Below are 40,637 nucleotides of genomic sequence, written 5' to 3'. Positions count from 1 at the left end.
TGATTACATCGAAGTGTTCTACAATCGCAAACGGCGACATAGTCATTTGAATCAGATGAGTCCCCTAGCTTTCGAGCAACAACAATTTGGAAGTTAAGAGTTGTCTACGAAATTAGGGGAAGTCCAGCCAACTACTATTGGCCCAGATTAAAAATTCTCCGAAACAATTCAGGTAGGTAATCTTAAATTAAATTTAACGAAGCCCCTTACAGCTCCTGTTCCGCCTCACTAACCGCCTTCTGCGCCGGCGACAACAAATAATCCAGCACACTACATTTGCCCTGATTACTTTCAGCCACCTTTTGCATCCCCAATCTCAGCAGCGTCATATGCCGCCACTGTCCGACAAGCAATGGTTGGGCGACGTCTGGTCTTACCAAATAGGCAGCTGCGCCACTGTAAGCAAGGGAAGTTAAATCAGAAAGTTGCATTTAGACTTCATGGTGAATCCTAAAAGGAACAAATAAATAAAGAAATTGAGGACGAAATCATTACAGCGTAAAACGCAAGCTCATCCAATTTTTGGTTGCATGAATGTACGCGATTTTTTGTTTCATGAGTATTCCAACAGTTATTGACGCGCTGCGCTCTCGCAAGTTATCGCGACTAAAAGATTACTGCCACCCTAATCCAAAGCATCCTCATGTCTTGGAGACGGCCACAAGCCTGCCGGTCGATTCAGCATAATTAATACCAAGGCCGAGCCAAGCAATAATTGACGTAACACTTCTGCGGGCATCAAAATCTGTCCGAATAAAACATGTTGTAGGGGATTAACAATGTGACGCAAGATCTCAGGTAGCACTGTGAGTATCAAGGCTCCTAATATTACGCCAGGAATGTGTCCCATCCCACCCAAAATCACCATGGACAGGACTGAAATCGACTCGGTTAGCGAGAATGACTCTGGCGATATATAGCCCTGAAATGAGGCAAACATTGCCCCTGCGACGCCACCAAAGGAAGCACCCATCGTGAATGCCAGCAGTTTGATTTTGCTGGTATTTATTCCCATCGCCCTGGCAGCAATTTCATCTTCTCGGATCGCAACAAAAGCGCGGCCTAGACGTGAATTTTCCAAGCGCACGGTTACAAAAATTATCCCGATGCACAGTGTTAAAAACAGAAAATAATAGGCATTTACTGACGGCATCGAAAAATTTCCCAAGTACACAGTGGCGTTAGAACCAGCCTCGCCGTGTAGCGATACGCCAAAAATCCGGATTGGATCGATCATGTTGATCCCTTTCGGGCCATCCGTGATGTTGACCGGGTCGTTGAAATTAATGATCAAGATACGGATAATTTCACCAAAACCGAGTGTCACGACTGTCAGATAATCGCCACGCAACTTTAGCGTCGGAGCACCGAGCAAAATGCCAAAAAACCCCGCCAATGCGGCACTCAGTGGAACGATAAACCACACAGACAAATGTATACCGTTTTGGGCGATTTCTGATCCGAAAACTACTATCAAGAAATTCCCGATAGCTGGGTAATGACTTACCAATGACTCCAGCACCACCGCAAATTGTGGTGACGCCAGCAAACCGCTCATATATGCGCCTAGCGCATAAAAAGCGATATACCCCATGTCAAGCAGGCCAGCAAATCCAACGACAATATTCAGCCCCAGCGCCAGCATAATATATAGGAGGGCAAAGTCCATTACCCGCACCCAGGAATTACCAAAGTTGGAGGCGATAAACGGAAAGATCACCATAACGATCCCGATCAAGGCCAGACGCGTATAAGTTTTTTGGGGATTACTGCTCGTATCAAAATAATTAGTCATGGCTAACCGGGTTCAAATCCAAAGAGCGGCATTCCATTTAGCGCAAAGTAATATTTGGTTTACTATCGTTTGCTTAATTAAGTCATTTTTTCTCTTACTGTTGAAAGCCTTTTCTGCTCGTAAGTAGTTTACTTATTACTGCCATCAAACTAAGTGCCCATCAGCTTGAATGCATTAACCGAACCAACGTGGGTATTCGATTATTCCGGGTGACAGCTAAGACTTGCATAGCGGGCAGCAACAGGGCCGGGACACCTAAAATGAGCCGCGCCACGCATATGAAATCGCAGGCAATCGCCCTGCATTAAGCGATATTCCGTACCATCTATTTTCAATTCAAGTACGCCATCCAGCATCCACAGATGTTGTTCTGTGCCATACACGATAGGAGCATCGTAGGTAACAACGCCACCCACTGGTAGCACGATCTCGACCATCTCTATTTTAAAATCGCGCGACGGAGGAGAAATAATTCGCCGATGAAAACCGGATTCTGGGTCAACCCAAATTGGCTGTGAACTATAAGGAATAAAGCTTGCCAGTTGCGGCTCAACGCCTGCGAGTAGTCGTGACATGCTGATCCCGTAAACCGCGCATAACTTACCAAGTAAGCTTGCCGTCGGGCTGGTTTCTCCACGCTCAAGGCGCGATAAGGTAGCACGACTAATGCCACTCGCAACGGCAAGTCCGTCGAGTGAATGGTTGTGCTCAGTTCGCAAACTAGCGAGCCGGAGCGCAAGTCGCATATCCATCGCGCTAAGCAATTCCGAGGCAGTTGGCTCTGGAACAGAGGTAAAAGTGTTGGCGGTTTTATTTCTCATATTTGAGAATATAATTCAAATATGAGAAATAAACCAACATTTTTAATGTATAAGCTGACAATCCCAATTTTGTTTATAAAACCTACATTGAGATAAATGTGCTTGGACTTAGAATAAATTCTTATACAAGCACGCCGGGACTCTATGAAATCCTGGCGACATACGCATCAAAAATAGTCAATGATGCAGATAAGTTTAATTTTTTCGCATAAAAAAGTCCGCGATCATGCGGACTTTCGAGCAAACACTGCCATCTCTTACGAAACAGCCACCATTAGATCAAGAAAACTGTGAGAAGTCAGGTTTACGCTTTTGGAAAAACGCCATGAATGCTTCTTTGGCTTCTGGTGCTGTCAGCATTGTGCGGAAGTATTTATTTTCTTCACCCATCTTAGCGATAATGGCCTCGTGCTGATTGCCTTTCATTAAACGCTTGGTTGCACGAATGGACGCTGCCGGCAAGGCGACTAATTTAGCGGCTTGTTTCTGTGCGTATGGCAGCAATTCTTCCAAAGGCAATACCTTGTTGACGAAGCCGATCTCATAGGCTTCTTGAGCGCTGAATGCTTCGCCTAACATTAATTTTTCTGCTGCACGCTGGTAGCCAACGATTTGCTGGAAAATCAGGCTGGACGCGAATTCAGGGCACAAACCTAACTGGGTGAATGGCATTGACAGTTTGGCGTTATCGGCCAGATACACCATGTCGCAATGCATGAGCAGGGTCGTGCCGATACCGACTGCGGCACCAGAGACTGCGGCGATTACTGGTTTGCTGGTGTGACTCAATGCATGCATGAATTGATAAACGGACGGCACGCCTTGTTGCTCTGCGGTGGCGTTTTTCATGAAATCTTCGAGGTCGTTACCGGCAGTAAAAATCTCGGGCCTGCCGCTAATCAGGATTGCGCGTACGGCAGTATTGTCTTCTGCCGCGGTAATTGCGTCCGCCATCGCCTGATACATCACGGTGGTGATGGCATTTTTCTTTTCCGGACGATTAAAGGTAATCGTCAAAACGCCATTATCTATTTGGGTCAAAATATCCATGTGATCTCCTGAGTTTTGATTAAATTTATGCTGTACAGATTATGCTGGAATTTGCTGAATCAAGCTGACTATCCATTTTTAGCTTGATTGATCAATAAAAAACCGCACAGAAAATTTCATATGCGGTTTTTTGTTTGCATCGGGATTTGGAAATGCTGAGGCAGCGTACCGAGCGACTCAAGGTTCAGTTGAGAAGCGCAGCCGCACGAAAGTACGGTGAGCATCGCCGACTGAAGTTTACGTCGCGCAGTAGCTGAATCAGAGTAGCGGAAGCTTTGAGTAAGCGTAGCGAGCTGCTCAAGATTTAATCGAAAAGCGCAGGCGTACTTTAGTACGTTGAGCATCGCAGGTTAAAGATTGAGTTGCGCAGTAGCTTAATCAAAGTCTTCCATTTACATACGTTCGAAAATGCCTGCTGCCCCCATACCGGTACCAACACACATCGTCACCATACCGTACTTCAGGTTATTACGATGCAAAGCGTGGATCGTGGTAGCAGAGCGGATCGCGCCGGTCGCGCCCAATGGATGGCCGAGAGCAATAGCACCGCCCATAGGATTGACTTTGGCTGGATCGAGACCGAGATCTTGTACGACTGCCAGCGACTGCGCTGCAAAAGCTTCGTTCAATTCAAACCAGTCGATTTGATCTTGAGTAATGCCAGCAGCACGGCATGCTGCCGGGATCGCTTCTTTAGGGCCGATACCCATGATTTCTGGTGGTACACCGCGCACTGCAAAGGAAGCAAAACGTGCTAGCGGAGTCAGGTTGAATTGCTTCAAAATCTTTTCACTAACTAGGATCAGTGCGCCAGCGCCGTCAGAGGTTTGCGAGCTATTACCGGCAGTCACACTACCTTTGTTTGCGAATACCGGTTTCAGACGAGCCAGACCTTCCAGGGAGGTATCTGGACGTGCACCTTCGTCACGGCTGACGGTACGGGTTTTTAATTCGATTTCGCCAGTCAACAGATTTGGTACGCGGTCAATGATGTCAACGGAAGTTGTTTCCGCATCAAAATATCCGGCGTTTTGGGCAGCGATGGCACGTTGATGAGATTGCAGGGCAAACGCATCTTGCGCTTCACGCGAGACTTTCCATTGTTGGGCGACCTTTTCTGCTGTCAGACCCATGCCGTAGGCCATGCCGACGTTTTCGTCTTTCAGAATCGCCATGTTCATGGATGGGTTGTTACCCATCATTGGTACCATCGACATTGATTCAACACCGCCTGCGATCATGACATCAGCCTGACCAACGCGGATACGATCTGCGGCCATTGCCACTGCTGTGATACCAGATGCGCAATAACGATTGATGGTGACGCCACCAATCGTATTAGGTAAACCTGCCAGCAAGACACCCATACGAGCGAGGTTCAAGCCTTGCGGACCTTCAGGGAAGGAGCAACCAATGATTGCGTCTTCTGCGAGTTTTGGATCGAGATTCGGTACCTGAGCAAACGCCGATTGCAATACGCGCACCAGCAAATCATCAGGGCGAGTGTTGCGGAACATACCGCGACCAGATTTTCCGATCGGGGTACGGGTTGCTGAGACGATGTAAGCGTCTTGAAGTTGTTTAGTCATGTTGTGTACTCCGATTAGTTTCTAACTGGCTTGCCAGTTTGCATCATGCCCATGATCCGCTCTTGCGTTTTTGGATGGTTCAATAATTCCATAAACGCTTTGCGCTCCAGGTCGAGCAACCATTGTTCGCTGACCAGACTACCGTTGTCGATGTCGCCACCACTGACTACTTCGGCGATCATCTTGCCGAGCTTGTAATCATGTGCAGAGATGAAACCACCATCACGCATATTGATCAGTTGCGCAGCAATCGATGCGATGCCATGACGACCAGTCACTGGCACTAACTTACGCATTGGTGCGCGGTAGCCTGCATCAAACATGGCGCGTGCTTCAACTTTAGCTACATGCAGCAATTCGTAGGCATTGAACACAATTACGTCGTCTTGTGACAGGTAACCCATTTTTTGCGCTTCCAATGCGGACTTGGATACGGCAGCTGTCGCGGCATTGGTAAAGTAGTTCTTCAAAAATTGCAGCAGGTCAGTACCTTTGGCATCGGCCGCAGCGCGAACTGCGGCTTCTTTCAAACCGCCACCGCCAGGAACCAAGCCCACACCGACTTCCACGAGGCCGATATACGATTCAATGGACGCTACACGTTTTGCTGCGTGCATCATCAGCTCACAACCACCACCCAGTGCCAGACCGGCAACCGCAGCGACGACGGGAACATTGGCGTATTTCAGGCCTTGATGCGCTTGTTGCAAACGCGAGATCGCTGGCTCGATGGCCTTAACGCCGCCAGACATAAACAATGGCAACATCGCTTGCAAATCAGCACCGGCGGAGAACGCACCACCTTCGGCTGCATCCGCATTCCAGATCACCAGACCTTTGTAATTCTTCTCGGCTTCGGCAATCGCTTTTTCCATGCCTTCAATGACACCAGGACCAATCACGTGCATCTTGGTTTTCATGGACAAGATCAGTACGTCATCGCGCTGCTCATCGGTACCTTGGTGCCAGATACGAACGGAGTCATCTTCGAAGAAAGTCGTGCCGGCGGTTGCACCAGTCGGCGCACCAGCGCCCAATACAGGAGCACGGAAAGCCTGACGGTCATAAACAGCAAGAGAAGAGCGCGGGACATAAGTGCTGTTTGCCGCGGACCAGGAACCTTCAGCAGTGTGTACGCCAGTACGTCCATCAAATACCCAGGCTGGCAACGGTGCATTACACAATGCTTTACCCGCATCGATATCTTCTTTGACCCAACCAGCAACTTCTTGCCAGCCAGATGCTTGCCATGTCTCGAACGGACCGACATTCCAACCGAAGCCCCAACGCATCGCGAAATCGATATCGCGCGCATTGTCGGCAATAGTGGCGCCATGCACAGCGATGTAGTGGAAAGCATCGCGGAAAATCGCCCACAGGAACTGCGCCTGTACATTGGTCGATTCGCGCAAGGTCTTCATTTTCTTGACCGGATCTTTTTCTTTCAGCATGCGGGCAACGACGTCATCCGCCTTTGCACCACCAGTTACATACTGTGCTGTAGCGAAATCGAGGCGCTGAATATCTTTGCCTACTTTTTTATAGAAACCTGCGCCAGTTTTGGAACCCAGTGCACCAGCGGCAACCAGTTTCGCTAATACATCTGGTGTTTTGTAGACAGCAAAGAATGGATCATCGGATAAGTTGTCTTGCATCGTTTTGATGACATGACCCATGGTATCCAGACCAACAACGTCGGCGGTACGGAAAGTACCGGAGGAAGCGCGACCGAGTTTTTTACCAGTAAGATCATCGACCACGTCAACGGACAGGCCGAATTTTTCTGCTTCATAAATGGTGGCGAGCATGCCGAAGATACCAACTCGGTTAGCGATGAAGTTCGGTGTATCTTTAGCCCGTACAACGCCTTTACCCAATGACGTAGTCAGGAAACCTTCGAGCTGATCGATGATTTCTGGACGAGTCGATACCGTTGGGATCAATTCAACCAGGTGCATGTAGCGCGGTGGATTAAAGAAATGCACGCCGCAGAATCGGGCTTTCAGTTCAGACTCGAACCCTTCAGACAGTGCCGTAATTGACAAGCCGGATGTGTTTGACGCGAAGATCGCATTTGGCGCAATGTACGGTGAGACTTTCTTGTAGAGATCATGCTTCCAGTCCATGCGTTCTGCGATCGCTTCAATAATCAGATCGCAGCCTTTAAGCAATTCCAGGTTGTCTTCGTAATTAGCAACTTCAATTAAAGCAGCGTCGTCTTTATTACCGAGCGGTGCAGGATTGAGTTTTTTCAGATTCTCGATGGCACGCAAAACGATACCGTTTTTCGGGCCTTCTTTGGCTGGCAAATCAAATAGGATGACGGGTACTTTTGCGTTGACGCAGTGCGCAGCAATTTGCGCACCCATCACACCGGCACCAAGAACGGCGACTTTTTTAACGATGAAATTGGTCATTTTTAACCTCATGTGGAATTCGTAGAACAACGAAAAGCAATTTCTTTGTGCCCTCTCTCAATGACGAGAGAGACTTAGATCTCGCAGGGTGCGCCGTGCGCACCGTTTGAAATGGAAGAAAGGCGTAAAGGTGCACATGTTAAGAGCTACTGAATGTACACCCCACGCCTGCTCAGTATTTCATCAGAACAAATCAGCTTCGAGCGATAGCAGATTTGCAGAACCAGAACGTGCTTGACGAATCAGCATCGCTGTCTCTGGATACAAGCGGGCGAAGTAAAAACGAATTGTCGCTAATTTTGCTTTGTAGAAGGTATCGCCGGAATCTTGTTTTTCCAGAGCGATTTTTGCCATCTGTGCGAAGAAATAGCTGTACACCATATGACCGACAACACGCAGGTACGGGACAGCAGCAGCGCCAACTTCATCTGGATTCTGGAACGCCTTCATACCGATTTCCATGGTCAGCTTAGTGACCTTATCGCCCAACTCAGCTAACGGCGTAACGAACTCACACATTGCTTCATTTGTCCCGTTGGCTTCAACAAACGCCTGTACTTTCGCGCCAAATTTACGTAGTTTCGCACCGTTATCGCCCAAGATTTTACGGCCTAACAAATCCAACGACTGGATTGTATTAGTACCTTCGTAAATCATATTGATCCGTGAATCACGTACATATTGTTCCATGCCCCATTCAGCGATAAAGCCATGGCCGCCATACACCTGCATACATTCGGATGTCGCAGTCCATGCGTTGTCGGTAATGAACGCTTTGACGATTGGAGTCAGCAATGCGACTTCGTCAGCGCATTCTTTGCGTACTTCTTCATCCGGATGATTTAGTTCTTTGTCCAATTGCAGCGCTACGTAAGAACAGAATGCGCGAGCACCTTCTGCGTAGGCTTTGGCAGTCAACAACATACGACGTACATCGGCATGCACGATGATCGGATCAGCTGGTTTGTCTGGCGCTTTAACACCCGAGAGGCTGCGCATTTGCAGGCGGTCTTTTGCGTAGACTAGGGCATTTTGGTAAGCGATTTCAGTCAAGCCCAGGGATTGCATACCAACACCCAGACGTGCTGCATTCATCATAACGAACATGGCATTGAGGCCTTTATTTGGCTGACCGATCAACCAGCCTTTTGCACCGTCCATATTCATCTGGCAAGTTGAATTGCCGTGGATGCCCATTTTTTCTTCAATCGCGCCGCAAAAAATTGGATTGCGCGCACCAACGCTACCATCCACATTTGGCAAAAATTTAGGGACGATAAACAGGGAAATACCTTTGGAACCTTCTGGAGCGCCAGGCAAACGTGCAAGCACCAGATGAACGATGTTATCAACCATATCGTGTTCACCAGCGGAGATAAAAATCTTCGCGCCAGAGATCACGTAGGAGCCATCAGCTTGTGGCTCTGCTTTAGAACGCAGCATGCCAAGGTCAGTGCCGCAATGTGGCTCAGTCAGGCACATCGTGCCTGTCCACTCGCCGCTGATCAGTTTTGGCAAGTACAAATCTTTTTGTTCTTGGGTGCCGTGTTCGTGGATACATTCGTAAGCGCCATGTGACAACCCAGGGTACATAGTCCACGCCTGGTTGGCAGAATTCATCATTTCATAGAATGAGTTATTCAATACCAGCGGCAAGCCTTGACCACCGAATTCAGGATCGCATGAGAGTGCTGGCCAGCCCGCTTCTATGTATTGTTTGTAGGCTTCTTTAAAGCCTTTTGGTGTCGTCACAGCGTGCGTTGTTTTGTCGTGATGACAGCCTTCGCGATCGCCGGAATGGTTCAACGGGAACAGCACTTGCGACGTAAATTTGCCGCCTTCTTCCAGCACTTGATTGATGATATCGGCATCAATTTCCTCGTATTTTGGCAAATGCTTTAATTCGCCTTCTACGGCTAACAGTTCATGCAGAACGAACTGCATATCACGCAAGGGAGCGACGTATTGACCCATGATTTTCTCCTGAAGGCTAAAAATAAAACAAAATTAAGACGGGGGTGTGACAAATTATCTGGTGTTCTTTTACGCCTGCGTCCGACCTGCTTTCAATGCATTTTTCAACACTGACTAAGCGATGACCGATTCTGGCGCATAACATTCGATCAATCGTTCAAAACCTGCTTCTGCGCGCTCAACACTGCCCGGTTTGCGCAAAAAACGCGCATCGTGGTGTAACGCCAGAATCAGTCCATACATTTCATACACGATCTGTTCAGAGTCAACATCATGGTGCAAATGCCCAAGCTGAATTGCCTGAGTCGCAGCACGGCGCAACGCGCCCTGCCATGCATGCACCATACCGACCAGCTCATCGCGGATCGGGCCCTGACGGTCATCGTATTCCGCCGCGCCACTGATATAGATGCAACCAGAAGCAATTTCAACGGTGACACGTTTCACCCAAAGGGCAAACATCGACTGCAAACGGGGCAAGCCACGCTCTTCTTTCATACTTGGATAAAACACTTCTTGCTCGAAATGGTGGTGATACAGCTTCAACACCTCAATCTGCAAATCTTCACGCGAACCAAAATGGGCGAACACGCCGGACTTGCTCATATTCATTTTGTCAGCCAGCAAGCCGATGGTTAAACCCTCGATACCATCACGGCTGGCTGCATCCAGTGCAACATCCAGAATGGCGGCGCGGGTTAGCTCGCCTTTACGCATGAATTTCGATGTCATATTCATAATACATTTAATCGTGTTGAAATGATTCATGTTTGCACAGATTTGATGCAAACATGTGAATTAATCGAACGCTCGTACTATTAAGCACGGCGCACTAAAAGTCAAACCAGAAAGCGCCTTTAGAGGAGAGTATCTATTTAGAGGCTCACTTACTTGAACCGCTTTGAAGCACGCACTGCTGCCTCGTTCTACTTTCTTTAGCTTCTACTAAAATCAAGCAACCGCCGGTCGCGCTTGGTCGGGCGACCGCTAAGCGCTGCACTCGGCTCCTTAAAATATTTTTTATCTTGTGCCGACTTAGCCCGATGTTCCGCGCTGGCAGCAGTTTCCTGATACATGGTTTGAGCAACGCTGGCGGAACCGCGTACATCCGATATTCGCAGAACCTCAATTACCCAGATCTGATCGGCATGATGAATCTCCAGCACATCGCCAGACTTGACGCTGTGCGCGGGTTTGACCCGTTGTTCATTCTGAAGCACGCGTCCCAATTCAACCGCGTTAGTGGCGAGCGTGCGTGTTTTAAAAAATCTGGCGGCCCAGAGCCACTTATCGATACGGATGGAGTCAGTCATTTGTCCCGAATGGCGAACGGCAGCAGAACTGCGCGCCGAGTTTTAATACGTTCATTCTATTTTCTTGCAATGTATTTCAGCCCCATGACAAACACAAGATATTTATAAAACATGCTGCCTGGTTTGCACAGATCGGGGGCAAATGCTGCGGCGCGCATAGACAAATACTTGTACGGTCGTACAATCAGCGCACCAAGCAATTGCTTTCTACCCTATCGTACTATGAGCTCATTGGATGATTTAAGCGGACGAAAGCGCGCGATCCTGATCGCCGCCGAGAAGTGCTTTGCAGAACAAAGTTACCAGGGTGTATCGATCCGCGATATCGCCCATGAGGCTAATGTGCCCGTCGCCTTGGTGGGTTACTACTTCGGCGCCAAGAATGAGTTGTATCACGCAATCTATGAGCATCATAGCGGCTATATTGCGGAGCGCTTATCGGAGCTGCGGCGTGCGCGCCTGCATACTGATCCGGCGATCGCTCTCAATGCAATTATCGCGGCATTTATCAGTCCGGTACTTAAGCTCAATGAACAGGATCACGGGGTGAATTTTTCACGGATCGTGATGCGGGGCGTGGTTGACCGGCATGAGGCAAGTGACAGGATTACCCGCGAATTCTACGATCCGATGGCACGCGAATTCATTGACGCATTGAGCGGGGCGTTACCGTCTGCGCCGAGAGACACGGTGTTCTGGTGCTATCAATTTGCCTTAGGTGCCCTACTGCATCACGTAGTGGATACGCGGATGGAACGCCTGTCGGAAGGCCTCTGCCCTGCGCGCAATGCCGAGGTTGCAATACCCCATTTGCTACGCTTCATTACCGCGGGAATTTTGGCAGCGGCGCAGACAGGGCAAACTGCTCAGATATAGACGCGCACGGATACTCCCCCTATTTTTACTAAAAATATCCCTAATCCGCTTATTTTGCCTAGGTTATTAAAATATACTAGGTAGTAGTATCGTATTTACACTTCTATCAAATCACGCTTGTTCAGGGGCATTCACATCTGCACCAACGATCCAACCTTCCAGCGGGTCGAAGGCAGGCAAGCCAAAATTTTCATCGCGTCGCTGCCATCCCCACGCCGCCAGAACAGCACACAACAAGGCATCCAGCAAATCCCCGCTACCATCATCGAGCAGGGACTGGCGAAACTCAGCGCAGTCCACAGTAATACCCCAAGGGGTAGCGCCGCGTTCAAGTGCGGCGATGATGGATCGTCTTGCCTCGAGGCGTTCCGGCGTTTGTTTGCGCCGGTCATCACTCTTGTACGATGCAGAGGTGATGCTGCGCGCCAGCATTCCGGGATATGCCTCCAGTGCGATCCTGGAATCGGGCTGGGCATTGCCGTACATACCTGGCAAAACCAGTCCGCTACGCAGCAGACGTGGCGCACCTGCATGCAGCATGTAGGCCACTGGTGGGTTCACCCACTTCATGGAAGGCGAGGAACGTGCGGGCTTATCAGTGACGCGATGGGCGAATTTACTGCCAGCGGGTCTGGCGTCGCAAAATGCCTTAAACAACTCGCGCATGCCGGCGCGTGAAATGCCGTTTAGCTGCTGCATCAACGCTGGCCAATCCTGTGGCCAACCGAGATGCACAATCAATTCACGCGGCAATGAAAACGGCAGATCAAAACCCGCAACCCAAGGACCGGGGCGCATCAGCCAGTCATCAAATGCGGCGAAGTCATCCAGCACCGCCAACGATTGCAATACCAGAGTTTCATCGCGCAACACTGCACCCGCAACCGTAATTCCCTTACGCTTGCTGGGCGCTGAGGTAAAGTCAACGCCATACAGTCTCATGACGGTCTCATGAGGTATAGCTACCGAAGGTGACGACCCGCATCAGGAAACGGTAAATAAAATACGCAATGCCATACCAGACACGCTTGTACCAAGGATAGTTGGCATAATCTTCGGCGACCACGGTGACACCGTCTGCAATCCCCTGTTCCAGATGCCCGATCAATTGCTTGGCAAATTCCTGATCACGGATAACGATATTCGCCTCTTGATTCAGGAACAAGCTGAGCCCATCAAAATTACTCGATCCTACGGTGGCCCAGTCATGATCAATCACAGCGACTTTGGCATGCAACTGCGTCTTGCGATACTCGACAATATTAACGCCATGCTGCAGCAGTTTAGGATAAAAAGAATGGGTGACTGCGTCCTGCAACTTGAACTGACCGACACCAATCAACAGTGTGACATCCACGCCGCGACTGGCAGCCGAAATCAGTGCGGTACGCAGCTTGCGACCTGGTGCGAAATACGGATTAGCGAGAATCGCGCGTTTTCTTGCCAGACCAAGCGCCTGTAAATACGCGCGCTGTATTGTGACGCGATTACGCAGATTGTCCCGCACAACATAACTCGCCAGCATGGCCTGATGCGAACTGGAGTGAATATCTTGACGCAGATGACGCATGAGCTGAAAACGTGATTTTAAATTCAAGCGCCCAAGGCGCATCCATTGCGCACACACCTCCAGATGGATATGAGGCACCAGCGGTCCCACAATATGTACGGCAAAATCCCAGCGTGGAAACTGGAGCACCTGTCCGGAGCCGTCGTCGGCAATCAAATCATCAATAACATTCAAGCCGCCAACCAAAGCGCAGCGCTGATCAATCACACAAATTTTTCGGTGAGTCCGTGCCAGACCACGCTTGAACCAGGGATTAAAATTGCGACACTGTATGCCTTGTTGCAGCATGCTGGCCACCAGCAGCTCAGACTGTTTTCCACCACTCCCCAGCCAGTCAACAATCACCCGGACGATAACGCCACGGGAGACCGCACGCCCCAGTGCCTGCTGCACCTGAAGCGCCGTCGCGTCATGGGTAAAGATGTAGGTCTCTAGATAAATTTCCTGATTGGCACGATCAATTTCAACGATCAGCGCGGAGAAATACTCATCGCCGCAAAATAGTAAGCGAATCTGATTTCCGGCGACAAACTGAAGCTTACGCATGATCCGAAATCACAGGGGCAAGAAACTCCAGTGTCGCAACGATAGGCACATGGTCCGATAATTTATTCCATGGCGCACCCGACAACACCTGCGCCTGCTGTACCGCAAAACCTCGTACATAAACGCGATCCAGACTCAACCAAGGTAAGCCGGCAGGAAAGGTACGGCCGGTTTTAATCGTATTTTTACGTAATGGAAGCAATGAGTGAAACGCGCGGGCCTGCCCATCGTCAAACACTTCTCTGACGCCGAGATGTTCGTACAGGCTGGTACTCAAATGATTGCGCCAGTCATTAAAATCACCGGCGATAATCAAGGGGGCATCGGGTGGCAGGCTATTTTGTATCTCCGTAATCAATGCCTGCACCTGACGGCGGCGACTGGCGGCAAATAATCCCAGATGGATCACAAAGCAATGAATATCCCCAGCAGGCGCCTTGATGACAGAGTGCAGGATGCCGCGCTGCTCATACGCATGGTCGGATACATCATGATTGGTCGATGCGGCAATCGCATAACGGCTGAGCAAAGCATTCCCATGATGGCCGTGATCATAAACTGCATTCATACCATAGCTGGAATGATGTGAATCACCCGCCAAAAAATCATGCTGCGATTGTCCCGGCCAGTGCGGATGACGGATCGCGTGAAGGTCATGCTGCCCCTGGACTTCCTGCAAAAAAATCAGATCCGCGTCCAATAAATCAATCGCTTCTTTGATTGCATGAATGCGGGCACGCCGTCCAAACGCGCTAACCCCTTTATGAATATTGTAGGTGGCAATGCGCAGTTTCATGGAGCTTCCGGTGATTGATGAATAATTGGTGAGTTATTGATGAACGGGTATCAGCATGGCAGGCAATTGCAAAATTGCCTCAGCATTCGACGCCGAAAAACATGCGTCAGCTGCGTCACGATAAGGCAACCATTTGTATTGCAAATGCTCACGTGGAGCGAGCTTTACAGGGACATGTCGCGATACACACAAACCAAATACGTGCTCCGTATTTTGCGTCACACAAGGTGCATAGCGATGACGCCAGACAGGATAAATTTCGTAGATATTGGAGAGCTGCCAGTCACTGAGGATAAATGCATTCGCATCAATCCCGGTTTCTTCCATGACTTCACGGATGGCGGTCTCCCGCAATGCCTCATCCAGACTATCTTTAGACCCCGTGACGGACTGCCAGAACCCTGGCCGGTCAGCACGCTCCATCAACAGCACTTCGAGGTCTGTCGTATAAATCACCACTAATACGGAAACAGGAATTTTAAATTCACTCATTACTTTTTTGTCTGTATTTGTCGATCCCTAATGATACGCGCAAATGCAGACAGCCAATGTCCTGACCCGGAGTAAACGACGCCTTAGCGTCTTAGTGAGTCGATTAGTGCTTGCTACCAGACTTGACAGGAACCGGTGGCGGCAAATCTTTAGCTTGCAATTGCTGAACTTGCGTAACGAGCTTGTTATGCGCATCCAGAAACGCTGCGACAATCACCTTCGCCTCATTGGTATTACTCCAGCCGGCGCCAAGACCCCCTCCTGCACCGCCAAAGCTAAAACCTCCCAGACCCAGATCCGTTGTCTTGGCAGAGCCAGTTGATGCAGCGAGCTGCTCGGTTGTCTCATTATCTGTCAGTAATAATGCGACCTGAGCTTCTTTAAAACTGACTTTCTCAGCGAGTCCGGTGAAGTTACGTAAAAACGGAATCATTGCCATGATCGCTTCGACAGTACCACCTGCATGATTTTCAGAAAACGTCAGACTTGGTGTTAAGGAATATTGCGCTTCGTAGCCCTTGCCTTTTGACACAGTAGAATTTTTGCGGATGATGCCCTGATCTTGCAACTCCTGCTCTTTGATGACCGCCTTCAATCCGGCTGAGCGATCGACGACACGGAAGCAGCCACTCTGCTGCGCGAGCAAGCGAATCAGCGGCACGGGCGACGCCGGAAGATTATATTGGGTCTGTACGGTATAACCATTAGGATTTTCGATCAACGCCATAGTCGCTACCGGCGCATCACACTTCACCAGACTTTTGCTCGCAGCAGTCGCACCGGCAGGGCCTGCGGCACCGGTGACAACAGTACTCCCCTCACCCAGCTCGGTTTTCTTTTCTCCACAAGCGCTGAGCAGGATGCCCGATACGATCAGTGGAATCCACAGGTTTTTATTGCCAGTCGCTTTATTGAACATCATAAAATTACTCTCTAAGGACATTAAAAATAATTGCCATAATTTACACGATTTTAAATTGTGCGACACAACAAAGATGTAACTGCCGTAACAATTCACATCCTGTGCGCACTCGACAATCAGGCGCATCAGATTCACATGAAAATTCAAATCAAAATTCAGATCACAAATGAAAAGACGAAAAAAAACGCGGATTCGTTATCCGCGCTTTTTTGGAGAAAGCTGATTACATTCAAGCCTTGATGACTGGCTCTGCGGCACGCAGGCGAATATGCAATTCTTTCAATTGCTTCTCATCAACCGCGGACGGTGCCTGAGTCAACAAGCATTGTGCACGTTGTGTTTTCGGGAAAGCGATCACGTCACGGATCGACTCTGCACCGGTCATCATCGTGACGATACGATCCAGACCAAATGCCAGACCACCATGCGGTGGCGCACCGTATTGCAGAGCGTCCAGCAAGAAACCAAATTTCAATTGCGCTTCTGCATCATCGATCTTCAATGCACGGAACACTTTACTCTGGACATCAGCACGGTGGATACGGACAGAACCACCACCGAGCTCCCAACCGTTCAAGACCATGTCGTAAGCTTTTGCGATACATTTGCCCGGATCCGTTTCCATCAAATCTTCATGACCATCTTTTGGTGCGGTGAACGGATGATGTGTTGCTGTCCAGCGATCGTTTTCTTCGTCATGCTCAAACATCGGGAAGTCGATGACCCATAATGGTTTCCAGACATCGTCAAACAAGCCGTTTGATTTACCGAATTCGCTGTGACCGATCTTGACGCGCAGGGCACCGATCGCGTCATTCACCACTTTCGCCTTATCCGCACCGAAGAAAATTAGATCGCCATCTTGTGCACCGGTTTTTTCTAAAATCGCTGCCAGCGCTACGTCGTGCAGATTTTTCACGATAGGGGATTGCAGACCGTCACGACCTTGTGACTTGTCGTTGATCTTGATGTAAGCCAGACCTTTGGCGCCGTAGATTGCGACGAACTGGGTGTAAGCATCGATCTCGGAACGTGGCATGTTCGCACCACCCGGCACGCGCAAACCGACTACGCGACCGTTGTGCATGTTGGCCGCACCGGAGAACACTTTGAAATCCACATCCTTCATGACATCTGTCAGTTCGGTGAATTGCAGCTTGACGCGCATGTCTGGTTTGTCGGAACCATACAGGCCCATAGCTTCAGCAAAGTCCATCACCGGGAACGGATCTGGCAGATCAATGTCCAGCGTGTTTTTGAACACCAGGCGAATCATGCCCTCGAACATGTCACGAATTTCCTGTTCGTTCATGAACGAAGTTTCGCAATCGATCTGGGTAAATTCTGGCTGGCGGTCAGCACGCAAATCTTCATCGCGGAAGCATTTAGTGATCTGGTAGTAACGGTCAAAGTTAGCCACCATCAGCAGTTGTTTAAACAACTGCGGAGACTGTGGCAGCGCAAAGAAGTTACCTGCGTTGACACGGGATGGCACCAGATAGTCGCGTGCGCCTTCTGGCGTGGATTTGGTCAGCATTGGTGTTTCGATATCGATGAAGCCATGTGCATCCAGGAACTTACGCACTTCCATCGCGACTTTGTAACGCAGGCGCAGGTTGTTCTGCATTTGCGGGCGACGCAGATCGAGTACACGGTGCGTGAGACGTGTTGTTTCTGACAGGTTGTCGTCATCCAGCTGGAAAGGTGGCGTCACGGAGGGATTAAGTACCTCAACATTGTGCGCCAGCACTTCGATCTTGCCTGATTTCAGATTCGCGTTGCTAGTGCCTTCAGGACGATTACGCACGATGCCGGTGATACGCAGGCAGAATTCATTACGTACCGATTCTGCTGCCTTGAATACATCAGCACGATCAGGATCGCAGACAACCTGTACCAGACCTTCACGGTCACGCAAATCAATGAAAATCACGCCGCCGTGATCGCGCCGACGATGCACCCAGCCGCACAGGCTAACGGTTTGGCCGAGTAATTCCTCAGTAGTGAGGCCGCAGTAGTGGGTACGCATGGACATAATTTCTTACCTGTCTAAATTCAAAATAAAATTAATGGATAGAAGTACTACTTGTTTATTCATTTGCACCTACCTCAGTATTCAAGTTAGCTCAAATTAGCTTAGATTGAGATTGAGTAAGAGATATTGCAACACCTGCTATTGAGTACTATTTTGTTTTTTCTGTAATGACTTGTTCCGGAGCGACGACACCCATAGAAACGATATATTTCAATGCAGCATCTACGCTCATATCCAGCTCAATTGCATCCGCCTTTGGCACCATCAGGAAAAATCCTGATGTCGGATTTGGCGTCGTCGGCACATAAATACTGACATAGTCGCCGTCGAGATGCTGAACAACATCACCGCCAGGCACACCGGTCAAAAACCCGATCGTCCACGAACCCTGACGCGGATACTGCACCAGTACCGCCTTACGAAATGCATTACCAGAGGAGGAAAATAAAGTGTCAGAAACTTGCTTTACGCTCGAATAAATGGAATTCACAATAGGAATACGATTCAACAAGGCTTCCCAGATTTTCACTACATAATTGCCGATAAAATTTTGCGTCAGCAAACCCGTGACGAAAATAATCAACAAGGTCAAAATTGTTCCCAGACCCGGAATTTTAAAGCCAAACAGGGCTTCAGGACGCCACTGCACAGGCAACAACAATAGCGACTGATCCATCGTGCTAATAATCGCATGCAAGACCCAGAGAGTGATTGCGAGCGGAACCAGAATCAGCAAGCCGGTAATAAAATATTTACGCATTGGTTTCTGCAGTCTGATAAATAAAATCGGTAGCAAGGTTATCAGCTGAAAAGTGCTTTGGCACAGATCAGCGCATAGTCATCTTTAAGGCGTCGTTGGCGAGCTTGATGGCGTCGCCGTCGACGTAGTAGTGGCATCAGTTGCCGTGCTGCTGGCCAATGTCGATGCAGGCTCGCTGGCCCCTGCGCCAGCACTGCTTCCGCTCTCCGGGCTTGCTGCCGGTGCAGACGCTCCGCCCGAACCGCCTCTGAAATCGGTGACATACCAGCCCGATCCCTTCAACTGAAAACCAGCCGCAGTCACCTGCTTTTTAAAACTTGATTTGCCACAAGATGGACAATCGCTCAGAGGCGCATCCGACATTTTTTGCAAAACGTCTTTGGCAAAACCACACTCTTCACAACGGTAGGCATAGATAGGCATCTTTGTTTATCCAGAAAAACGTGTAAAACCCTGAATTATAAAGCTTTTCTGTGACATGTTGCGTACAAAGCCAGGCATTGCTTAAATCGCTGCGGTTTTCCGTGCCATCTGCGGCAACAAAGAACCAAAGACCATACCGGCCATACTCATCAGCACGCCGACCAGCTGCGGTGGCCATAAGCCTTCCGGACTCAATACCTCCAGAGCGATCCATGAAGCCAGACCAAATAATATCGATGCCAGAGCGCCCTGCGTTGTTGCACGCTTCCAGTACAGTCCGAAAGCCAGGGGCACAAACGCCGCCACCAAAGTGACTTTGTAGGCGTTTTCTACCATTTTATAAATACTCGACCCGGTATTCATGGCAAACAGGGTAACAATTGCGGTGAACACTAAGACCACGGCACGCATCATGAACAGAAATTGTTTATCACTTTGCTTAGGGAGCAAGGCTTTCAAAATATTTTCTGAAAACGTGACTGAGGGTGCGAGCAGGGTTGCACTGGCACAGCTCTTGATCGCCGATAATAAAGCGCCAAAAAACATGACCTGAGCCAGCATCGGTACTTTAGTCATAATTAGGGTTGGCAGGATGAGTTGGGAATCCTTGTCGATCAAACTCTCTACCATTTTGGGATCAATCAGGGTCGCCGAATAGGCCAAAAACATAGGAATAAAAGCGAAGAAAAAGTACAAGACACCCCCTAACACGGAGGCATTTCCTGCAATTTTTTCATTCTTTGACGAGGCGACGCGCTGAAATACATCTTGCTGAGGAATCGACCCTAGCATCATGGTAATCCAGGCGGCAAAGAACCAGAGCGCCTCCTTTGCGGTCGGCGCGGGCCAGAATTCCAGCTTGCCGGCATTCGATGCGTGGGCGATCACTGCACCGGCACCGCCAACCATGCCTGATACTTCCCATCCGATATACAGCATACCGATGACGATGATAATCATCTGCAAAAAGTCGGTAATCGCGACTGACCACATACCGCCCATCAAGGTATAAATTAAAACACTACCAGCACCGATCATCATGCCGACATCCATCGAGATAGCGCCACCGGACACGACATTAAAAACAAGTCCCAGCGCCTTGATCTGCGCCGCAACCCAGCCCAGGTAAGAGACCACGATACATAAGGTGACCAGCACCTCCACCGTACGGCCGAATTTATTGCGATAGTAATCACCAATCGTCAGCAAATTCATGCGGTACAAAGGCCGTGCAAAAAATAAGCCGACGAAAATCAGGCATAAAGAAGATCCGAAGGGATCGGCGACCACGCCTTTTAAACCCTCTTTGACAAAAGTTGATGAGATGCCAAGTACCGTCTCGGAACCGAACCAGGTCGCAAATACCGTGGCGGTCACCACATACATAGGCAAAGAACGGCCTGCAATCGCATAATCTTTAGAGTTATTCACATACCGTGCGGCATACAAGCCGATGCCGACCGAGATAACCCAATACAGGATGACGAACCAGAGAAGTTTATTCATGAATGTGCTAGTGCGATTGAGTCAATAAAAAACCCGCAATGATTTACTGCGGGCATTATAGCGGCAACTTAATCGAGGATAGCACCGGATAGTTGACTTTTAGAAGCTTCGTTCACGCTTAGCGTGCACTCGCACACGACGAATACATGCTCAACGCTAATTTATTGCGAATTAAATATGAGTGTAGTAGCAAAGACAGTTGAGAGATCTACATCATTTTGACAAGCGTGGAAAATTACTCTTCTTCAGGAACAGCCTTGTCCGCAGCAGGAACCGGTTCCTCAACTACCACCTGATTTCTGCCGCCTTCTTTAGCCATATACATCGCTGTATCGGTTCTTGAGAATAGTTCAAGAACCGATTCGCCGGGAATATACTGGGTTACGCCTATCGATACCGACACACGTCTTTGCGATACGCTGTCCCAATGATGGGACTCCACCTGAGAGCGGATCCTCTCGCAGGTGTTGAGAGCCGGAAGCAAGGAAGTTTCAGGAAAAACCAGTAAAAATTCTTCTCCGCCGTAGCGGCCAAATATATCTCCGGCACGAATATGCTCCTGAGCCAGACGGGAGAAAGTACGCAAGACCTCATCACCACCTAAGTGACCGAGTTCATCATTGATTTTTTTAAAGTGATCAATATCCAGCACGGCCAGACATAAAGGCGTACCGTTTTCATCCGCGAGCTGTTTTTGCTCTTCGAGTGCTGCGACGATATAGCGGCGGTTAAAGCAGCCCAGCAGATTATCCCGCTGCGCATCTTCCTGAATATTTTTGATTTTTCTGCTGGCACGATGCAACACCCTATGCAGAAGCTGCACTTTGCCAGTTTGCGAGATGAACGCTGGCAGCGCCAGTGCCAAGGTCAGCAAATGCATCATCTCAAGTTTCAGCAGTGCCGGATTATGCCAGTTGTGATAGTGCATGCCCGCGATGCAAGCAAACGCAAACACAATCACCGCCGCCATGATCAGAGCCGAGCGGCGCGAGATACGGTACATGCCGTAAGCTATCGCGATGAAACAAAACGGGGTAAATAATATGTGCGAAGCCGGATCGAGATAACAAATGACCATCATCGAGGCGATTGCACAAGACACAATAGGTAATTTCAAGCGTTTTTCTTCAAACTGCAAATGCCACTTTGCTTTAAAAATGACAAAAAACAGCGAGAGAAAAAAGGCGATCAGGCCGATCAGGACGATCACGGTCGATTGCTGTACCACACCAAGTTGCCAGAACAGCAGAATGCCCAGCACATAAAGCCCTATCAACGCTGTCGCAATCAGCCATTTTTGCGCATGCGTGCGCTTGGCAAGTGTTTTGACAGGATCGTTCTGGCGACGTGATTTCCTCTGCACAACAGGCAAAGTGTCATCGAAATCCATTAACGTATCGGTTAATGGAAAGACATCCGTATTCGAAAATGGATTTTTTTTTCGTCCGAATAGCATGAAAGGAATTATTTAAGTGCTGGAAAATCCTTGTGATCCTAACACGATAACAAGCCCCCTTAAGATATCACGTCAATTCTTCTGTCGAAAATCGATTGTTAACAAGGCTTGATCAAAAGTCTGACTCGCCTTCACAATCAAATCAATTACTCCAAGGAAAAATTCGGGTTTGATTTTATCGACAGTATCTGTTGGCTGATGATAATCAGGGTGATCCTCCACACCGAAATAAATGTACGGCACACCAGCTTTAAAAAATGCATAGTGATCTGATTGCTTAGTCCAATCGTCTTGTCCTTGTTCTGGCCTGTCATGGCCGAATAGCAGTTTTACGCCGTTATTGCCGCCTAGCGGCGCCAATAAAGTTTTTAAGACTGGCACATGATACGACCCACTAGCATAAATCTCACCTTTATCGCCACGGGCAATCATATCGAAATTCATATTCAGACCGACCCGTTTCAAATCAATCAGCGGCTTAGCAGCGAATGCGCGTGACCCGTTCAGTTGCTGTTCTTCAGCGTCAAAAAACACATAGATTACGTCATGCTGAGGAGGATTTTTTTGCATTGCCTCGGCAATTGCAAGAACACCGGCAACACCGGAGGCATTATCGTCTGCACCAAAATAAATTTTGTCACCACGCATGCCGAGGTGATCATAATGGGCGGAAAAAACGATTAACGGCGCAGTCGCATGATCGCTCAGAGAGCCCGGCTGGCAAGCGAGTATATTGCGGCCTTGTATAGTATCAGCATTGGGATTCGTAAAACTGAACTCATGAATCAATTCAGTACCGCAAGCTTGCAAACCCAAAGCATTGATGCGCCCTATGATATAGCTCCGCGCCAGCTCACTGCCCTTAGTGCCTGTCGCACGACCGGACATGTCGGTGCTGGCGAGTGCAAGAACATCCCGCATCGGCTGAGCATCCGTTGTGCTCCCGCTAGCACTCGCCGGGCACAATAAGGATAAAAACAAACAGCTCAAAACAGAGAAAGACAGTTGGATTGAAGCCATAAAATTAGACATAAAAATTAAATACAAAATTTAGATATTGGGTTTAGATGCCATTATACGCTGTACTGTCCAGTGCTAGCGCCTGCGCCAGACCTGCCAGCGTTCTTTTCCCAGAAATACAGGAATAGAATCGCTGACATCACTATCTTCCAGCAACGCAAAGTCGTTGCTCATCAGGTTCTGCCAGTCATCGCGCCGGATACTAAACGGTGGCCCCTTGAGAGAAGCGTTAATCGCATCATCGAAAAAGAAGAACCCTGCAAGCAAAGCACCGGTAGGTAATAGCTCCGCCCAGCGAGCGACGATGTTATTGCGTAATCCAGGTGGCAAGGCACAAAAAAAAGCGCGCTCATAAATCAGATCAAGTGGTTTTGCTGGTGTGAAAGCAAAAAAATCAGCTTCCAGCACACGGGCACTCCAATCGCCGACTGCTGCTTTGGCGCTCTTGACTGCAGCTGGAGAGAAATCAATCGCCGTTACATCCCAGCCTTTTTGTGCAAAAAAAGCCAGTTCATACGCATTGCCGCAACCGGGAATCAAGGTTGTCAATGGCACAGGTGCGCGTTGAATAAAATTTTTAACGTCCTGCGGCACATCACCTTTATCCCAGGGAGTAAAAGCACGATCAAAACGTTCGTCCCAAAACTGGTTACTGGTCGGATCTTTGCTAACGAAATCTGGCATGTTAATCGCTACAGAAAATATAAAGCAAACTGCGCTAACAGGGCACCGGCAATCATACCCCCACCGAAGTAAATAATCGTGCGCAGTAATTTATTTGTACTACGTTGCTCAGCCAGTAAGGCTGCCAGCATCTCATTATTTTCGGAAGGAACAGCAGCCCTGCTCAGCGCCTGATGAGCAAGACGTGGTAATTGTGGAAAGATATGGCTATAACGCGGCGCTTCTGCCTTCAGCTTATCCAGCAAACCGCGCCACCCTACCTGGTCACTCATCCAGCGCTCCAGATACGGCTTCGCAGTTTTCCAGAGATCAAGGTCAGGATCAAGCTGGCGCCCCAGCCCCTCAATATTCAACAAGGTTTTTTGAAGCAGGACTAATTGCGGTTGTACCTCGACATTGAAGCGACGCGAGGTCTGGAATAAGCGCAATAACACCTGACCGAAAGAAATATCTTTTAAAGGACGATCAAAAATCGGTTCGCAGCACGCTCGTACCGCAGCCTCGAGCTCGTCAATACGCGTTTCCTTAGGCGCCCATCCTGACTCGATATGCGCTTCCGCTACACGCTTGTAATCACGACGGAAAAATGCCAGAAAGTTTTGCGACAGATAATCCTTATCAAAATCATTGAGCGTGCCAACGATCCCAAAATCGAGCGCAATGTACCTGCCAAAAGTCGCGGGTTCTGTCGAGACCAGAATATTCCCCGGATGCATATCCGCATGAAAAAATCCATCGCGAAATACCTGTGTGAAAAAAATCGTCACGCCATCACGCGACAGTTTCGCCATGTCGACACCGGCCTCCCGGAGTTTATCGATTTGTGAAATGGGGATACCTTTCATACGCTCCATCACAATCACCGACGAGGAGCAATAATCCCAAAACATTTCAGGTACCAGCAGCAAATCAGAATCAGCAAAGTTGCGACGCAACTGGCTACCATTGGCCGCCTCGCGCATCAGATCGAGTTCATCGTGCAAATATTTGTCAAACTCGGCAACTACCTCACGTGGTTTCAGGCGCTTGCCATCAGCCCACAAAGTCTCCAGCCATCCGGCAGCAATCTGCATCAGCGCCACGTCTTTGTCTATCGTCTCTTTCATTCCCGGACGGAGAACTTTGACTGCCACCTCACGACCATCTTTCAAGACCGCAAAATGGACCTGAGCAATCGATGCCGACGCAACCGGAATACGTTCAAAACTCGCGAATAATTGATCTGGCGGTGCGCCGAGTGATTTAGTAATCTGGGCAATCGCTAGGTCCGGATCAAATGAGGGAACTCTGTCCTGTAATTTGGCGAGTTCGTCAGCGATATCAGGCGGCATCAGATCGCGACGCGTCGACAGCACCTGGCCAAATTTTACAAAAATCGGCCCCAAATCTTCTAAAGCCTTACGCAAACGTTCACCGCGCGGCGCAGACAAATCACGCCAGAATAATAAGGCTTCCAAAAATTTGGTTGTGCGTGGCACAGACAGGCCGGAGATCGCTATTTCGTCGATACCATAGCGAACTGCAATACGGATAATTTTTATCAGACGCAAAAATTTCAACAACATCAACGCGACCTTTCCAGTTTCTCTAAGCGCTTGATGAGACGTTCTGCATCATCACGTAATTTGTTAATCTCGGATCCCATCGCGCTCACAGCTGCGGGGCGCACCAGCATAGGATTTTCTTCTAAAAAATATTCCGCCAGGTTTTCTTGTATTTTTTGATGAGTATCTTTGACGGTCTGCAACAGACTATGTGCACTGGCAACCATACGGACCGCCGCCACGTCACCAAACATCTTACTCAGGTCTTCCTCTGCTTCCCAGCGCAGATTTTGGCTTACATGCGAAATGGTGTTGGCAAAGTCGGCATCGCCTTCGATCTTCACATAGGAAAAAGCCCGTTCGCGATTTTGGGCAATCAAAGGTAAATCACTCAGCTGAATACGGATGGTGACATTCGCCGTGTCTTTACCAATCGGACTAGTACCATCATCGCTGGCAGGCTCGACTGTTCCGGCCTCTTCTACCAAGCCGTCCGGCCTTACTTTGAGTCGAATACTAAAGGCTTGCAAATCGATACAGGCGATTTTGCCTGCATGCGGTATTAACTTATGTTTAGCCCAGCTTTCCTGAGCCAACAAGTGATTAATAAAAAGAACAATTGGGAGAATTGGTGTCATGGTCATATAAAAAAACCGCCCATGGGGTGATGGGCGGTTTTCAGTTTAACATTTTATCTCAGATGACATACCTGAGATTAATCAAAGCAGTTGTACGTTTATTACACCTGCTGGATACCTGCCAAGACCCAACCACCCTGACCATTTACCGGTTTTGACAAATTCCAGACTTCGTTGAAGGCTTCTGCCGGTGCATTGGCAGCTTCTTTGATCATGCCGCTGAAGCGCACGCTCGCCAGATGATCGTTACCGACTGTTTCCAGTCCAAGCAAATCCGCATCGATAGACACAACATCCGTCACGTTCGCACTGGCACCGCGCTCCTGAATTTGCAGCTTGATTTCGGCATACATTTCTGGCGTCGTAAATTCGCGGATATCATTGATATCTGCCTTATCCCATGCGGCTTGCAGGCGAATAAAGTAAGTTTTTGAATTACGTAAAAACGCTGGCACGTCGAAATCAGCAGGAACACCCCAAGGCGCAGCAGGCGCTGCCGGAGCTGCATTAAATGATGATGAAGATGAAGTCGCTGGTTCAATACGTGAACCGATTTCTGGTGTGCCCGATGGCATGCCCGCATACGACGGCTGTGAAAACGCCGATGGAGTTGCACCATTACCTGCTGTATTGCGACGGAATAAGCGGACGATGAACAGTACGGCAAACGCCAGCAAAGCAATCGTCAGGATAGAGCCTAAAGCACCGCCCAATGCGCCACCCAGACCGAAGTGAGAGAACATAGCGCCCAGCAAAGCACCGCCAATCAAGCCACCGACGATTCCTTTCCAAGGGCTAGCAGGTTTCGGTGGTGTCACCGCAGCAGGCGCAGCTGCCGGTGCCGCAGGCTTCGCCTGATTAAAATTACTGTTCGGGCTATTTGCCGGAGGTGTCGCCTGACGCGACACATTATTCGATTGACGACCAATTGAGCCGCCACCACCGAGGCGCTTAGCATCAGCATCGGATACGGTCATTGCCAGTGCACTGGCAACCAGCATGATGGATACAATGGCTTTATTAAAAATCTTGTTCATACCTGCAACTCCTAGAGTTTAATTCCGGTGTGGAGAGCGGCCACACCTGCCGTTAAATTAAAATACTCTACACGATCCAAACCGGCATCCTGCATCATCCCTTTCAAGGTTTCCTGATCGGGATGCATGCGTATCGACTCTGCCAGATAACGATAACTGTCTGCATCATTGGCAATCTTTTGCCCCAGCCACGGTAATACCTTAAACGAATACACATCGTAAGGCTTTTGCAATACGTCTGGCACTTTAGAAAATTCCAGCACCAGAAGTTTGCCACCCGGCTTCAGTACACGCCGCATTTCTGCCAGAGCCTGATCCTTGTGGGTCATATTGCGCAAACCGAACGCCACGCTGACGCGATCAAAATAATTATCCGGGAAGGGCAATTTTTCTGCGTCGCACAGTAAGGTGGGGGTAATCAGGCCTTTATTCAAGAGGCGGTCACGCCCGACGCGCAACATCGATTCATTGATATCGGTATGCCAGACTTCGCCGGTCTTGCCAGCCTGTTTCACGAACTCTTTTGCCAGATCGCCCGTTCCGCCCGCAATATCGAGCACCTTAAAGCCAGGGCGTACACCTGCCTGAGCGATAGTGAAGATCTTCCAGACCCGGTGTAACCCAGCCGACATCAGATCGTTCATGACGTCATATTTGGCGGCTACCGAGTGAAAAACTTCTGCAACTTTGTGAACTTTTTGATCTTCTTCTACGGTGGTATAACCGAAGTGGGTGGTGTTGCTCATAGTGATTACCTTTTTTTGTTCTGTTTTTTACTTTTTACTTATTTGCTGCCATCTATTACTAAATCTTTCTCTGGATCGGATTGTAGCCTAAGTCAGGCCAAAAACCTGTGCGTCGGACGGGAACTTCAGGCAGTGTCTTTACTGGCGGCAGACATGAATTCAGCCAGTGCGTGCTGCCATTGCGGTGCGTTTTTTGCATTCGAAACCAGCCAGACCTGTTCGTGGCAATGGAAAGCGCAATCACTGACCTCGATACGCAATAACTCCGTATCCACTAAGGCGAATTCCGGCAGGTAGGCCAGAGCCTGTCCTGATTTCACCGTGGAGAGCAGCAACTGCAGGTCATCAATCCAGTAACGTATCTTGCGCGGCAACTGATCGTCCCGCCAGCCGTCTGAGCGGCTACCGCGCTGCTCACCACAAAATAGTGAGCGGGAAGGGCTGACAAAATCGTATGCCAGAATCTGTGAAGAAGATGCCCGTAGCGCAGGCTGCGGTAGCGATGCCCTGGTTAGCTCAGTAGCGGAGGCAGCCGTCAACCCGGAAGATAAACTGATTGCCAGCGGATGACGTTTGCCTGCCACGAGTTGCAGCTGCATATCCCCTAGAGAGGTGACTTGCCAGTCCGGCGACCAGTGAGCACCACGCCCTTCGATGACCTCACCAGTCACGATTGCATGATTGACATCACCGCGCAGCAATGCCGCCAATGCATCATCCTCGAACATCGTCTGCATACTCAAACTGGCGTCAGGGTAAGCCTGCATGGCTCGCGCCAGTACCTGCGCATGCCGCCATAGCAAAATTGCCGGTGCCGCGACCTTGCACTCGATCACTGCCCTGCTTCCCATGATGTCGGCTTTTGCCTGATCCGCCAGAGTCAGCATGGACTTTGAAAAATCCAGCATGCGCTGACCGCTGGTATTCAGTACCAATTGCTTCGCAGAGCGATCAAATAACACCGTGTCGAGATCTCCCTCGAGCCGGCGCAAAGCCTTGGACACAGCGGAAGGAGTTAGATGCAGTTCTTGCGCAGCCGCACCCAAGGAGGGATGGCGTGCAACACAGGCAAAAATGCGTAAATCGACCAGATTCATCGTTTCCAATCAAGACATTAAAAATGAAAATAAGTTGCTTTAACAGACATTTTAATCTATTTACCATCCGTACATCTATCTCTATAAAAAACCGTCATGTCTCTGCCCAACACTCCTCATTCTCCCGATACCGTTCATCAGCAATGGATTTATCAACAGCATCCGACCGGACTGGTAGGAGCGGAACATTACGCCTTGAGAACACAGCCGCTAGATACCCGGCTGGACCGCGATGAAGTACTGCTGGCAGCACGCTATATCAGCGTTGATCCCTACATGCGCATCAATCAATCTGCCAAACCCACCTACAACCCGGAACCGCATCCGCTGAATACCATCCAGTCAGCAGGTGTAGTTGCTCAGGTCATCACCTCAAATACCGCCAGCATGCATGCTGGCGACTGGGTGTTCGGTATGACCGGATGGCAAACCCATGCCCGCGTGCATGTCAGCGCGTTGACTAAAATTGATTCGGCTATCGCACCAGTCAGTACCGCGCTCGGCGTCCTGGGTATGCCCGGCCGGACGGCCTGGTTTGGCCTAACAGAAGCTGGCAAACCACATGCAGGTGAAATCGTCGTCGTATCCGGCGCAGCCGGTGCCGTCGGCTCTCTGGCTGTGCAATTCGCCAAACGACATGGCGCGCGGGTACTCGGCATCGCAGGCGGCGCTGCCAAGTGCGCATGGTTGACCGATACCCTAGGCGCAGACTGGGCGCTCGATTACAAGGCCTTCAATAATGCAGACCGTTTAAGCGCGGCGATACAAGAACTGACTGGCGGTGTCGATGTGTATTTCGACAATGTCGGCGGCATGGCGACTGATGCAGTGATACCGCTGATCAAGCGCCGTGCACGCATCATTATCTGCGGACAAATCAGTCAATATAACGGTGGGCTTGATATACCTGAAATGGGACCTCGTCTGCTACACCATATGCTATACCAACGAGCAACGATTCAGGGCATTCTGGCACGTGACTACCTGCACCGTATGGATGAAATGCTGAACATCGTCGCACCTTGGGTTAACACGGGTGAACTGGTTTTTGAAGAAACCATCATCGAAGGCTTTGAACAATTACCGGACGCACTAAACTCCCTGTTCACAGGCGAGCATCGGGGTAAATTAATCGTCAAGATCTAAACGTATGCTCGCCATGAACCGAATCCTGAAACGCAGTCTCTGCCTCACTCTCGGAACGACTCTGATCATTTTGCTGACAGGGCTTAGCCTGTCTCATAACGCTCTGGCACAAACCTTAGCGCCGCACAGCACTGCTTATGGGCTGCATGGCATGCTGTTGTTTGGCAATAATGAAGGCCTGTACGCATCGCATTTGCCGATGTTTCATGCGCCGCATGATTATCAGGTCGTACTGCAAATACGCATCGCCAATCAACAACTGCATGCACAGATTAAAAAAGACCTGACGCAAAAAATTCGCTTATGGACGATAGAACCAGAACAGTTTGACATCACGGGGCTAGCACCGGGAGCCCGTCCTGCATTGCGTCAGTTCAAGGTAAATATCGTGTCCGGCCATTTTGAACAAGGCGGAAAAGTCCGCTATAAAAATATCACGGCTATCGTTGAGTACACACTGATTTTTCGCCAGCTATCACCTGAACCATATCAAAGTGACACAGCAACTTACCGACAGATCGGGCACGGTTCCCATCGATTTTTATTGAAAGAAATCGACAGCCGCCCCGACTATGATCATGTGCTAGCAATCAGTGTCAACGCCAGATCATCCAGGCAAAATATTCTGATCAAAAAATCCGGCATCCGCGAACCCGACCCGAATACATTATATTCGGCGCTGCACTCCATCAATGGATCAGATGCCCGTATAGAGGGAAATGTGTATTTCGATCATGCCGATCTGGAGTGAACTCAGGATTGAGGCTGAGGCTAGGAACGACATGCGCGCTTGACTCATCAATGGTGATCAGTGTTGATGGCCGCAAGCACCTGCGGCCTTACCCCGCATAGGTGCATCACGTCCGGTGTCGCCAGCAAATCCTGCTGCATGCAAGCGATCGACATAATCTTGCCAAAGTGACGACTGGTTCTCCCCCAGCCAATACAGATAATCCCAGCTAAATATGCCGCTATTGTGTTCATCTGAAAAATGCGGCTGAACAGCGTAATTTCCGACTGGTTCTAAAGCCGTAAGGGTAACTTCGCGTTTGCCAGTTTGCAGCGTCTCTTGCCCTGCACCGTGACCACGTACTTCCGCTGAAGGAGAGTACACACGCAACATCTCAAAGGGTAAAGAAAACTCTTTACCGTCATCAAAACTGATCTCCAGTACACGTGATTGCGTACGCACATTCAATGCGGTTGGCATCGGCCCGGGAGCTGTCTGCTTAGAGCCTGTCATAGTTTTATTCCATCAATATAGGTGAAGGCCGGACACTTAGCCCGAGCAATACAGAAGCTGTCCGGCGCCGGAAAAACAGCGTCATACGGACACCTCAATACGATGCGCGTCAATTTAGCGCAAACGTGCGATCAGTGCAGTACGTAACTGGGGCAACAAAGCACGCCGTGCGCTGGTATCAGCCCACTCCGGCTTCGCCTGCGCCCAGATCGGGCTGGGGAAATGCGCATCATCCTGATAACGCGGAATAATATGCCAATGCAAATGCGGTACCACATTACCGAAACTGGCCACATTTACTTTATGCGGCTGCATCACTTCACGCAGCACCAGCTCGACTTTCCAGACGATGGACATCAGTGCGTCACGGTCTTGCTCAGATAAGTCCGTCATCTCTTTGACATGCTGATTCCAGACCACGCGGCAAAAGCCCGGATACTGCACATCATCCACCAGAATCAGACGCCAATCCTCTGTCTGCGCAATGACCTCGCCACGGCTGGCATCACATAATTCACAGGTGGCAACGCGCTCACTAAGCTCACTAACAGATCTGACAGGCATCATGATTACACCAGAACCCGTTCAATACCGCCGTTGTTAGCGCGTGCGACATACTCAGGTAACCAGTTGTCGCCCAGCACATGCTTCGCCATCTCGATGACAATGTAATCGGCAGTTGTGTCGCTATCATCGTTGTATCGCGTCAAACCCTGCAAGCAAGCCGGGCACGAAGTCAGAATTTTTACATCGCCCGTAAATCCGTCAGCACGCAATTTATCAGCACCTTTAAGCATCTCTTCTTCTTTGCGGAACCGGATCTGCGTAGAAATATCCGGACGCGATACCGCCAGCGTACCGGCTTCACCGCAACAGCGATCATTCTTCTCAATCTTGACATTGTCGACCGTCGTAATCAGCGCGTTCACTGTTTTCAGAGGATCTTGCAGCTTCATCGGCGTATGGCAAGGATCGTGATACATATAGCGCGTCCCATTGACACCTTCGAGTTTCATCCCTTTTTCCAGCAGATATTCATGAATATCGATGATGCGGCAACCCGGGAAAATCTTATCAAACTGGTAGGTCGCCAATTGATCGTAACAGGTGCCGCAGGACACCACGACGGTTTTAATATCCAGATAATTCAGCGTGTTCGCCATCCGATGGAACAGCACGCGATTATCCGTGATCATCTTCTCCGCTTTGTCGAACTGACCGGCACTGCGTTGCGGATAGCCACAACATAGATAGCCCGGCGGCAGCACCGTTTGTACACCGACATTCCATAACATTGCCTGGGTCGCTAAACCGACTTGTGAGAACAGCCGCTCAGAGCCACAACCAGGGAAATAAAATACAGCCTCTGTATCGGCAGTCGTCGTTTTGGGATCGCGAATAATCGGTACGATTTTATCGTCTTCAATATCGAGCAAAGCGCGTGCCGTTTTTTTCGGCAAATTGCCCGGCATTTTTTTATTGATGAAGTGAATCACCTGCTCTTTCATTGCCGGTTTTCCTAACGATGCAGGCGGTGCTTTAGTCTGTTTCTTCGCCAGTTTTTGCAGGACCGTATTACCTAACCGCTGAGCCGCAACACCCCAGCCAAAAATCACCTGGCGTGCCGCCTTAATGGTCGCCGGATCTTTGGCGTTCAAGAAAAACATGGCGGAGGCAGTGCCGGGATTAAACGATTTTTTATCCATCTTGCGCAAGAGATTGCGCATATTCATCGACACATCGCCAAAGTCGATATCGACCGGGCATGGCGTCACGCATTTATGGCAAACCGTACAGTGATCCGCAACATCTTCGAACTCTTCCCAGTGCTTGATCGAAATACCGCGCCGAGTTTGCTCTTCGTACAAAAACGCCTCAACCAGCAACGATGTCGCCAGAATTTTATTCCGCGGCGAATACAGCAAATTCGCACGTGGCACATGGGTCGCGCAGACGGGCTTGCACTTACCGCAACGCAGGCAATCTTTCACACTATTCGCAATCGCACCGATGTCGCTCTGCTGCATGATCAGGGACTCGTGTCCCATCAAACCAAACGACGGCGTATAGGCATTGCGCAGATCGGCAGCAAACTCTGGCAGATTCAGCAATTTACCTTTATTGAAGCGTCCTTCGGGGTCAATCCGGAGTTTGTACGAACGAAAATCCTTAATCTCGTCTTCTGTCAAAAATTCAAGTTTAGTAATGCCGATACCGTGCTCGCCGGAGATCACGCCATTTAGCGAACGTGCCAGCACCATGATGCGGGCGACCGCGTGATGCGCGACTTGCAGCATCTCATAGTCATCAGAGTTGACCGGCAAATTCGTATGAACATTGCCGTCACCGGCGTGCATGTGCAAAGCAACGAAGACGCGGCTGCGCAGGACTTTTTTGTGAATCGCGGTGCATTCATCGAGAATCAGTTTAAACGCACCACCATTAAATATTTGACGCAGATGCGCGCGCACTTCCTGCTTCCAGGACACGCGTATGGTTCTGTCCTGCACGATACTAAATACGCTGGCCTCTGGCTGTTGCTGCAAGCGTTCGTCAAACACAAATGCGAGTTTATCTAGCTCCAAAGCAAGCAGCTCGTCACGTGCATCGCGCAAAGGTTTATCAAGTTGCGTCAGCAAATAAGTCCAGCGGGCATGCGTGGCATCGAGCAGATTTTGTGCCTGCAATACACGGTCTTCCAATAATTCATTAGCAGAAATATCGTCGCCGTCCGCATCTTCGCTCTTGCCCAGTGGTAAATTCCCTTTCGCGAAAAATGCCTGCAACTGTTCAAGCATCGCGAGCTTGTTCTGGATCGACAATTCAATATTGATACGTTCGATACCGTCGGTGTATTCCCCCATGCGATCCAACGGAATCACCACATCTTCATTGATCTTGAAGGCATTGGTATGCTTGGAAATCGCGGCCGTTTTGGCGCGATCCAGCCAGAATTTTTTACGTGCTTCAGGACTCACGGCGACGAAGCCCTCACCGACACGGGTGTTGGCAAGGCGTATCACTTCCGAGGCGGCTTGCGCCACTGCGTTTTCATCGTCGCCGACGATGTCGCCGAACAAAGCCATCTTTGGTAAGACGCCGCGTTTGGATTTCGTCGTATAGCCGACGGCTCGCAAGTAGCGCTCATCGAGGTGTTCCAGACCCGCTAAAATCGCACCGCCTTTTCTGGTTTCGCCATCGAGATAATCTTTGATCTCCACAATGCTCGGTATCGCGTCACGTGCCTGACCAAAAAACTCCAGACACACTGTGCGCGTAAATTTAGGCATCTTGTGCAAGATCCAGCGCGCCGAGGTAATCAGACCATCACAGCCTTCTTTTTGTACGCCAGGCAATCCTGCGAGGAATTTGTCGGTAACGTCTTTGCCCAGTCCCTCTTTACGGAAAGTGCGACCCGGGATATCCAGCTGCTCGGTTTTAAACGGGGTCTTTTCGCCGGGATGCGTCCACTCCAGCCTGAACTTAGCAACGGCAACATCATGAATCTTGCCGAGGTTATGTTCCAGACGCGTGACCTCCAGCCAGTCACCGTTCGGATCCACCATGCGCCACGATGCCAGATTATCGAGTGCAGTCCCCCACAAAACAGCTTTTTTGCCGCCGGCATTCATAGCAACATTGCCACCGATGCAGGAGGCTTCTGCCGATGTCGGATCGACGGCAAACACAAAGCCCGCCTTGTCTGCCGCATCAGAGACACGCTTGGTCACCACACCGGCACCGGAATAAATCGTCGCATATTCCCGGTCAACGCCAGGCAGTATCGTCATTTCGACAGCACCCAATTGCTCCAGCTTTTCGGTATTAATGACTGCCGATAAAGGCGTCAGGGGAATCGCCCCTCCGGTATAACCAGTGCCGCCGCCGCGCGGAATGATCGTCAGACCCAGCGTGATACAACACTTCACCAGGCCTGCCATTTCATCTTCGGTATCCGGAGTCAGTACTACAAACGGATATTCCACACGCCAGTCGGTCGCATCGGTCACATGCGAGACACGTGCCAGGCCATCGAACTTGATATTGTCTTTGGCCGTGTATTTAGCCAGCAGCTTGTTTGCACGCTTGCGAAGGTCGTAGGTATCGCGGAACTCCTTGGCGAACTGCGCCACGGCTTTACGCGCGGCCTGCACCAGAATTTCCACACTGCTGCTGCGCTCGCCATCATCATCGCTGGCGGTATTCAAACGACGTTTTTCCACCTCAGCCAATCGATGATTCAAGGCATCGATCAGATCCTGACGACGCTTGGGATTGTCGAGCATGTCGTCTTGCAAATAAGGATTGCGGCGCACGACCCAGATGTCGCCCAACACTTCATACAGCATGCGCGCGGACCGTCCGGTCTGGCGTTTGCCACGTAATTTATCGAGCAAATCCCAGGCATCTTCACCTAGCAGACGGATGACGATTTCGCGATCAGAAAACGAGGTGTAGTTATAAGGGATTTCGCGCACGCGGGTGGGTGTCGCGCCGGGTGCGGCATCTGCGAGTAAAGCCTGAATTTGTGCTGGAGCGTTCATCAGTGGGGTCTTTGAAACTCATAGGTGACGACTGTGCCAGACACTTCTGTGCCTGAAGCGAATCGTCAGATTTTAAAATGCTAAGGGATTGCAGAGCATTCTAGCCTATTGCGACGCAACACGCGGCAACAGCCTTACGCTTACTACGCCTAATCAACGATGCAAATAAGGAAAATTTCAACTTTCACCTAAGAAAATTTGGCTAACAGTAATTAGAAAATATATTTAATATGTGGGAGTATGGATAAAAACAATGCCTTAACCGCACATATTTATTAGTGGATTAAAATATACACCTGCCAGTATGTAAATATACCCCGACCAATGGGCTTGAACTGGTATTGAAATTGGTATTGCCATCAATAAAGCGACAATCACCTCAGAATGAAGATTGCAAATGGCGTATTCACTGAAATTCTGCGTGAGGAACTGAGATGGTGGCGGAGGCACTTATCGAAGTTGCCTTAATAAGACTCAGGCGCAGCCAAGTCATCACTAAGGCGCTCATGGCAAACCATCAGCAACGAGAGGCGTCAAAATGACCGGCAATGGCAGTAAGAGCAACGAACACACCCGGGGGGCGATAAACAAACCTAGTTCAACCCAGCATTTCTGCCAGTCCGCGCCAAAAACCATCAGGCACGCTGAGCAATAGCCAGGACATACACAGATAACGCAGGCATTTACCAACCGCCATATATGCCACGCTGGGCCAGAACGGCAGCTTCAACCAACCAGCCAAAGTACAAATAGGGTCACCGATCACCGGCAGCCAAGCCAGCAACATCGTTTTTGCGCCAAAATGACTAAGCCAGCGAAACCAGGCCGTATCGCGCTCGACAGCAAAAGCTTTTTTGGCGCCATAACCCATCCAGTAATCGACCACGCCACCGAGCGTATTACCGACAGTAGCAACGGCGATCACAGACCAGAACAGGTCAGGATTCGCTTTAATCACCGCAAAAACGGCGGGCTCCGATCCCAGCGGCAATAGCGTTGCCGAAATAAAACTGATCACGAATACCGAACTCAATCCCACTTTGGGCAGCGCCAACATGCCCAACAACCAATGCACACCCGCTTCTATCATGCTATTCCAATGTCACTTAATGTCACTTCATGCTACTCAATGTCGTTTCAATGCTCATCACTATCGCATCCATTATAATGAGTGCTCGCGACAAAACGTATCTGGCTTTGCTTTTCGGTCTTTCTGCGCACTTTTTGCGAATTTTCCCCACTGTTTGAACCACATTCAACCTCCATGACGACCGATTATCTGAAAAAAATCCTGACGGCCCGCGTCTATGACGTGGCTTTTGAAACACCGCTGGAATTAGCATCCAGCCTGTCAGATCGCATGGATAACCGAATTTATTTCAAACGCGAAGATATGCAGAGCGTTTTCAGCTTCAAGCTGCGCGGTGCCTATAACAAAATGGCGCACCTGACAACTGCGCAACTCAAGCGCGGTGTGATCTGTGCCTCGGCCGGCAACCATGCCCAGGGCGTTGCCATGTCCGCGTCTAAACTCCAGTGCAAAGCCGTGATCGTCATGCCGACCACGACACCGCCCGTCAAGATCGACGCGGTGCGCGCTTTTGGCGGCGACAACGTGCAGATTGTCCTGCATGGCGATTCCTACAGCGACGCTTATGATCATGCAGTATTGCTGGAAAAAAAACAGAAACTGACTTTTGTTCATCCGTTTGATGACCCGGATGTCATCGCCGGACAAGGCACTGTTGGCATGGAAATTTTGCGTCAGCATGCACAGCCTATTCATGCGATTTTTGTCGCCATCGGCGGCGGCGGTCTGATCTCGGGTGTAGCTGCTTATGTCAAAGCAGTGCGTCCGGATATCAAAGTCATCGGCGTACAATCCGTCGACTCCGACGCGATGGCGCGCAGCATCAAGGCTGGCCGTCGCGTGGCTCTGACGGATGTCGGCCTGTTCTCTGATGGTACCGCCGTTAAACTGGTGGGTGAAGAAACCTTTCGTATTACCAAAGAGCTCGTGGATGAGATCATTCTGGTCGACACTGATGCCATCTGTGCAGCGATCAAGGATGTTTTTCAGGATACGCGCAGCATCCTGGAACCCGCCGGCGCATTGGCTGTCGCAGGTTGCAAAGCCTATATCGAACGCGCTAAAGCAGCAAAGAAACCGCTAAAAAATGAAACGCTGGTGACCATTGCCTGTGGTGCAAATATGAACTTCGACCGGCTGCGCTTTGTCGCCGAACGTGCCGAAGTCGGTGAGGCGCGTGAAGCAGTTTTCGCCGTAACAATTCCGGAAGAACGCGGCAGCTTCCGACGTTTTTGCGAATTGGTTGGACCGCGCAACGTCACGGAATTCAACTACCGTATCAGTGATCAGAGAGCTGCCCATATTTTTGTCGGCATTCAGGTAACGAACCGCGATGACTCCGGCAAAATTGCTAAGAACTTCATTAAGCATGGCTTCCCGACGCTGGATCTGACGCATGATGAACTGGCTAAATTACATATCCGGCATCTGGTCGGCGGCAAGAGCGAACTAGCTGAGAATGAATTGCTATATCGCTTTGAATTCCCAGAACGTCCCGGTGCACTGATGCGCTTTTTGAACAGCATGGCACCGAACTGGAATATCAGCCTGTTCCACTATCGCAACCACGGTGCCGATTATGGCCGAACTCTGGTGGGCTTACAGGTTCCGAAAAAAGAGATGAAGGCGTTCAAAGAATTCCTGAATTCGCTTGGTTACCGATATTGGGATGAAAGCAGCAATCCGGCGTATCAATTATTTCTGGGCTAAAATTTTTAGCGTAGTGAGTTTAATTAAACTGGACTGGTGCGAAAACCAAGCCTTCTCATCACAGAGATACAGAGACGCGGAGAAAAGGTAGGAATAAGCGGTTCCACGAAATATGGATTAAAGAGTTTTTAGGCATTCCAAAAAACGAATCCGCAAGCAGAATGCGCCTCTTGGCACGAAATGCCTCTGCAAGCCGCATACAGCCTGCGGATTCAATGCATAAGGCGGTAAAAAATCGTTTTGCACAGTCCTATTCCGTCTTATTTAGTCCTATAACGCAATAAAGTAATTTGAAAAAAGTGTAAAGCATCATGAAAGAACCAACACAGACACCCGACTCACCCGAACACTCGCTGCTCGGCAAACCCGCAACCTACCAGTCTGAGTACGATGCGAGCTTGCTGTTCCCGATTTCACGCGCTGGCAAACGTGCAGAAATTGGCATCAGCGGCACGGGGACTTTGCCATTTTTCGGCATGGATATCTGGAATGCCTACGAAGTGTCCTGGTTGAATTTACGCGGCAAACCGCAGGTCGCGATTGCCAGCGTCTATGTGCCTGCCGATTCCCCGAATATTGTTGAGTCCAAATCATTCAAGCTGTATCTGAATTCCTTCAACCAGACCCGGCTTGCTGGCACTGATGCGCTGATCAGTTTATTGCAAGCCGACCTGTCCGCAGGGTTCGGTGCGCCGGTACAGGTTTCGCTGACGACCGCTGATCAGTTCGGACAATTGCGCCTGCAAGAACTCGATGGCGTTTTACTTGACCGGCTGGATATTGAAGTCAGTAGCTACAGCCCGAATCCCTATTTATTAAAAGCCGATCAGCAAGCGGCGCCGGTAGAAGAGACACTACTGTCACATCTGCTCAAATCGAATTGTCTGGTCACAGGACAACCCGATTGGGGCAGTGTGCAAATCCGCTATGTCGGCCCCGCCATCGATCAGGAAAGCCTGTTGCACTACTTAATCGGTTTTCGCGATCACAATGAGTTTCATGAGCAATGTGTGGAACGGATTTTTACCGACATCATGCAACACTGCAAACCGCAAAAACTCTCGGTCTATGCACGTTACACCCGGCGCGGCGGACTCGACATCAATCCATGGCGTAGCAATTTCAGTACAGGTCAAAAACCCTCTAACGCCCGAAATGCACGTCAGTAATTCTGATTCCGTTTAACTTTTATTTTTTTATTATGTTGAAATCCTTTTTTAAGCATTACCTCACTCCCTTTTTTATTGCCAGTGCCCTGTTAGGTACTAGCTCACTCGCCTCGGCACAACAGACAGAAGAAACCTCCTGGTGGCAACAGACCAAATCTGATGCGGTGGCAAAAGGCAATAAGTTCATGGACGACGGCCAGTTATCGATCATGTTGTCAGGCTATGCACATCATGGTCGCGGTACCTACACGGCGGAGCGTATTGCTGAACTGAATGAACGTGCTTGGGGCATGGGCTTCGCTAAAACTTTGCGCGACAGCAAAGATAATGAAGAATTTTTGTACGGCATGGTGATTTCTGACTCTCACTTCAAGCCGCAATGGATGGCAGGTTACGCTTACGAATGGATGCGCCCGCTGGGTGGCAACGTCGAAGCGGGTCTGGGATATACTACCCTGCTGATCAGTCGCACAGATTACTTCTCTAATGTGCCCTTTCCGGCCGTGTTGCCAGTCGCTTCGATTGGCACAAAAAGCAGCAAACTCATGGCTGCTTACGTACCACGATTTTCTAAAAACAAAGGAAATGGCGACGTGTTGCTGGTATTCGTCCGTTTTGATCTGAATTA

At 49.7% G+C, this 40,637-nt stretch carries 37 protein-coding genes (1 of these 37 only partly in view); 7 read left to right on the top strand and 30 right to left on the bottom strand.

The window, feature by feature from the left end:
- Positions 1-97: IS3 family transposase (locus ACO0LE_RS12030; protein ID WP_422958693.1), on the top strand; the 97-nt coding region annotated here is incomplete at its 5' end.
- A gap of 109 nt (positions 98-206) precedes the next feature.
- Here the strand turns inward: ACO0LE_RS12030 and ACO0LE_RS12025 are convergent.
- The 9 genes from ACO0LE_RS12025 to ACO0LE_RS11985 all read right to left on the bottom strand — a co-directional run bounded on the left by ACO0LE_RS12025 (position 207) and on the right by ACO0LE_RS11985 (position 10,959).
- Positions 207-431, bottom strand: a complete 225-nt coding sequence (locus tag ACO0LE_RS12025; RefSeq protein WP_422960590.1) for a hypothetical protein — start codon at positions 429-431, stop codon at positions 207-209.
- Between the two features lie 194 nt (positions 432-625).
- Positions 626-1,795, bottom strand: coding sequence for an ABC transporter permease subunit (locus ACO0LE_RS12020; protein WP_422960589.1), 1,170 nt, complete (start codon positions 1,793-1,795; stop codon positions 626-628).
- 200 nt (positions 1,796-1,995) lie between these two features.
- Entirely contained in the window at positions 1,996-2,616 is a 621-nt protein-coding gene (locus ACO0LE_RS12015; RefSeq protein ID WP_422960588.1) for a helix-turn-helix domain-containing protein, read from the bottom strand.
- A gap of 279 nt (positions 2,617-2,895) precedes the next feature.
- Positions 2,896-3,666 (bottom strand): enoyl-CoA hydratase, encoded by a 771-nt coding sequence (locus tag ACO0LE_RS12010; protein WP_422960587.1) that lies wholly within the window; start codon positions 3,664-3,666, stop codon positions 2,896-2,898.
- A gap of 392 nt (positions 3,667-4,058) precedes the next feature.
- Positions 4,059-5,255, bottom strand: coding sequence for an acetyl-CoA C-acyltransferase (locus tag ACO0LE_RS12005; protein WP_262835134.1), 1,197 nt, complete (start codon positions 5,253-5,255; stop codon positions 4,059-4,061).
- Between the two features lie 14 nt (positions 5,256-5,269).
- Positions 5,270-7,672: a 3-hydroxyacyl-CoA dehydrogenase NAD-binding domain-containing protein gene (locus ACO0LE_RS12000; protein ID WP_422960586.1), complete on the bottom strand. Its 2,403-nt coding sequence runs from the start codon at positions 7,670-7,672 to the stop codon at positions 5,270-5,272.
- 183 nt (positions 7,673-7,855) lie between these two features.
- On the bottom strand, positions 7,856-9,646 hold the full coding sequence (locus tag ACO0LE_RS11995) for an acyl-CoA dehydrogenase C-terminal domain-containing protein (RefSeq protein WP_422960585.1): 1,791 nt from the start codon (positions 9,644-9,646) through the stop codon (positions 7,856-7,858).
- 114 nt (positions 9,647-9,760) lie between these two features.
- On the bottom strand, positions 9,761-10,363 hold the full coding sequence (locus tag ACO0LE_RS11990) for a TetR/AcrR family transcriptional regulator (protein WP_422955868.1): 603 nt from the start codon (positions 10,361-10,363) through the stop codon (positions 9,761-9,763).
- Positions 10,364-10,581: 218 nt separating this feature from the next.
- The gene (locus ACO0LE_RS11985) at positions 10,582-10,959 is read right to left on the bottom strand and encodes an RNA-binding S4 domain-containing protein (protein WP_422960584.1); all 378 of its coding nucleotides are present in this window, start codon (positions 10,957-10,959) and stop codon (positions 10,582-10,584) included.
- 222 nt (positions 10,960-11,181) lie between these two features.
- On the opposite strand from ACO0LE_RS11985, the gene ACO0LE_RS11980 reads away from it, so the two are divergent.
- Positions 11,182-11,835 (top strand): TetR/AcrR family transcriptional regulator, encoded by a 654-nt coding sequence (locus ACO0LE_RS11980; protein WP_422960583.1) that lies wholly within the window; start codon positions 11,182-11,184, stop codon positions 11,833-11,835.
- Between the two features lie 111 nt (positions 11,836-11,946).
- Here ACO0LE_RS11980 and ACO0LE_RS11975 read toward each other — a convergent pair whose 3' ends face one another.
- From ACO0LE_RS11975 to ACO0LE_RS11895, 17 genes are all read right to left on the bottom strand, one after another.
- Positions 11,947-12,777 (bottom strand): DUF429 domain-containing protein, encoded by an 831-nt coding sequence (locus ACO0LE_RS11975; protein ID WP_422960582.1) that lies wholly within the window; start codon positions 12,775-12,777, stop codon positions 11,947-11,949.
- Positions 12,778-12,784: 7 nt separating this feature from the next.
- Positions 12,785-13,951, bottom strand: coding sequence for a phospholipase D-like domain-containing protein (locus ACO0LE_RS11970; RefSeq protein ID WP_422960581.1), 1,167 nt, complete (start codon positions 13,949-13,951; stop codon positions 12,785-12,787).
- Positions 13,944-14,747, bottom strand: a complete 804-nt coding sequence (locus ACO0LE_RS11965; RefSeq protein WP_422960580.1) for an endonuclease/exonuclease/phosphatase family protein — start codon at positions 14,745-14,747, stop codon at positions 13,944-13,946. The genes ACO0LE_RS11970 and ACO0LE_RS11965 overlap by 8 nt, the downstream gene beginning before the upstream one ends.
- A gap of 33 nt (positions 14,748-14,780) precedes the next feature.
- On the bottom strand, positions 14,781-15,239 hold the full coding sequence (nudB, locus tag ACO0LE_RS11960) for a dihydroneopterin triphosphate diphosphatase (protein WP_422960579.1): 459 nt from the start codon (positions 15,237-15,239) through the stop codon (positions 14,781-14,783).
- Between the two features lie 103 nt (positions 15,240-15,342).
- A complete protein-coding gene (locus ACO0LE_RS11955) occupies positions 15,343-16,158 on the bottom strand; it encodes a CsgG/HfaB family protein (protein ID WP_422960593.1) in 816 nt (271 codons plus the stop codon).
- 232 nt (positions 16,159-16,390) lie between these two features.
- Positions 16,391-18,196, bottom strand: a complete 1,806-nt coding sequence (gene aspS, locus ACO0LE_RS11950) for an aspartate--tRNA ligase (RefSeq protein ID WP_422960578.1) — start codon at positions 18,194-18,196, stop codon at positions 16,391-16,393.
- Between the two features lie 148 nt (positions 18,197-18,344).
- Positions 18,345-18,956: a DUF502 domain-containing protein gene (locus ACO0LE_RS11945; protein ID WP_422960577.1), complete on the bottom strand. Its 612-nt coding sequence runs from the start codon at positions 18,954-18,956 to the stop codon at positions 18,345-18,347.
- 84 nt (positions 18,957-19,040) lie between these two features.
- Positions 19,041-19,379, bottom strand: a complete 339-nt coding sequence (locus ACO0LE_RS11940; RefSeq protein WP_422960576.1) for an FmdB family zinc ribbon protein — start codon at positions 19,377-19,379, stop codon at positions 19,041-19,043.
- Between the two features lie 81 nt (positions 19,380-19,460).
- A complete protein-coding gene (locus ACO0LE_RS11935) occupies positions 19,461-20,885 on the bottom strand; it encodes a sodium:solute symporter family protein (protein WP_422960575.1) in 1,425 nt (474 codons plus the stop codon).
- A 235-nt stretch (positions 20,886-21,120) separates the two neighbouring features.
- A complete protein-coding gene (locus ACO0LE_RS11930) occupies positions 21,121-22,275 on the bottom strand; it encodes a diguanylate cyclase (protein ID WP_422960574.1) in 1,155 nt (384 codons plus the stop codon).
- A gap of 138 nt (positions 22,276-22,413) precedes the next feature.
- Positions 22,414-23,361, bottom strand: coding sequence for a M20/M25/M40 family metallo-hydrolase (locus ACO0LE_RS11925; RefSeq protein WP_422960573.1), 948 nt, complete (start codon positions 23,359-23,361; stop codon positions 22,414-22,416).
- A 75-nt stretch (positions 23,362-23,436) separates the two neighbouring features.
- Positions 23,437-24,045, bottom strand: a complete 609-nt coding sequence (locus tag ACO0LE_RS11920) for a methyltransferase domain-containing protein (RefSeq protein WP_422960572.1) — start codon at positions 24,043-24,045, stop codon at positions 23,437-23,439.
- A gap of 8 nt (positions 24,046-24,053) precedes the next feature.
- Positions 24,054-25,610, bottom strand: a complete 1,557-nt coding sequence (ubiB, locus tag ACO0LE_RS11915; RefSeq protein WP_422960571.1) for a ubiquinone biosynthesis regulatory protein kinase UbiB — start codon at positions 25,608-25,610, stop codon at positions 24,054-24,056.
- Positions 25,610-26,227, bottom strand: coding sequence for a ubiquinone biosynthesis accessory factor UbiJ (locus ACO0LE_RS11910; protein WP_422960570.1), 618 nt, complete (start codon positions 26,225-26,227; stop codon positions 25,610-25,612). The genes ubiB and ACO0LE_RS11910 overlap by 1 nt, the downstream gene beginning before the upstream one ends.
- A 101-nt stretch (positions 26,228-26,328) precedes the next feature.
- On the bottom strand, positions 26,329-27,264 hold the full coding sequence (locus ACO0LE_RS11905; RefSeq protein WP_422960569.1) for a Tim44 domain-containing protein: 936 nt from the start codon (positions 27,262-27,264) through the stop codon (positions 26,329-26,331).
- 11 nt (positions 27,265-27,275) lie between these two features.
- Positions 27,276-28,010 carry a bifunctional demethylmenaquinone methyltransferase/2-methoxy-6-polyprenyl-1,4-benzoquinol methylase UbiE gene (gene ubiE / locus ACO0LE_RS11900; protein ID WP_422960568.1) on the bottom strand — a complete coding sequence of 245 codons (735 nt, stop codon included), beginning with the start codon at positions 28,008-28,010 and terminating at the stop codon, positions 27,276-27,278.
- 125 nt (positions 28,011-28,135) lie between these two features.
- Positions 28,136-29,107: a LysR family transcriptional regulator gene (locus ACO0LE_RS11895; protein WP_422960567.1), complete on the bottom strand. Its 972-nt coding sequence runs from the start codon at positions 29,105-29,107 to the stop codon at positions 28,136-28,138.
- A gap of 96 nt (positions 29,108-29,203) precedes the next feature.
- Here ACO0LE_RS11895 and ACO0LE_RS11890 point away from each other — a divergent pair, with 96 nt between their 5' ends.
- Together ACO0LE_RS11890 and ACO0LE_RS11885 are read left to right on the top strand one after the other, a co-directional pair.
- Complete coding sequence (locus ACO0LE_RS11890) at positions 29,204-30,253, top strand: NADP-dependent oxidoreductase (RefSeq protein ID WP_422960566.1); 1,050 nt, start codon at positions 29,204-29,206, stop codon at positions 30,251-30,253.
- 13 nt (positions 30,254-30,266) lie between these two features.
- Entirely contained in the window at positions 30,267-31,004 is a 738-nt protein-coding gene (locus ACO0LE_RS11885; RefSeq protein ID WP_422960565.1) for a hypothetical protein, read from the top strand.
- A 57-nt stretch (positions 31,005-31,061) separates the two neighbouring features.
- Here ACO0LE_RS11885 and ACO0LE_RS11880 read toward each other — a convergent pair whose 3' ends face one another.
- The 4 genes from ACO0LE_RS11880 to ACO0LE_RS11865 all read right to left on the bottom strand — a co-directional run bounded on the left by ACO0LE_RS11880 (position 31,062) and on the right by ACO0LE_RS11865 (position 37,130).
- Positions 31,062-31,496: a gamma-butyrobetaine hydroxylase-like domain-containing protein gene (locus tag ACO0LE_RS11880; RefSeq protein ID WP_422960564.1), complete on the bottom strand. Its 435-nt coding sequence runs from the start codon at positions 31,494-31,496 to the stop codon at positions 31,062-31,064.
- A gap of 114 nt (positions 31,497-31,610) precedes the next feature.
- A complete protein-coding gene (locus tag ACO0LE_RS11875; RefSeq protein WP_422960563.1) occupies positions 31,611-32,063 on the bottom strand; it encodes an HIT family protein in 453 nt (150 codons plus the stop codon).
- A 2-nt stretch (positions 32,064-32,065) separates the two neighbouring features.
- On the bottom strand, positions 32,066-36,040 hold the full coding sequence (locus ACO0LE_RS11870) for a DUF3683 domain-containing protein (RefSeq protein ID WP_422960562.1): 3,975 nt from the start codon (positions 36,038-36,040) through the stop codon (positions 32,066-32,068).
- Between the two features lie 598 nt (positions 36,041-36,638).
- Positions 36,639-37,130 carry a YqaA family protein gene (locus ACO0LE_RS11865; protein ID WP_422960561.1) on the bottom strand — a complete coding sequence of 164 codons (492 nt, stop codon included), beginning with the start codon at positions 37,128-37,130 and terminating at the stop codon, positions 36,639-36,641.
- 174 nt (positions 37,131-37,304) lie between these two features.
- Here ACO0LE_RS11865 and ilvA point away from each other — a divergent pair, with 174 nt between their 5' ends.
- The 3 genes from ilvA to ACO0LE_RS11850 form a co-directional block, all read left to right on the top strand.
- Positions 37,305-38,840: a threonine ammonia-lyase, biosynthetic gene (gene ilvA / locus ACO0LE_RS11860; protein ID WP_422960559.1), complete on the top strand. Its 1,536-nt coding sequence runs from the start codon at positions 37,305-37,307 to the stop codon at positions 38,838-38,840.
- Between the two features lie 311 nt (positions 38,841-39,151).
- Entirely contained in the window at positions 39,152-40,009 is an 858-nt protein-coding gene (gene queF / locus ACO0LE_RS11855; protein ID WP_422960558.1) for an NADPH-dependent 7-cyano-7-deazaguanine reductase QueF, read from the top strand.
- A 32-nt stretch (positions 40,010-40,041) separates the two neighbouring features.
- On the top strand, positions 40,042-40,637 hold the 5' portion of the coding sequence (locus ACO0LE_RS11850) for a hypothetical protein (protein WP_422960557.1). Its footprint extends 1 nt past the window's final position; the window shows 596 of its 597 coding nt (coding positions 1-596); it begins with the start codon at positions 40,042-40,044; the stop codon is cut by the window's right edge — 2 of its three bases fall inside, at positions 40,636-40,637.

Source organism: Undibacterium sp. Xuan67W, from assembly GCF_049340165.1.
Classification (GTDB): Bacteria; Pseudomonadota; Gammaproteobacteria; order Burkholderiales; family Burkholderiaceae_D; genus Undibacterium.
This window is presented reverse-complemented; position numbering and strand designations above follow the sequence as displayed.

What these genes read in the sequence shown, in the direction of transcription:
- ACO0LE_RS11895 (WP_422960567.1), bottom strand. Translation starts at nt 29,107, where the DNA reads ATGAATCTGGTCGATTTACGCATTTTTGCCTGTGTTGCACGCCATCCC.
- ACO0LE_RS11920 (WP_422960572.1), bottom strand. Translation starts at nt 24,045, where the DNA reads ATGCCAGATTTCGTTAGCAAAGATCCGACCAGTAACCAGTTTTGGGAC.
- ubiB (WP_422960571.1), bottom strand. Translation starts at nt 25,610, where the DNA reads ATGTTGTTGAAATTTTTGCGTCTGATAAAAATTATCCGTATTGCAGTT.
- ACO0LE_RS11905 (WP_422960569.1), bottom strand. Translation starts at nt 27,264, where the DNA reads ATGAACAAGATTTTTAATAAAGCCATTGTATCCATCATGCTGGTTGCC.
- ACO0LE_RS12025 (WP_422960590.1), bottom strand. Translation starts at nt 431, where the DNA reads ATGCAACTTTCTGATTTAACTTCCCTTGCTTACAGTGGCGCAGCTGCC.
- ACO0LE_RS11940 (WP_422960576.1), bottom strand. Translation starts at nt 19,379, where the DNA reads ATGCCTATCTATGCCTACCGTTGTGAAGAGTGTGGTTTTGCCAAAGAC.
- ilvA (WP_422960559.1), top strand. Translation starts at nt 37,305, where the DNA reads ATGACGACCGATTATCTGAAAAAAATCCTGACGGCCCGCGTCTATGAC.
- ACO0LE_RS11955 (WP_422960593.1), bottom strand. Translation starts at nt 16,158, where the DNA reads ATGTTCAATAAAGCGACTGGCAATAAAAACCTGTGGATTCCACTGATC.
- ACO0LE_RS12000 (WP_422960586.1), bottom strand. Translation starts at nt 7,672, where the DNA reads ATGACCAATTTCATCGTTAAAAAAGTCGCCGTTCTTGGTGCCGGTGTG.
- ACO0LE_RS11875 (WP_422960563.1), bottom strand. Translation starts at nt 32,063, where the DNA reads ATGATGCCTGTCAGATCTGTTAGTGAGCTTAGTGAGCGCGTTGCCACC.
- ACO0LE_RS11935 (WP_422960575.1), bottom strand. Translation starts at nt 20,885, where the DNA reads ATGAATAAACTTCTCTGGTTCGTCATCCTGTATTGGGTTATCTCGGTC.
- ACO0LE_RS11890 (WP_422960566.1), top strand. Translation starts at nt 29,204, where the DNA reads ATGTCTCTGCCCAACACTCCTCATTCTCCCGATACCGTTCATCAGCAA.
- ACO0LE_RS11970 (WP_422960581.1), bottom strand. Translation starts at nt 13,951, where the DNA reads ATGCGTAAGCTTCAGTTTGTCGCCGGAAATCAGATTCGCTTACTATTT.
- ACO0LE_RS12020 (WP_422960589.1), bottom strand. Translation starts at nt 1,795, where the DNA reads ATGACTAATTATTTTGATACGAGCAGTAATCCCCAAAAAACTTATACG.
- ACO0LE_RS11995 (WP_422960585.1), bottom strand. Translation starts at nt 9,646, where the DNA reads ATGGGTCAATACGTCGCTCCCTTGCGTGATATGCAGTTCGTTCTGCAT.
- ACO0LE_RS12005 (WP_262835134.1), bottom strand. Translation starts at nt 5,255, where the DNA reads ATGACTAAACAACTTCAAGACGCTTACATCGTCTCAGCAACCCGTACC.
- queF (WP_422960558.1), top strand. Translation starts at nt 39,152, where the DNA reads ATGAAAGAACCAACACAGACACCCGACTCACCCGAACACTCGCTGCTC.
- ACO0LE_RS11910 (WP_422960570.1), bottom strand. Translation starts at nt 26,227, where the DNA reads ATGACACCAATTCTCCCAATTGTTCTTTTTATTAATCACTTGTTGGCT.
- ACO0LE_RS11975 (WP_422960582.1), bottom strand. Translation starts at nt 12,777, where the DNA reads ATGAGACTGTATGGCGTTGACTTTACCTCAGCGCCCAGCAAGCGTAAG.
- ACO0LE_RS11880 (WP_422960564.1), bottom strand. Translation starts at nt 31,496, where the DNA reads ATGACAGGCTCTAAGCAGACAGCTCCCGGGCCGATGCCAACCGCATTG.
- ACO0LE_RS11885 (WP_422960565.1), top strand. Translation starts at nt 30,267, where the DNA reads ATGAACCGAATCCTGAAACGCAGTCTCTGCCTCACTCTCGGAACGACT.
- ACO0LE_RS11945 (WP_422960577.1), bottom strand. Translation starts at nt 18,956, where the DNA reads ATGCGTAAATATTTTATTACCGGCTTGCTGATTCTGGTTCCGCTCGCA.
- ACO0LE_RS11870 (WP_422960562.1), bottom strand. Translation starts at nt 36,040, where the DNA reads ATGAACGCTCCAGCACAAATTCAGGCTTTACTCGCAGATGCCGCACCC.
- ACO0LE_RS11930 (WP_422960574.1), bottom strand. Translation starts at nt 22,275, where the DNA reads ATGGATTTCGATGACACTTTGCCTGTTGTGCAGAGGAAATCACGTCGC.
- ACO0LE_RS11965 (WP_422960580.1), bottom strand. Translation starts at nt 14,747, where the DNA reads ATGAAACTGCGCATTGCCACCTACAATATTCATAAAGGGGTTAGCGCG.
- ACO0LE_RS11865 (WP_422960561.1), bottom strand. Translation starts at nt 37,130, where the DNA reads ATGATAGAAGCGGGTGTGCATTGGTTGTTGGGCATGTTGGCGCTGCCC.
- ACO0LE_RS11980 (WP_422960583.1), top strand. Translation starts at nt 11,182, where the DNA reads ATGAGCTCATTGGATGATTTAAGCGGACGAAAGCGCGCGATCCTGATC.
- aspS (WP_422960578.1), bottom strand. Translation starts at nt 18,196, where the DNA reads ATGTCCATGCGTACCCACTACTGCGGCCTCACTACTGAGGAATTACTC.
- ACO0LE_RS12015 (WP_422960588.1), bottom strand. Translation starts at nt 2,616, where the DNA reads ATGAGAAATAAAACCGCCAACACTTTTACCTCTGTTCCAGAGCCAACT.
- nudB (WP_422960579.1), bottom strand. Translation starts at nt 15,239, where the DNA reads ATGAGTGAATTTAAAATTCCTGTTTCCGTATTAGTGGTGATTTATACG.
- ACO0LE_RS11985 (WP_422960584.1), bottom strand. Translation starts at nt 10,959, where the DNA reads ATGACTGACTCCATCCGTATCGATAAGTGGCTCTGGGCCGCCAGATTT.
- ACO0LE_RS12010 (WP_422960587.1), bottom strand. Translation starts at nt 3,666, where the DNA reads ATGGATATTTTGACCCAAATAGATAATGGCGTTTTGACGATTACCTTT.
- ubiE (WP_422960568.1), bottom strand. Translation starts at nt 28,010, where the DNA reads ATGAGCAACACCACCCACTTCGGTTATACCACCGTAGAAGAAGATCAA.
- ACO0LE_RS11925 (WP_422960573.1), bottom strand. Translation starts at nt 23,361, where the DNA reads ATGGCTTCAATCCAACTGTCTTTCTCTGTTTTGAGCTGTTTGTTTTTA.
- ACO0LE_RS11990 (WP_422955868.1), bottom strand. Translation starts at nt 10,363, where the DNA reads ATGCGTAAAGGCGAGCTAACCCGCGCCGCCATTCTGGATGTTGCACTG.